The organism is Saccharomonospora glauca K62 (genome assembly GCF_000243395.2).
Classification (GTDB): Bacteria; Actinomycetota; Actinomycetes; order Mycobacteriales; family Pseudonocardiaceae; genus Saccharomonospora; species Saccharomonospora glauca.
The window spans coordinates 4,453,009-4,510,271 of sequence record NZ_CM001484.1; the positions used below are offsets into that span (position 1 = coordinate 4,453,009).

The window sequence follows — 57,263 nt, forward strand, 5'->3', positions numbered from 1 at the left end:
ACTCCCCGGTCTTGCGCCTGACGGTCTTGTCGGCGGCCTTGTCGAGGAACGGCTTGACCATCTCGGCGTGGTCTTCCTTGTTCCGCAACGTGTTGATGCCGCCCATGATGAAGATCGAGGCGAGCAGTGGGCGTGCCACCCGGCGGAGAATCATGCGACCTCCCTGTCGAAGTCCGGACCTTGCGAGAATTCACCGTCAGGGAGCTACCCACTCCTGCCCGTCTTCATCCGTGCCGCTCTCGTAGGGGATACTGCTTGGGCAGTGGGAAGCCCCGTTCCGCCGCCACCTTCCGCAACCGGTCCGGGTAGTCGGTGATGATCCCGTCCACCCCGTCGTCGATGAGTTTGTGCATGGTGGCCTCGTCGTCCACCGTCCACGGGATCACCTTCAGCCCGGCCGCGTGGGCCTCGGCGACCAGTTCCTTCGTGGTGAACGGCACGTAGTCGTCGTCGCCCACGGTGCCGTCCTGGGGATCGCCGTGCACGGGGGACAGCGCGGACGCCCCGAACGACGCCGCCGCCTTCACCGGGCTGCCGTCGAAATCGTCGATGTCGAGGCCTCCGAGCCACGGTGACCTTCCCGGTTGCCCGACCCGGAGGAACTCCGGCTGGGTCAGGGCCACCACGGGCAACCACGGCGCCTTACGCCTCACCTGCATCAGCGCGCCCCAGTCGAAGCTTTGAATCGTCACGTTCCGGGCGAAACCCGACCGGGCGACCTCGCGAATCACCCGATCGACGAACCATTCCCGCGGCGCGGTCTCGTGGGGAGCGGCCGCCTCCACCTTGGTCTCGATGTTGAACTTGATCCCGTACGCCCGGTGACGGCGCGCGAGGGCGAACACCTCGGCCAGGGTCGGCATCCGAGCTCCGGGCGAGAGTTCCTGGTCGGGGTGGTCCGGCAGCCGCCGTGAACCGCAGTCGAGCGTGCGCACCTGGGCGAAGGTGAGGTCCTTGACGTACGACCCCACGTAGGGGTACTGCGGGTCACCCGGCCACGCCGGTCGCGTGTCCCGGCACTTCGCCGCGCTGATCTTCCGGTCGTGGGTGACGACCTCCCGCCCGTCGCGGGTGATCTGGATGTCGAGTTCCACGGTGGTCACCCCGAGTTCCATCGCGCGGGAGAACGCGGCGAGCGTCCCCTCCACGGTGAGCCCGAGCCCACCTCGGTGTGCCTGGATGTCGAATTGGTGCGGCCCACCCCGGCGCGGGTGGGCGGCCGCCGGTACGGCGAGACCGCTCGCGAGTACGGCCACCAGGGCGGCCACGAGAACGGCGAGTCCACGTCGCGTCATGTGCGTCACCTCCCCCGAGCACCGTGGCACGGCGAGGTGACGGGGAACCGAATCTCACCCGAACACCCGAGGATTTCGCCACGACCCTGCCCCCGAAAGGGGGATGACGCGTGGTTTGTACCGTTCAATACCATCCATTGGTGTGATCCACACTACATCTGGGTTTGGATGTAACACCGCCGAATGTGGTGCCGATAGAACCGATGACCCCGTGATGCTGGCGGACCCCCGACCTGGCAGCATCACGGGGTTTCCAATCTCTCCCGCAAGCCGGAGGGCCTTGTCGGTCCGAACCTCTCGCGAACCATGCACCGCCCCCGAGCCACCCACCGGGAAGTGGTGCCAACATTGAGTGTTCTCACGCTTCGCTCGGTAGGGTCTTCTCGATGTCCAGACAGGGGTTAGCGCTAGCAGGGGCCACGCTGCTGGTCGCCGTGACGGTGACGGCGTGCGTCACCGAGGTCGAGGGCACGGCGGCGGCACCCACCACACACGCCGTGACGGGCAACACCGGCCCGGCCACCACCAGCCGACCCTCCTCCCCTCCCGAGGAGAAGGCTCCGGACGAGACCTCCGTGGCGGCTCCGGGCCAATGCATCGACGGTGACGAACCCGCTCCCGTCGACTGCGACAAGCCCCACACCGTGGAGATCACCGCGGCGGGCACGTTCGGCGGCGCGATGGCTGAGGAGCCCCCCGAACGCGACGAGGTCTTCGCCGCCGTGTTTCCCTCCTGTCGCAAGGAGGCGGCCGACTACCTCGGCAGCGACGACTACGACCTCACCACCCTCTCCGCCTGGTTGGTGTGGGCGGGCAAGGAAGCCTGGGCCCGTGGCGAGCGCTGGTACCGCTGCGGCGTCGTCGAACTCGACAAGACCGACGTGGCCAAGCGGCGGACCGGCTCCATCCGCAACGCACTGCGCGGCGACGGCGTGCACGCCTACCGCTTCTGCTCGCTCACCGCGCCGTCGGAGAAGCCCCCCACGCTGACGACCTGCGATCGACCGCATCGCGGCGAGGCCGTGGCCCTGGTGCCGATGGGCGAACACACCGAGCCGCTGCCCGACGAGAAGGAGTTCGAGGCCGCCGCGAAGGACGCGTGCGAGGGCGCCGTGATCGACTACCTCGGCGCACGACGCGGCGACGTGAAGCTGGCATGGCGCTGGCCCGACGAATCCGCGTGGCGCCTGGGGTTCAACAACCTGACCTGCTACCTGGAGACCGAGACCCCCGTCACCACGTCGCTGCGGGCCATCGGAAACAGCCCACTGCCCAGATAGGACACAAGCAGAACAAGATCGCGCATGCGGGCTTTTCCGGGGGCCAGTCGCCGGTTTAGCGTGCTCGCATGTCGAATGACACGCGTCCCGACGAGGTGGCCGACCACGTACCCCTGAACTGGCGGGAACGCCTGCGCCACATTGGACCGGGCATCATGGCGGCCGCGACCGGAGTCGGCGCGGGGGACCTGGTGGCCACGATGGTGGCGGGCTCCCGCTACGGCTACACACTGCTGTGGGCGGTCATCCTGGGCACCGTCTTCAAACTCGCGCTCGGGGAGGCCGTCGGTCGCTGGCACCTCGCCTCCGGACAGACACTGCTGGCGGGCTGGCGCACCCTGGGTAGGTGGGTGCTCGTCTACTTCGGCGCCTACGCCGTCGTCTGGGGTTTCGTCTACGGGGCCACGGCGATGTCGGCCTCGGGGCTACCGCTGAACGCCCTCATGCCGGGACTGTCGGTGCGGTACTGGGCGATGATCTGCGGGGTGCTCGGCTTCGTACTCGTGTGGTTCGGGCGTTACGCCGTCATCGAGAAGATCATGACGGTGCTCGTGGGCGTCATGTTCGTGACGGTTGTGGGCACGGCGGTGCTCGTGGCACCGAACCTGTTCGACGCGAGCAAGGGCCTGGTGCCCTCCCTGCCCGACGGCTCCCTGGTGTACGTCCTCGGCCTGATCGGCGGTGTCGGTGGCACCATCACGATGGCCGCGTACGGCTACTGGACCATCGCCAAGGGATGGCACTCACCGCGTTGGCTGTCGATGATGCGCCTCGACAACACGGTCGGCTACATCACCACCGGCGTGTTCGTGGTCGCCATGCTCGTCGTCGGCTCGGAGCTGCTGCTCCACCAGGACGTCGTGTCCGGTGACGAAGGGCTGCTCGTGCTGGGGGACGCGCTCGCCGAGGACTACGGGCAGTGGGCCCGCATTCCCTTCCTCATCGGCTTCTTCTCCGTTTCGTTCACCTCACTGATCGGGGTGTGGAACGGCGTGAGCCTGCTGTTCGCCGACTGGTGGCGCACGTGGCGGCTGCCCCGTTACGTCAAGGGGGAAGCCGAGGCCGACCTCGACGACTACGAGCGCAAGGCCGGCGAGCGTAGCCCCGTGTTCCGCGGCTACCTGGTGTGGTTGACCTTCCCGCCGATGGCGTTGCTGTTCTTCGATCGACCGTTCCAGTTGACCGTGGCCTACGGGGCCCTCGGCGCGTTGTTCATGCCGTTCCTCGCCGGCACTCTGCTGGTACTGCTGAATTCCAAGCGCGTGGCACCGGAGGGCAGGTCCCGGTGGGTGTCGAACACCCTGCTGGCCGTGTGCCTCGCCCTGTTCGCCTACCTGGCCGTGAACGAGCTCGTCGGGTTGTTCGACTGAGCGGTCCGCCGGTCAGCGCAGCCGGTCGAACACGGCGGCGAAGTCGGTCATGGCGTTGTCCAGCACGGTGAAGTAGGTGATTCCGTACCTCGCGCGGTGGGCACGCACCTGTTCGGCGATCTCGTCGAGCGTGCCCACCAGCAGGTACGGCACCTGCCCGAGCGTGTCGGCCGGGATGTCGAAGAACTCACGGGAGAGCTTCTCCAACGCCGCCGCCCGGTCGTCGGTCACCACGACCCGCTGCACGAGCAGGTTGAACTCCAGCTCGTCGGCCCGGTCGCCCGCCTCCTTGCGCACGAACGCGACTCGCTCGTCCATCTCCTCGGCGTTCGCGACGACCAATCCGGAAGGCGTGTAGGAGTGGCCGGTGAACCCGACGATGTCGGCTTCTCGCGCGGCGAGCCGCAACATGCGGTCCCCGTGTCCGCCCAGTAACAGCGGCGGCGTGGGGCGCTGTGCGGGAGCGGGCTCCAACTCGTCGAAGGCCCGGCGAAGCTCGGCGATGGTGTGCTTGAGGTGGTCGATCCTTTTGCCCGGAGTCGGGAACGGGATTCCCGCCCTGTCGAACTCCGACTCGACGTAGCCGGTGCCGAGCCCCAGGTCCAGCCTGCCGTCAACGAGCCGGTCGGTGCTCGCGACGTCACGGGCCAACAGCACGGGGTTGTAGAAGGCCGTGTTGAGGACGAAGGTGCCGAGGCGCACCCGGCTGGTGGCCCGCGCGGCGGCGACCAGCGAGGGGAAGGGCGCGGGAAAGCCCAGGTGGTCGGGAATGCACACGACGTCGTAACCGAGTCGCTCGGCCTCACGGACCTTGGCGGTCAGCTCCTCGTGCGAGGTGAACCCCAGCAGGTTCACTCCGAAACGGAACGGGGCCTGCTCGTTGTCTGCCACACGAGCACAGTAGAGGACCGGAAACGGCCGGGAGGCCACCTTCGCGATCAGCGAACGGTGGCCTCCCGGATCGTCCTCACGCGACTTCAGCCGAGTCGCTGCTTCAGCGTTTCCAGCTCGTCGAGCAGAGCGGACGGGATCCTGTCCCGACCGATCTTGTCGAACCACTCCTCAATGAGCGGGATCTCCTGTCGCCACTCCTCGGGGTCGACCTCCAGCGCGGCCTGGATGTCCTCCAGCGGCTGGTCCAACCCGTCGAGGTCGAGATCGGTGGCCTTCGGCACGAAGCCCACCGGGGTCTCGACGGCCGAGGCCTTGCCCTCGATCCGCTCGATGACCCACTTCAGCACACGCGAGTTCTCGGAGAAGCCCGGCCACAGGAACCGGCGGTCGTCACCGCGACGGAACCAGTTGACGTAGAAGATCTTGGGAAGCTGCGCGTTCTCGGCGTGCTTGTCGATCTCCAGCCAGTGCCGGAAGTAGTCACCGACGTGGTAGCCGAGGAACGGCAGCATGGCCATCGGGTCGCGCCGCACCTCGCCGACCTTGCCCGCCGCCGCGGCCGTCTTCTCCGACGACATCGTGGCACCCAGGAACACGCCGTGCTGCCAGTCGCGGGCCTCGTTCACCAGCGGCACCGTAGTCGCACGACGACCACCGAACAGGATCGCCGAGATCGGCACGCCCTTCGGGTCGTTCCACTCCGGAGCGAGGATCGGGCACTGCGACATCGGCGTGCAGTAGCGCGAGTTCGGGTGCGCGGCGGGCTCACCGGCCTCGCCGTCGGCGGGCGTCCAGTCCTTGCCCTTCCACGAGGTCAGGTGCTCGGGCTTGGAGGACATCCCCTCCCACCACACGTCGCCGTCGTCGGTCAGGGCCACGTTGGTGAACACCGTGTTGCCCTGCTCGATGGTCTTCATGGCGTTCGGGTTGGTGTGGTTGTCGGTCCCCGGAGCGACGCCGAAGAACCCGAACTCGGGGTTGATGGCGTAGAGCCTGCCGTCCTCGCCGAACCGCATCCACGCGATGTCGTCACCGAGCGTCTCGGCACGCCAGCCGGGGATGGTGGGTTGGAGCATCGCCAGGTTGGTCTTGCCGCAGGCGCTGGGGAACGCCGCCGCGATGTAGTACGCCTTGTTCTCCGGGGAGATCAGCTTGAGGATCAGCATGTGCTCGGCCAGCCAGCCCTCGTCGCGGGCCATCACCGAGGCGATGCGCAGCGAGTAGCACTTCTTGCCGAGCAGCGAGTTGCCGCCGTAGCCGGAGCCGTAGCTCCAGATCGTGCGGGTTTCGGGGAAGTGGCTGATGTACTTCGTCTCGTTGCAGGGCCAGGGCACGTCCTTCTCGCCCGGCTCCAACGGCTTGCCCACCGAGTGCAACGCGGGCACGAACTCACGCTCGGTGCCGTCGGGGGCGATGAACTTGTCCAGCGCTGCCTTGCCCATCCGCGTCATGATCCGCATCGAGGCCACCACGTAGGCGAAGTCGGTGATCTCGATGCCGAGCTTCGGATCGTCGGCGTCGAGCGGACCCATGCAGAACGGGATGACGTACATCGTGCGACCACGCATGCAGCCCCGGTAGAGCTCGGTCATGGTCGCCTTCATCTCGTTCGGGTCCACCCAGTTGTTGGTGGGCCCGGCGTCGGCCTCACGTTCGGAGCAGATGAACGTCCGCTCCTCGACGCGCGCGACGTCGCTGGGGTCGGAAGCCGCCCAGTACGAGTTGGGCTTGGCCTTCAACGGCACGAAGGTTCCGGCCTTGACGAGCTCGGCGTTGATGCGCTCGGCCTCTTCGTCGGAGCCGTCCACCCACACGACCCGATCGGGCGTGGTGAGTTCGGCGACCTCCCGCACCCAGGAGAGCACGCCGCTGTGTGTCGTTGGTGCCTTCTCAAGACCGGGGATGGCTACTGCAGTCATCTCTACTCCTGTCTTCGACGACAAAAGCCCACACTCCGAACGCAGCTCGCGCGTCCGGATGCGGGCTCCGTTGCCGGCGACCGAATTGGCTCAAAGCGCACCGACGAGCGGTGTGCTGGCATTGGGATGCCCCGAGAGTAGCGGTCTGACACGGAAGAACAGTGCTCCGGAAGAGTCGGTTCTCTCACAGGAACGATAAGGTGATCGATTCAGTTTCCGCTGAATCGCGCAAGTGTGAAAGATGTTCCGGAAGCTCGGTAAAACGGAAAAAGGCTCGACGCGTATCGCGTCGAGCCTTCCGGAATCTCCTTATTCGCCGCTTTTGGAGTGGAATCAGTTCTGGCTGATCCACTGCCCCGTGGTCGCGTCGATGCGAGCCACGCCCTCCAACGGCTGGGAGACGGCCCACTCGCTGTCGGTGCTCGTCGCACCGGTCGGGCTGGCGCTGTCGACTTCGACCCACTCTCCGTCCCCGGAGTGCTCGTAGGTCACCGCGTTGCCCTGACTGTCGATCTCCGTCGCGACGTCGGCCTCGCCGTCGCCGTCCACGTCGGTGAACGCCAGCGTGGTGCCGTCGTCGGTGGTGACCACTGCGGTGTCGTTCACGCCGTCGTGGTCGGTGTCCACCGTGGCGGGCCCCACCTCCAGATCCTCATCGCCCAGATCCGCCGTGATCACGCCGCCCATGCCGGTCTGTGTCTCGGCACTGTCGTCCCCGACGGAGACGCCTCCCGAGATGTCGACCCACTCGCCGGTCGACTCGTCGTACTCGGCGGCGGCCACGACGTCCCCTTGCGCGTCCACCGCGAGGTACCCGTCGGCGTCGCCGTCGCCGTCTTCGTCGATGAACGCCTGCGCCGAGCCGTCCTCGTGCTCGATGACGGCGGTGTCGGCGACACCGTCCCCGTCGATGTCTAAGTTGATCTCCGCCGAGTACTCCTCGCCCCCAACGGTGATCAGCAGGTCGTCGGACGTCTCCTCGGGGCCCGCGGCCCCGGCCCCAGTACCATCGTCAGCCCACACTGGCGTTACTCCCCCTCCGGTCAGGGCACGGCTTTCTCGCTGTTCGCTTGTTAAGACTCACCGTAGGCACATTCGGTTCCCGAACCAAGGGCGTGGCGTTTCCGTGGCAGCTCCCTGCCCCGCTCAGCTCTGCCGCGGTCGATCACGCAACGCCCTGATACGGCGGAGGAAACCCTCGGCCTGCTGGATGCCCTCCCGGACCTCCTTGGCCCGGCGCGACACCTGGGCCAGCTTCCGCGCCCGCTCCTTCTCGTCCAGCTTGATCGTGGCGTCGAGTTCCTTCAGCTCGGCCTCGATGGCCTCGATCCGCCTGCTCAGCGCGTCGTCCAGCGCGAGAGCGAGTTGCTGTTCGGCCTCGATGAGCTGCTCGGCGACGAGTTGGTCGAGCGTCGAGCGAGCCTCCGCGATCGACTCGATGAGCCACTGCTTGGCGTGCTGCTTGTCCGCGGCGTGGCGGCGGGTGCGCGCCATCCACCATCCCGCGCCCAGCCCGATGGCGATCGTGGCCGGGAGCACCACGGGGGTGAACAGAGCCGCGCTGAGGAAGGGAGCCGCGACCAGCTTGGCCGCGCCCGCACCCCCGGACACCCCCATGAACACGAGCAGCTTGTCCTCGGCCGTGGGCGGTCGCTTGTCCGGCGGCCGGAGCGTCACCGAAGGCCCCGTCCCACGCGCGAGCTGGCCCCGGATCACGGCGAGTTCCTCGGGCGAGAACAGATCGGCCAACACGGCCTCGGCGACCTGGTTGACCCGCTGCGCGAGCAGTCCCGACACCTGTTGCGACATCGCCTGCAACGAGGCGTCGACCTGTTGGGGAAGCGCGGCCAGTTCCTCGCGGTTCGCCGCGTCGATGCGCTGCCGGAAGTGTGCCTGCGCCTCCCGCATCTGCCTGCTGACCTCGTGGCCCAGGTCCACGCGAGCGCGCTGCACCTCGCCACGCATCCGAAGCTGCCACCCCTTCGTGGAGGAGCGTCGTTCGGAGACGAGTTGGTCGCGGCGCTCGCGCAGCTTGGTGGCCTCCGACTCACCGGAGGTCAGCGCCCGCTCCCGCGCGGCCAACTTCGCCTGCTGCTCGCCCAGCGCACTCGCCAGCGCCCGCAGCGTGTTCGCCTCGCCCAGCATGGCCGACCGCCCCACCAGCAGCTCCTGCAACGCGGTCTGCAACTCGGCGATCCCCGACTTCTCCCGCAACATGGCCGCGGCCTGCTCGTTCGGCGCCTTGGCCGCCATCTCGAACATCCGTGCCGACACCGGGTGGAACGGCGACTCCGCGAACCTCGGCGCGTGCTCGGCGAGCAGCTTCCGGTCGGCGTCGAGGATCTGTCGCCAGCCCCGGAACTGGTCGGTCTTCGACAACGCGAAGACCACGGTCTCGACGCGTTCGGCCATCGTCGACAGGAAGTTCAGCTCCGGCGACGTGAACGGAGCCGAGGCGTCGACCACGAACAGCAACGCGGTGGCTCCCGCCGCCGCCTCCATGGCGAGTTCGCCGTGGGCGGAGTCGAGCCCGCCGACACCCGGCGTGTCCACCACGCTGATGCGCTCCAGCAGCGGAACCGGGCCGCTCACCTCGACGTAGCGGGGCGGAAGCTGCCCTTCCGGCAGCTCGTGGCGCGCGCACACCCAGCGGGGGAGTTCGTCGAGTCCGAACTCGACCGGCGCCAGCTGTCCCGGATAGCACGCCTTCGCCCGCCATTCGGCGGCATGTTCGAACACCAGGTAGGTGGCCGTGGCGACCTCGGCCTCCACCGGCGACAGCCCCGGCTGCGCCAACAGGGCGTTGACCAACGAGCTCTTGCCCCGGTTGGTCTCGCCGACCACCACGACCGACGGCTTCTCCGTTCTCGCGCCGCGCTGGTCCTCGACCCACTTGGCCGCCCGGGGGTCGAGGTCTCGTAACAGCGCGAGCAGAGACTCGCGTGCCTTCTTCACCTGCGCCGGCAGGCTCGGTTTGCCGATCGAGGGTGCCGTGCTCACGAGCCGAGACCTTATCGTGGCACCGCCCCGGCCCGTGGCGAAACCGTCAGCGCCGCGTGTACACGGTGACGACCGGCGCTCTCAGCAGCCGGTCATGATCGACGAAACCCACCACCTCCGTCTCCGCGACGGTGCCTTCGAGGGCCGCGTCGTCGGTCGGCACGGCACCTCCCGCCTCGTGCACGGAAGGGTCGAAACGCTGGCCGTCGGGTCGCATGGCATGAACTCCGACGCCGGCGAGCCCCTGCTCGATGCGTTCGGCGACCCCGCCGCTGCGGGCCCGGTCCATCGCGTAGAGGCAGAGCTGGATGAGGGCATGACGATCAGCGAGCGCCTGTTCGTGGTCGATCGGCGCGGAAGTTACTCCCACGGGTTCCACGCCGGACTTCGACGCGACGGGCCGTGGCATGGTTCCCGATGTCCCGCTGTCGGAGCAACGGTGCGCGGGAAGCGGGATGCGCCCCGTGGGGGTGTCCTCGTCGAGTGGGTCGGCCGGGACGTGCGAACCATCGCCGTGGGCCGTCGTGTCGGCGCTCACCGGGCCTCCCCGGAAGCCTTCAGTTGTTGCCAGATCAGGAAGTAGGCCCGGTGGACCACGTGCGCGACGCGGCTCTGCGCCGGTGTCGCGCCGAACGAGGCGAACGAACGCCACCAGCCGGCCCGCTCCAACGCATACGTCGCCAGCTCGGCCGGGGACCCGCCGGGCTTGCCGAGCTGCGCCGCGATGTCGGCGTTGCTGCCCACCCGCAGCACTTCCTCCACGAGGTCCTCGGGCATCTCCACGGCCCCCGACGTCACCAGCGTCAACGCCTCCAGCACACGCAACTGATGCGCCTCCGGCTTGGCGAGCAACACCTCGATGGCGTCGTGCACCCGCTGTCGTTCCGCCGCGTCACCCGCCGCGTGGGCCAACGCCGTGACCGAGGCCAGCGCCGCCGCGGCCTTGATGCCGTCCGCCCGCGCGGCGAACACCGTGTTCAACCTCGCCCGCACGGCCGCGAGCCCGGAGGCGTCGAGCAACAGTCGGCGCAGCGCGCCCGCGGTGATGTCGGGTTGCTCACGTACCGCCTCGACCGCGCGCCGGATGCCGTAGAGGTCGAGCTTCTCCAACAGCCGCGCCCGCACCCCGGCGGGAACGTCACACTCCCAGCTGGTGAACATGTCCGCCGACAGCAGCATGACGTCGAGCGCGTCGTCGTCCAGCTCCGCGAGCTGACGCAGCGCCTCGGCGTCGGCCGAGGTGAACAACCCGGCCTCCGCCGACTCGGCGATGAGGCCGATGACGGGCAGCACGTCGGCCACCCTGGGCTTCAACATGTCGGCCTGTTTCTTCGCCAGCAGCGTCGCGGCTCGCCAGACGTCTCCGTCGGAGCCCTCCACGGTCTCGGCCACGATCGTGTCGGCCTTGTTCAGTACCGCGATGGCGTTGACCGGGCCCGCCTCCCGGCTGGCCGTGGCCGCTGTGAACGCCGCGAGCGCCTGCTCGTCGTCGGCCCGCAACCCCTGCGTCATCACGTAGAGCACCGCCTCGGCACCCGCCACCGCGTTGCGCGAGGTCTCGTCGAGCTCCCCGACGTCGGAGTCCTCGTCGGAGTCGTCTCCCTTCGCGCTCTCCCGCGCGGCGCTCAACAGGTGTTCGGTGCGCTCGACCGACGCGGCGTCGAGCGAACCGAGCCCCGGCGTGTCGATCACGGTCATGTGCTGCAGGGCCGCGTTGGTGAGGTAGGCCTCGATGTGCGAGACGGTGTCGATGTCGACACCCAGCTCCGCCGGGATCATGCCGTCCGGCGCGAACGGCAGCACCTGCTTGCGGCCGTCCTTGAACACCACCTCGATGCGGTCGACGGTGCCGTACTGGAAACGCGTCACCAGGCGCGTGCACTCGCCGATGTCGGTGGGAGCCACCCTCCGTCCGATGAGGGCGTTGACGAGCGTGGACTTCCCCGACTTGATGCGGCCCGCCACGGCTACCTGCAACGGCGCGCCGAGTCGGCGCAACACCTGCGCGAACCCCGCCGCCGTTCGTGGCGACACCTGCGACTGCAACCGTCGGCACAGGTTGGCCACCGACGCCGACAGCGGCCCCGCGAGCCTGCCGCCCTGTTCCATCGCGCTCACTGCTGCCCCCTGTGTCACGAGAGCATCTTGTCACGCGACGGACGACTCAGCGGTAAGGCGAGGGGTCCACTGTGAGCGGATCACGACCGGCCTCGAAGACCTCGGCGAAGTACCGTCCGAAATCCGGCCTGCTGCCGTCGACGTCGGTGATGCCGTAGGTGCGCGCCAGGGTCCACGAGGCGAGCGTGCGCCCGGCGAACCGTTCGACCTCGGGGTCGGCCACCAGCGCGGCGACCCCACGGGCCAGGTAGTACGGCGTCTCCGACACGGCGAACTCCGGCCGCTCGTCGGTGATCGCGTCACGCCAGTTGTCCTCGGTGACGCCGAAGAGATCGAGCATCGCCTCCGAGCGGAGGAAGCCCGGCGTCACCGCCAACGCCGTGCACCCGTGCTCGGCGAGCTTCGGGGCCATCGCCCTCGCGATCGCCCGTACCCCGCACTTGACGAGGTAGTACGGCAACGCCGCGCCGTGGACGGTGTCGTCGTCGCCGTCGGTGACCTCCACGAGCAGCCCTCCGGGACGCCGCACCAGCAGTGGCAACAGCCGGTGCAACGCGATCAGGTGGGTGTCCAGCCCGTTGCGCATGAGCGTCAGGACGTCACCGAGGTCCGACTCCCAGTACGGGCTGACGTGGTCGGCGTAGCGGTCGCCGCCCCACACGTCGTCGACCAGGATGTCGAGGCTTCCCTCGGAGGCCACGTGTTCGGCGAGGGCGTCGACGTCCGACACGGACGTGAAGTCGCACCGCACGGGGATGCCACGGCCGCCCGCCGCGGTGACGAGTTCGGCGGTCTCCTCGATCGTCTCGGGCCGGGCCAGCACGGAGGGGTTGCCTCGCGTGCTCCGGCCCGCGACGAACACGGTGGCGCCCGCACGCCCGAGCTCGACCGCGATCGCGCGCCCGCATCCCCTGGTCGCGCCGGTGACCACCGCCACCTTGCCGTCCAGAGCGGCATTCGAACCGCTCGCCGTGGTCATTCCCACCAACTCCTCGTGATCGCGTCGATGTCTCGGTTCAAGCGCGTGACCAGGTCGCCACGAGGCCGGATCGACCAGTCGATCGCGGCGCCGTTCGCCACGGCCAGCAACACCCGTGCCGCGTGGTCGGGGTCCGGACCTCTCCGGTGCGTCGCGTCCTCCGTGGCTCTACGGAGCACGTCGCGCAGCGCGTCCTCGACGACGGCGTAGTGCCGGGCGAGCAGTTCCCGCAGGGCCGGGTCGGCCAGGTCCACTCCCAACTGGGCCAGGTGGTTGGCCGCCGAGGTGGCGTCGCCGAGCCCCGAGTACAACGCCACGAGCGCCGCGCGGGCCGCCTCCCGTGGGGTGGACGCCGCCTCGGCCGCCTCCCGCAGCAGGTCGGTCACCCGCTCGGTGGCCCTGGTGCTCAACGCCACCAGCAGACCGTGCTTGGACCCGAAGTGTCCGGCCACGCTACCGACCGAGACACCGGCTCGCTCGGCGACCTTGGCCAGGGTGAAACCGGGGCCCTCCTGTGCGATGACCGCCGCGGCGGCGTCGAGCAATCGTTGCCGGTCGACTGTGCGAGGTCTGGCCACGAGCCGTTATTGAACCATCATTCAATAACTCTGGCAACCTCGTGCCCGTGCCCTCGTCACGGACACGTACGGGAAGCGGGACCGAGAACTTCAGGGTCGACTCAGGGTGATCACGGACGCCCCGACGCGATCGCTCGGGCATGCTGGAGGCATACGGGCGAGAGCAAGGAGGACTGATGATCGAGGCAGAAGGCCTCACCAAACGGTACGGAAAGACGCTCGCCGTCGACGACCTCTCCTTCAGCGTCTCGCCGGGCAAGGTCACCGGCTTCCTCGGCCCCAACGGGGCGGGGAAGTCCACGACCATGCGCATGATCCTCGGACTCGACCAGCCCACGTCAGGCCAGGTGCGCATCGCCGGCAAGCGCTACCGGGAACTTCGCCATCCACTTCGGACAGTGGGAGCACTGCTGGACGCCAAGTGGGTGCACCCCAACCGTTCGGCGCGCGCCCATCTGACCTGGATGGCGAAGTCCAACCGCATCCCTCGCCGCAGAGTCGACGAGGTGCTGGAGATCGTCGGACTCACCTCGGTGGCCGACCGCCGCGCGGGCGGGTTCTCGCTCGGGATGTCGCAGCGCCTCGGCATCGCCGCCGCACTGCTGGGCGATCCCGAGGTCCTGCTGTTCGACGAACCGGTGAACGGCCTCGACCCGGAGGGCATCCTCTGGATCCGCCGCTTCATGCAGCGACTCGCCGCGGAAGGTCGGACCGTGTTCGTCTCCAGCCACCTGCTGTCGGAGATGGCGCTGACGGCGTCCGAGCTGGTGGTCGTGGGCAAGGGCAAGCTCATCGCGCAGACCAGCACCGAGGAGTTCGTCTCACGGGCGTCCGGCTCGGCCGTGAAGGTACGCAGCCCGCAACTCGACGTGCTCGGCAAGGCATTGCGCACCGAGGGCGCCGAGCTCACCGACACCGAGGGCGGCCTGCTCGTGTCCGGCCTGACCAGCGAGCGCATCGGCGAGATCGCGTGCGAGCACAACGCGGTGCTGCACGAGCTGTCCCCGCAGCGAGGTTCGCTCGAACAAGCCTTCATGCGCATCACCGGCGACGCGGTCGAGTACCACGCCGACGCGGGATCGGACCCGGACGACGCCGCCCGCCAACTGACCACCGCCCCCTGACCGGCCAACTGACGAGGCAAGGACGATGACACTGCTCGCGGTCGAACGCATCAAGCTGCTCTCCACCCGGTCACCGTGGTGGTGCGCGGTGGCCAGCATCCTGCTGGTCGGCTCCTTCACGGCACTCGTGGTGGGCAGCGCCACGGACGACTTTCCCGTGACCGTGGCCGTCACACAGTACGGCTACCAGCTCGGACTCGCCGTGATCCTGGTTCTCGGCGCACTGGCCGTGACCACCGAGTACCGCTTCAACACCATTCGCACGACGTTCCAGGCGGTGCCCAACCGCACGGCGGTCCTGGTGGCCAAGACCGTCGTGGTGGCGGTGCTCGCGCTGCTGATCGGGGAACTCACCGCGTTCTCGTCGTGGGGCCTGTCGCTGCTGCTGGCGCCGGAGTACGACCTGGCGCTCGACAGCACCGCCGACTTCGTGAACGTCGCCGGGGTGGGCGTCGTGTTCGCGGTGGCCGCGGTGATCGCCGTGGCCGTGGGCCTGCTGGTGCGGCACAGCGCGGGAGCCATCTCGCTGCTGATGATCTACACGCTGGCCGCCGAGAGCATGGTGCGGCTCATTCCCGAGATCGGTGACGACATCTACGAGTGGCTGCCGTTCAACGTCGCGCACAAGTTCCTGACCGGCGACGGCGAGTCCAACAGCGGAGGCAGCGTCATGGGAATGCCGTTGTCCACCTCGCCGCTGTCTCCCGGTTGGGCATTGGCGTACTTCGCGGGTTTCGCCGTGGTGTTGTTGGCCGTGGCGATCATGACCACGAACAAACGGGACGCCTGAAACCGGAAGCGGAATACCGACGGTGGGTGCGACTCGGGGGTTCGCACCCACCGTCTTTTTGTGCGCCCAATGGGTTAATTACTGGTAAAATGGCTGTGAGAGCACCCACTGAATGCGGTTGGGGAAGCTGACCACACGCCATAGTGGGTACCTCGGCGTCAGGAAAAGCCCGGAGGTGCCCCTTGACGGCGACACGATTTCTTCATCTCGAACCGATGGCGGAACTCGAATGGACGGAAGCCATCGAACAAGGTTTTCACCGTACGACGGCGTCGAGTCCGGCCGAATGGCGCAACGCGTGGATTCACCGTGCCCCGGAAGCGGACGTGCTGCGACTTTACCGGGCGACGTGTGCTCGCTCGGGTCCCGTTCCCTCACCGTGGTGGTTACGGGCCCTGGCCGAGGGAAGACTTCGCTCCCGAGCCGAGGGTTTTCGATTCGAGGACCGGGTTCACGCGTTCCTGTCGGCCCGAAGGGGGTGGGAATACGTACCGTGGGGGCTCGACGGGGAATCCGGGTACTGGGAATTCCTTCCGTCCGAGAGCACCGTTTCGGGACATCGTTTTCCCACCACGATCTCGCTGACCGATCGCCATCCCGGATGGCTCGACGTGCTGCCCGCCCATCACGGTCCGCCCCCGGAGCCGGTCATGGTGGCGGGCGTCACCGAGCTGCGCGCCTCGGTCGAGGAGTTCGAGGCGCTGCGCTGAGGACCACGCCCCACGGTTATCGTGCGCTCGTGGGAAGCGAGCACCAGCCGAGACTGCGTAGCGTCGTCAGCTACGTCAAACGCGGCGGACGGATGACGGTCGGTCAACAGCGGGCCTGGGAACGCCTGTGGCCGTTGTGGGGCCGGACGGTGACCGACCTTCCGGAGGGACCGATCGACTTCGCCGAGTGGTTCGGCCGGGAAGCCCCCGTGATGTTGGAGATCGGCTCCGGCATGGGCGAGGCCACCTCGCAGTTGGCGGCGGCGGCCCCGGAGCTGAACTACGTCGCCGTGGAGGTGTACGAGGCCGGGCTCGGTCAGCTCATGCTGCGGGCCGAACAGCTCGGCGTCGAGAACCTGCGGCTGCTCCACGGGGACGCCGTCGTGCTGCTCACCGAGCACGTGGCCCCGGAGTCGCTGTCCGGGGTACGGATCTTCTACCCCGACCCGTGGCCGAAGAAGCGCCACCACAAGCGCAGGCTCATCCAGCCGCCGTTCGTGTCGCTGGTGGCGTCGCGGATGGCTCCGGGGGCGACCCTGCACCTGGCCACCGACTGGGAGGACTACGCCGAGCAGATGCTGGAGGTGTGCTCGGCCGAGCCCACCCTGCGCAACCGCTACGACGGCTGGGCACCGAGGCCGGACTTCCGCCCGGTGACGAAGTTCGAACGGCGGGCTCGCACCGAGGGCCGCGAGAGTCGCGACCTGATCTTCGAGAAGCTGCCGTGAGAAGAGCCTGACGCGGGGCCGCCCCACCGGAGGCGACCCCGCGTTACCGCATTGCGTCGTCAGTCGTCGGACAGCGGCTCGTTGCTCACCCGCTTCAGCGCGGGCACGCACACCGACGCGGCGATCAGGGCGGTGAGGGCGCCGAGCACCACGGGCGCCAGCACCCACGGTGTCACCACGGGCAACGACTGGGTGAACAACCCGGCCAGGCCTCCACCGACCACAACACCGGTCGCTCCCGCGCCCACGGTCGCCACGAGCGCGGGCATGGCGGCCTCCGTGCGCAACGCCCTGCCCAGCAACCGCACCGGGGTGCCCGCCGCCAGGAGCGCGCCGAAGGTGCGACGCCGGTCCATCACCGAGCCCGCGGTGGTGATCGCGGCGCTGCAGCCGCTCAGCAGCGCGGCGGCCAGGAGGCCGATCACAGTGACCCGGCGCAGGTCGTCGAGCTGTGCCTGCTGGGAGGCGATCATGGCGGGCACGCTCTCCACCTTCAGCCCGCTCGCCGCACCGGCGAGCGCCGTGTGGACGACATCGGCGGTCTCGGGCGTGACGGACACCGCGACGATCGACGGCTCGGTCTCCAGCCCGGCGGGCAACGCCGACGGATCGATCAGCGGCGGAATCGTGCCCCTGCTGCTCTCGGAGTCGATCACGTGGACCGGAACGCCCTCCGGGAGGTCGACGTCGGGGTCCTCGAAGTTCGACACGGCCACGCCCTCGACGAGTTCGGGCGAGTCCGTGACGGCGATCCCCGGTTCCTCACAGGCCCGTCCCATGTCGACCCGGAACAGTCGCGCGGCGGAGTCGCACTCGACGACGAAAGCCTCCTGCCCCACGCCGTCGGTCCGCAGCTCCACGGCCGCGATCCGTTCGGCGCGCTGCTCGACGCCGTACCGGGCGAGCGCCGCGTCCGTGCGCTCGGCCACCACGGCGGCCTTGGAGTCGGCGTACACGTACAGCACCGAGTCCCGGAACGGCGACGACGACCCGGCGAGGCTTTCGAGCGAGGGCAGCACCGTCAGCGCCATCGACCCGGTGAACACCGCCAACACCACCCCGGCCGACGACCGGAAGGCCCCCTTCGGGTCGTGCCGCAGCCTGCGCCCCGCCATGAGCATCGACGGCTTGCGCCAGACGCGGGAGAACAACGCCCCGAACGTCGCCGTGAGGTACGGCCCGATGACTATCCACGAGGCGACGACCAGCCCCATCGCACCGAGCAACAGCAAAAGTCCGAGCTGGCTGCTCATGTTGCGCAGGAGCACGAAGAACACCGTCCCGGCGACGGGCAACGCCAGCAGCCGGAGCCAGTGCGGCCGCCGGGGGCGCTCGCTACGGGCGGCACCCCACGGGCTGCGTACCACCCGCCAGGTCCCGACGACGGCGGCCGCCAGCACCAACAGCGGAACCGTCACGACCACGGCGAGGGTCAGAGCGGGCGAGGTGACGAAGTCGCTCGCCTGCCAGGTTCCCCCCTCCCACTCCACGTGGGACGCCGCCCAGCGGGCCAACGGGCTCACGGCCCAGCCCAGCAGCGCGCCCCCGACCGCGGCGATCGCGTTCTCGCCCGCCACCGCGGCCACCACCTGACGCGGTGTCGCGCCCGCCAGCCGCAACGCCGCGAGACGCTGTTCCCGGCGCGCGGCGGTGAGCCGGGAGGCGGAGGCCACCAGCACGAGACTCGGGATCATGAGCACCACCACGCCCACGCCGGCGAGGAGGTCCAGGGTCGGGTTCCACACCGTGCCCGCCTCGGCGAAGCCGTTGACCGGCAGGGCCACGTTCTCCAGCTCGCTCGGGGTGTGCCCCACGAGCACGGCGAGCTGGTCGGGATGCGTCAACGCCTCGGTGCCGAGTGTCCCGACGACCTCCCCCGGAAAACGGTCGGCGAGCTCCGATGCGGGCAGGTCACCGCTGAGCCGGCGCAGCGCGGGCGACATGAGGACCTCTCCGGGAGCGGGGAAGCGCTCGACGCCGGGCGGCAGCTCGATCGCGGAAGGGTCGCCGTGCGCGGCGACGTCGATCCGAGTGATCGTGCGGTCGTCGTAGTGGTCCTCGACGACCATCAAGGACATCGCCGCCTCATCGCCGTTCTCCACGAAGTCGGCGGCGCCCAACTCCTGCCAGGCGGCCCGGTCGACGCGGGCCTGCGCGGCTCCCGGCAGTGAGACGAGGAGGAGCATCAACCCGGTGGCGACCGCGACCCCCGCCCCCATGAGGATCGCCGACGTTCTCGTGCGCCGATCGCGGCGCAAGACCCGCAGCGCGATACGGAACGCGATCACAACTGCACCTTGCCGTCACGCATGGACACCATCCGCGGCATCGACGCGGCGAGGTCACGGTCGTGGGTCACCACGACCACCGCCGCGTTGGTGGCGGAGGCCGCGGCGAGCAGTGCCTGCATGGTCTCCGCCCCGGTGCGGGTGTCGAGCGCCCCGGTGGGTTCGTCCGCGAAGATCACGCTCGGCCGGTGTCCGAGCGCCCTCGCGATGGCCACGCGCTGGGCCTCACCCCCGGACAGCTGCCCCGGCAGCCGTTCCTCGGCGCCCGCGAGCCCGAGCTTGCCGAGCCACTCCCGCGCCGTGGCCATCGCCTCCGACCGGGACGCACCGCCGAGCAGCAACGGCAACGCCGCGTTCTCCTGGGCCGTCAGCTCGGCCACGAGCATGCCCGACTGGAAGACGAACCCGAACTCCTTGCGGCGCAGTTCGCTGCGCGGGGCCTCGCCGAGCTGGTCGATGCGACGTCCCCCGAGAAACACCTCACCGGAGTCGGCGGGCAGGATGCCCGCGAGCACGTGCAGCAGCGTGCTCTTGCCCGACCCCGACGGTCCGACGATCGCCACGGCGTCTCCCGCGTTGATCTGGATGTTCGCTCCGTCGAGAGCACGCTGGGTACCGTAGGTCTTGGTCAGTCCCCGGCCCACGAGGACGGGCCCGGCGCCGCCCTGCCCACCGAGCGGCTGAATCGTCTGTGTCTCCGAACGCATACCGGGAGCCTCCCGCGCGGCGAGCCTTCCCCACCTCGGGCGAACGGGCGGAAGCGGGGCCGCTGCCTCGGCCGATCGACCGAGGCAGAGATGACCGAATGGCCGCGCTGGGACACACCCCGACTGCTCTACCGTCGTGTCGTGCCCACCCGGTCCTTCCGCGAACGCGTCATGCAGCCCGTCCGCGACTTCGTCGCGTCCCACTTCAGACAGATCGGGCTTCCCGGCATCGTGCTGCTGGCCGCGGTGCTCTGCGACGTTTCCATCATTGTCAAGTCTTCTGTGGACGAACTAGGTCCCACGGGCATCGACCTGCTGTTGCTTCCGGGGATCGTGGCGCTGGCGGCGTGTGCCGTGTGGTCGTACCGCGACCCGCTGCCGGCCGGGCTCACCGGCTCCGTTGTGTTGCTGACCTCCACCGCCCTGACCGTCGTCGTGGGCGTTCCCTCGTACACGGCACTGCTGGAGAAGATCACCTTCGGCGAGACGGTGGCGGGAGTCCAGCTCGTGTACTACGCGGTGTCGAAGCTTCGTCCGTGCCGGGCGGTGTTCGTCACCGTCGTGCTGATGTTCGCCGCGGTCGTCTCCTCCGGCCTGCGATCGGGGCTTTGGGGGAGCTCCGAGAACTTGCTGGCGACCGCCTTCGGAGGCACCGCGCTGCTCATCCTGACCGTGCTCGCGGGCGCCTACAACCGCAGGGAACGAGCTCCCAGCCGCGAGCACAACGAACTCGTGGCGTTCCTGCGCCGCCGGTGGCCGCTGGTCACCCTGCTGACGGTCCTGCTGTTCGTGGAACTCTCCTACGTCGAGCCGCCACCGAGCCTGGACGTCCTCGTGCTGCTGTGCAGCTGCGGGGCGGCCTTAAGCGCCCTGCTGGGATCCCGGTTCCCCTCCCAGGCGGTGGTGTACTACTGCGCGCTCATCGGAGTCTCGGGGGTTCTCTACCAGTTCACCGGGCCGCTCTACTCCACCCAGTACGGCCTCACGTCGAGTCAGATCGTCAGCGGGATGGTCCTGGTCGTACAGGTCTTCCGCCGCGAACCCACGATGCGCGCGACCTGGGTGGTCGGCCTCCAGTCCGTCACCGTCGGCTTCGTCGCCGCCCTAAACGACTCGTTCTACCTCCCCGCCCTACGGACGCCGTTCGCCCTGGCCCTGCTCGTCCTCGGCATCTGCGTGTCCATCGGCATGTACTTGAAGGCCAGGGACTCCGAGCGAAACCGGATCATCGAGACGGCCGTGGGTGATGCCCAGACCGCCGAACGCATGGCGTTGGCGAGGGAGCTGCACGACGTCGTGGCCCATCACGTGACGGGCATCGTGGTGCAGGCCCAGGCAGCGCGGATGCTCGCCGAACAGAATCCCGCCGTGGTCACCGACGCACTGGCGCAGATCGAGCGCGCGGGCACCGACGCGATGACCGCCATGCGACGGTTGGTGCGCAGCATGCGCGGCGACGCCCCCGCCGGTGCCAGCGAGTTCAGCGAACAGGCCACCACCGACCTCGCCGCGGACCTCCGCCGGCTGGTCGAGACCGGAAACCACGGGGTTCCCACCGAACTCACCGTCGACGTGCCCCGCGACCTCCCACCCGAGGTGGCGCGCTCGGCGCTGCGCCTGGTGCAGGAGTCGCTGACGAACGTCGGCAAGCACGCCAAGAACGCGAGCAAGGCGATCGTCGTCGTCGAGACGACGGACGGCGAGCTCCACATCCGGGTCAGCGACGACGGCACCGGAAGCCCGGAGAGGCCCCGAGCGAAACGGCCGTCCGACGACTCCGGATACGGTCTGGTCGGCATGCGGGAACGGGTCGACCTCCTGCGCGGCCGGTTGTCGGCGGGGCCGTCCCCGGAAGGCGGCTGGCTCGTGGAGGCGTGGCTCCCCCTGACGATAACCGGAAAGGACGGCGAGTGATCCGGGTACTGATCGCCGACGACCAGGACATGGTGCGCGCGGGCTTTCGAATGATCCTCGGGGCGCAGTCGGACATCGAGGTCGTGGCCGATGTCAGCGACGGGGTGGAAGCCGTGAGGCAGGCACGGGAACTTCGGCCGGACGTGTGCCTGCTCGACATCCGGATGCCGGGGCTCGACGGCCTCGAAGCAACCCGGCAACTCGCGGGGCCCGACGTGGCCGACCCGCTCAAGGTCGTCGTCGTCACCACGTTCGACCTCGACGAGTACGTGCATGCGGCGCTGCAGGGCGGGGCCTCCGGGTTCCTGCTGAAGGACGCGGGACCGGCACTGTTGATCGAGGCCGTACGCGCGGCCGCACGGGGTGACGCGCTCGTGTCACCACAGGTGACGGTACGACTGCTGAAGCACTTCGGCACCAGCCCCGCGTCGAGTCGAGCCACCCCTACCGTGGAGCTGACGCCACGCGAGCTCGACGTCGTACGAGCGGCGGCGCGGGGGCTGACCAACAGCGAGATCGGCGCCGAGCTGTACCTGTCCCTGTCCACCGTGAAGACCCACCTCGCCTCGGTGCAGAACAAGCTCGGGGTCCGCAACCGCGTGGAGATCGCGGCGTGGGCGTGGCGGAACGGGATCATGGACGAGTAGTCCCCCTATGCTCGGACGTATGGCCCTGCGTCTCCGCTCCGCCGTCGTCCTGCCCGCCGACCCCGACTGTTCGGTGGTGCGCGACGGGATCGTCGACATCGACGACCACGGCAGAATCTCCTACTGCGGTCCCGCCGAGACGGCACCGAGCGGAGCCGAAGCCCCGGCCGAGACCCGCAGGCTCGCGGGCATCCTGCTGCCCGGACTGATCAACGCCCACGCGCACAGCCCCATGGTGTTGCTGCGCGGCATGGGCAGTGACCTTCCTCTGCTGCGCTGGCTGCGCGAGGTGATCTGGCCCGCGGAGGCGAAGCTACGGCCCGAGGACGTGCGGGTGGGAATGACCCTCGGGTCGGCGGAGATGCTGAGCAGGGGAGTCACCACCAGCGCGGAGATGTACTTCCACGCCGAGGAGATGGCGGAGAGCGTCCTCGCGACGGGCGCGCGCGTCGTGCTCGGATCGCCGATCATCGACCTCCCCGGAATGCGCTGGCAGACGATGCTGGCCGAGACCGAACGCTGGATCGACGCCGACGGTCTGCGCTTCGGGCCGGGGGACCGCGTCGAACTCACCTATGCCCCGCACTCGGCCTACACACTGCCCGTCGAGGCTTTGGAGGCGGTCGCCTCCTCGGCCGCGGCGCGCGACGCGCTCGTGCAGATCCACGTGGCCGAGACCGCCGACGAGGACGCGCCACAACGGGCGGAGTACGGCTCCGTCCCCGCCCTGTTGGAGAAGGTGGGGCTGCTTCGAGGGCGGCTGCTCGCGGCGCACGCCGTCCATCTGTCCGACGACGACATCGCACTGCTGGCGCGAAGCGGCGCCGGGGTCGCGCACTGCCCCGGTTCGAACGCCAAGCTGGCCTCCGGTGTCGCCCGCCTAACCGACCTGCGGGCCGCTTCGGTGGCCGTCGGACTCGGCACCGACGGTCCCGCCAGCAACGACGACCTGGACCTCTGGGAGGAAGTACAGCTTTCCGCCATGCTGGCCCGACTGTCCGCGAAGGACGCCACTGCCCTGAGCGCGGGCGAGGCGCTGTTGCTGGCCACCCGCGGTGGAGCGGAGGCCCTCGGACGCGACGACATCGGCGCCCTAGAGGCGGGTCGGTGGGCCGATCTCGTGCACATCGACGTCGACGACCCCGCGTTCGCCACGGGACTGGACGTGCCGGACGACCAACTGCTCGCCAACCTCGTATGGGCGGCGGGTTCCCGCAAGGTCACCGACGTGTGGGTGGCGGGCGACCCCGTGGTGGCCGACGGCGAGTGCACCCGCGTCGACCGCACGAAAGCGCAGGCGGACGTGGCCGAAGCCGCCGCCCGCCTGCGCTGATCCCCCTGTTTCACACACCCCCGTGTCAGGGGACGGCTCGGCGCGTCGTCAGGTAGGCGGCACCGGCGAACACCAGCGTGATCGCCGCCGGGTAGCCCACCTGCAACGCGATGGCCGGCTGGGAGGCGAAGAAGCGTGCGAACGCCCCCCACCAGTCCTGCCACTGGATCAACAGCACGAGTCCGAGACCCACCACGGCGAAGGCGCCCGTCAGAATCCACACGCCCCACTGGTTCCAGCGCTTGAACACGATGCCGATCCAAAGGCCGAGGAACGACAACGTCACCAGCGGCACGGTGAAGGCGAGGAACTGCAACAGCACGTTGTCGTGGCTCAGAAACGGCAGCGCGAAGAACGTGAGATCGAGCCCCCAGCCTCCGGTCGCCTCCTCCACGAGCTTGCCCAGCGTGAGCAGCACGCCGTAACCCGCTGCCTGGCCGACCACCACGAGCGTCGAGGCACCGAAGAACGCCTTCCGCGTCACCGAAAGCCCCAGGGCGAACGGGAACATCTGCGTCATCGTCTGGAGGTGGACGATGAGCATCGTGATGTAGAGCGACAGAAGGCCACCGGCGATCACGCCCTCGTTGTCGACCAGACCGGCGACCAGGAGGTTGGCCACCAGCACGAAGGCCAGGATTATCAACGGGAGCACAAGGACCGAGAACGCGTTGACGAGTTGGATCCTCGCCACCCGCACGAGCTGTCCCATCACCGGACCTCCTTACCGTTCGTCGCGCCCACGAACGCTCGCTCCCCGTCGGCCTTCTGGGTCGTGCGGACCACGAGTTGCTGGAGCGACACGGGCTCTATCTGGAGGTTCTCCGCTTCCCTCGGCGGTGCCGAACCCCGGATGGTGAGGCGCAGAATGCCGCCGAGCTGTTCCCGGTACAGCTCGGTGTAGCCCGCCGCGAACCGTTCCACCGCCTGCGTGGGACCGGTCACCGTGACTGCCTGCGACCGCAGCGTCTCGGCGCTGTCGTCCATGAGGATGCGCCCGGAGTCGATCACGACGACGTGCTCGATCAGGTCGGCGACCTCGTCGATGAGGTGCGTGGAGAGCACGATCGTGCGGGGGTGCTCCGCGTAGTCGGCCAGCAACCGGTCGTAGAACAACTGCCTGGCCACGGCGTCCAGCCCGAGGTACGGCTCGTCGAACAACGTCAGCGGCGCGCGAGCGGCCAATCCGATGATCACACCGACCGCCGAGAGCTGGCCTCGGGAAAGCTTCTTGATCCGCTGGTTGGTACGCAGGTGGAACTCATCGACGAGTTCCGCGGCGAAGTCGTCGTCCCAGTTGGGGAAGACGAGGCGGGCCGCCTCGAACGCGTGCCGCACCCGGAAGATGTCCGGGTACTTCTGCGACTCCTTGATGAAACAGACCCTCCGCAACACGTCGGAGTTCTCGTACGGCCTGGCCCCGAACACCTCGATGGTGCCGTCGCTTTGCACATCCTGCCCGGTGAGCATCCGCATCACCGTGCTCTTGCCCGCGCCGTTCCTGCCCAGCAGACCGTGGATGCGGTTCTCGTGCAACTCGAAGGAGACGTCCGACACGGCGGTGGTGGAGCCGTAGCGCTTGGTCACCCCCCGCAGGCTGGCCACACTCATGCGTCGTCCCTCCAGTTGTCGATCATCTTCTTCAGGTCTTCCGCGTCCATCCCCAACCGGCGCGCCTCGGCGAGCAACGGCGCGATGAACTTCTCGGCGAAGGCGTTGCGGCGTCTCGCCAACAACTTCTCGCGAGCCCCGGCCGTCACGAACATTCCGACCCCCCTCCTCTTGTAGAGCAGCCCGTCGGCCACGAGCTTGTTGATGCCGTTCGCGGCCGTCGCGGGGTTGATTCGGTGAAACGCGGCGAGCTCGTTGGTGGACGGCGCTCGAGTTTCCTCCGGCAGAGAGCCGTCGATGATCGCGTCCTCTAGCTGCTCCGCGATCTGGAGGAACAGCGGGCGACCGTCTTCCATCAAATTCCCCGCCCGAAGAACCCCTTTGGTTCATTAGTCATGTAGGTAACCATGCCACCAATGGAGTGAGACGTCAAGCGGGTATCGCGACGGCGGCACGGAAAGAAGGAGCGAAAGACGCGGGAAGCCGAGGCAACACAGCTGGGCCCCGGCATGCCGGGACATGGGCACGAAAAAGCGACTAGGAGAGAAACCGCAGGTCACACCGGCTCTCGTCCGACGCGCACCACACGATGCCACGCCGACGAGCCCGGGCGGGAAACCTGTCGATGACACCCCGGATCGGGCACCGGGGCCACGCCGAGGAAACCATGAACCCCGCGACTGCGGGGGAACGAGTTACCGAGTACCGGGGTGGCCCTAGCGGACCGGCCTCGGCCTGATCGTCACCTCGGTCAGGTGCGCGTCCGGGCTCGCGGTGACGGCGGCGGCCACGGCCGCGGCGACGGACTCCGGACGCAGGTACTTCTCGGGCGTGTACTCGCCGCCCTCGTGGGCCACCACGCCCCGCTGCATCTCGGTGTCGGTACGGCCGGGATACACGCTGGTGACCCGAACGCCGTGGCTCTCCTCCTCCGCGCGCAGCGCGTCGGCATAGGCACGGACGGCGAACTTGCTCGCCGCGTACGGCCCCCACCCCGCGCGGACGGCGAGCCCCTGGCCCGAGTTGACGAAGACGACGTGGCCCTTGGCGGCCCGCAACGCGGGCAACGCAAGCCGCGTCAGCTCGGCCACGGCGACGACGTTGACCTCCAGGTTCTCCCGCCACACGGCGGCCTCGGACTCCGCCACCGAACCGAGCCTCGCGACACCGGCCGAGTGCACGAGCACGTCGAGGGACTCGATCCGCGCACAGGCCTCCCCCAGCGCCTCGGCGTCGGTGAGGTCCACCGGCCACGGCTCTGCCTCGGGCAGCTCCCGCGCCCGCGCTCGCAGCGTGTCGACGTCCCTGCCACCGAGCAGCAGGCGGTGGGTGGGAGCGAGGGCAGCGGCCACGGCCGCACCGATACCGCGGCTGGCACCGGTGACGAGAGCGAGGGGTCGGTCAGCCATGGCTCAACCGTAAACGCGGCGGCCGACCGACCCCTCACCGGAGGGGCGTCGAGGGAGTCAGAACCCGATTCGTCCCGAACGTCCCCCCTTGCCTTTCCGCCACACCGCGACGATCGCCGGCCGCGCGGGCGAGGTACCGCCGTCGGGCCAGTGCGAGTCCGGGTCCTCCGGCGTTCCGTCCTCGCCGGGATGCTGCACGGCGACCAGCACGACGTCGTCGGTGACCACCGGGCCGCACGCCTCCGCACCGATCGGCACCGTCAGGAACTGCTTGACCTGGCCGCGGTTCGGACCGTCCACCGGCACCGCGAACAACCCGTCGTTCGAGCCGAGCGCGTTGCCGTCCGTGGCGATCCACAGGTTGCCGTGGCTGTCGAACGTCACGTTGTCGGGGCAGGAGATCGGGCTGACCTGGCTCTTGTCGAATCCGCCGAAGTAGGTGTCGGCCGCCGCGGGGTCCCCGCACACCAGCAACAGCCGCCACGAGAACGTCGTGGCGGCCGCGTCGCCGCCGTCCTCCTCCCACTCCAGCACCTGGCCGTTGCGGTTGCCGTTGCGGGGGTTGGCCTCGTCGGCCCCGGCCTTGCCCGCCACTCCCCGGTCGCTGTTGTTGGTCAACGACGCGTACACGCGCCCGTTGACCGGGTTCGGCTCGATGTCCTCGGGGCGATCCATCTTGGTCGCGCCGACCTTGTCGGCCGCCAGCCGGGTGAAGACGTAGACCTCCTCGGCGGTCATGCCCGGCACGTGGGAGACGTTGCCGCTGGCCAGCGGAATCCACGTGCCCCGACCGTCGAACTCCCCGTCGGAGGGCAGGGTGCCGCTACCGTCGATCTCCTCGGCGGGGCTGTCGCCGGTGAACTTCGCGACATACAGGGTGCCGTCGTCGAGCAGGCGGGAGTTGTGCCTGCGGGCGTGGGCGCTGCGCCCCGGCTTGTAACGGCCGTTGGAGACGAACTTGTAGATGTACTCGAACCGCTCGTCGTCGCCGGAGTACACGGCCAACCGGCCGTCCTTCGTGATCTTGATGTTGGCACCCTCGTGCTTGAACCGGCCGAGTGCCGTGTGCTTGATCGGCGTCGAGTTCGGGTCGTTGGGATCAATCTCCACCACCCAGCCGAAGCGGTTGGGCTCGTTGGGCTCCTTCGCGATGTCCCAGCGCTTGTCGAACCGCTCCCACTTGCGGCCGCTCTCGCCGTCCTGGAACCCGTAGCGCCGGAGCCGCTCGGCCTCCACCGGGTCGGTCACCGCGTCGGCGTTGGCGAAGTACTGGTGGATGTTCTCCTCACCGGAGAGGATCGTGCCCCAGGGAGTGACCCCGCCCGCACAGTTGTTCTGCGTGCCGAAGACCTTGCGGCCGGTCGGGTCGGCCGAGGTCTTGAGGTAGTCCGAACCAGCGGCGGGACCGCGGACCTCGAACTCGGTGTTGAGCGTGATCCGTCGGTTGTACCGGCTCGGCACCACCTTCAGACCACCCTGCGGGTCACGAACGGTCTGTACCACGGAAAGACCGTGCGCCTCCCACGCGATCCGCACCTGCTCCTCGGTCGGGTTGTCGGGGTCGTAGGTGCCCGCGGGGAACATGTGCGGCTCGGTGGTGTACTCGTGGTTGACCACCATGAGGTAACGCCACCCCGAGGAGTCCTGCGGGACGAGGCCGACGAAGTCGTTGTTGTACCCGAACTGCTTGGCCTGGGCCTCGGCGGTCTGGTTGTGGAAGTCGAACCGGGGAGCCCCCGGCAGCACCGGATCACCCCACCGGATCACCACCTCGTGGTCGTAGCCCTCGGGCACCGTCACCGCGTCGGCGGTGTTGGGGGCGACCGGCTCGAAGTCGGTTCCGGGCACGGGCCGGGAGGGCCGTCCCCCGTGCCCGCGCCCGGCGAGCGCCGCGGGCACACCCGGTTCGGCCGCGGCCGTACCCGCCAACGCCGCGAATCCGGCCGCGGTCGCCGACATCACCGCCGTCGCCTTCAACGCACCGCGCCGCGAGAGCACGCTCCTGGCCACGTCACCGAAGTAGCCGTTGGCCGAGGTGTTGGGCGCGGGGTGAGCGCACGCGTTACCACAGCGGTACTCGCATGTGACGGCCGAACGGCCAGGACGATGGGAGCTCAGCAGGGGCAGAAGTCGCCTCGGCTCAGTGGACACACGGCCTCCATGTCACTCGATCAGGCGGCAAGCTCGGGTGACGTTAGGCGCCCAAAGCAAGCCCCGGTATGCCTGACGGTGAACATCAAACGAACGGCCTAAACCTTCTGTCCCACTGCCGAGGTGTCACACGTTCTCGACGGCCACGGTGGGTTTCGGCGAGCGCCGGCCCGCCGCGAGCACCCCACCCGCCAACGCACACAGCACCGCGGCGACGAGGAAGGGCGCGTGGTCGTAGTGGAGCCACTCGGCGATGTGTCCCACCAGCGTCGCGGCGGCGGCACCACCCAGCCAACGGCAGAAGTTGTACCCGGCGCTGGCCACCGGCCGCGGCGCCTCGCTGATCGACATCGCCGTGCCGGTGAACAACGTGTTGAGCAGGCCCGAGACCAGCCCGCTCGCGACGATGGCGACCACGAGCACCGGCTTGGCGGGCACGAGCATCACCAGCATCAGCACCGCGTAGGCGAGCACCGACACCACCGTGGCGTTCACCTCGCCCAGCCGTGCGGCCAACCGCGGAGCCAGCACGACACCGGCCACGGCGACACACGCACCCCACCCGAAGAAGACGAACCCGATCGCGATCGCACCCCATTCGAGCACGAACGGCGGCCACGCGAGCACGGTGAAGAAGGCCGCCGTGTAGAAGGCCGAGCCGATCGACACCCGCAACAGCCCACGATGCCGCAGTGCGCGCAGCGGGTCGCTGATCCGGACGCGAGGCCGTCGCTCGTCCGCGTCCCGCTTCAGGAACGCCGCGCACAGCACCAAGGCGATCGCCATGAGCGCGGCCGTGCCGAAGAACGGGCCACGCCAGGAGATGTCACCGAGCACCGCGCCGAGCAGGGGACCGACGGCGAGCCCGAGACCGAGCGCAGCCTCGTACAGCAGGATGGCGCCGGCTTGGCCCCCGGTTGCCGCGCCGACGATCACCGAGAGGGCGGTGGCGATGAAGAACGCGTTGCCGAGCCCCCACACGGCTCGCAGGCCGATGAGTTGTTCGATGCTGCCCGCGAAACCACAGGCGAGTGTGGCGAGCACGATCAGAGTGAGCCCGACGAGCACCGTCCGCTTCGCCCCGAACCGCGCACTCGACGCACTGGTGACCAGCATCGCGAGCACCTGGATTCCGAGGTATGACGAAAACAGCAGGGTGACCTGCGAGGGCGTGGCGTTCAGCCCCTCGGCGATCGAGAGCAGGATCGGGTCGACGAGACCGATGCCCATGAACGCGATGACAGCCGCGAACGCGGTGATCCACACCTGTTTGGGCTGTCCCTTGATCGCGGAGAACAAGCTGGGGTGATGGTCTGTACTCACTCGCCCCAGGTTAACAAGTTTGCTTAGCGATACTAACTAAAACTCGGAGCTGTTTACCCACGTCACACAAGGCCGGTGACCTCGACAAAAACCGAAGGCCGCCATCGCCTGTCGGCGACAGCGGCCTTCTTTCGGCCCTGACCGAGCGCCGCTCAGCGCTCCACCTCACCCCGGATGAAGCTCTCCACGGCGTCACGGGCGGTCGAGTCGTCGTACTGCTTCGGCGGCGACTTCATGAAGTAAGAGGACGCCGACAGCAGCGGCCCACCGATACCGCGGTCCTTCGCGATCTTGGCCGCGCGGACGGCGTCGATGATGATGCCCGCCGAGTTCGGCGAGTCCCAGACCTCCAGCTTGTACTCGAGGTTCAGCGGCACGTCACCGAACGCACGGCCCTCCAGCCGCACGTAGGCCCACTTGCGGTCGTCGAGCCACTGCACGTAGTCGGACGGCCCCACGTGCACGTTCGCCTTGCCGAGGTCGCGCTCGATCTGCGACGTGACGGCCTGCGTCTTGGAGATCTTCTTGGACTCCAGCCGCTCCAGCTCCTTCATGTTCTTGAAGTCCATGTTGCCGCCCACGTTGAGCTGCATGGTGCGGTCGAGCTGGACACCGCGGTCCTCGAACAACTTCGCCAGCACCCGGTGGGTGATGGTGGCGCCGACCTGCGACTTGATGTCGTCACCGACGATCGGCACGCCCGCCTTCTCGAACTTGGCGGCCCACTCCGGGTCGGACGCGATGAACACCGGGATGGCGTTGACGAACGCCACGCCCGCGTCGATCGCGGCCTGCGCGTAGAACTTCGACGCCTCCGAGGACCCCACGGGCAGGTACGACACCAGGACGTCCGCCTCCGCGGCGCGCAACGCCTCCACGATGTCGACCGGTTCCTCGTCCGACTCCCGGATCGTCTCCTGGTAGAACCGGCCGAGGCCGTCGAGCGTGTGCCCGCGCTGCACCGTCACGCCGAGCGGCGGGACGTCACAGATCTTGATGGTGTTGTTCTCGCTGGCGAGGATCGCCTCGGAGAGGTCCCGTCCCACCTTCTTCGCGTCGACGTCGAAGGCCGCGACGAACTCCACGTCTCCCACGTGGTACTCACCGAACTGCACGTGCATCAGCCCGGGCACACGCGAATTCGGGTCCGTGTCCCGGTAGTAGTGGACCCCCTGAACAAGCGACGCCGCGCAGTTGCCGACGCCAACGATGGCCACCCTCACGCGGCGGTTCTCGCCCATGCCGGTATCTCCTTACTAGTCATTGCTGGGTACTCGTGCCGAGCGGCGGTGATCGGGGTCAGCCCTGCTGGCCTCGCTGCTCGGCCTGTTCGTGCGCGATGAGCTCGTTGAGCCAGCGCACCTCCCGTTCACTGGCCTCCAGCCCGAGCTGGTGCAGCTCACGGGTGTAGCGGTCGATCTTTTCCTCGGCCCTGGCCAACGCTGCCCGCAGACCTTCGCGACGCTCCTCGACACGGCGGCGCCTGCCTTCGAGAATTCGCATCCGCACGTCGGCCGGAGTCCTGGAGAAGAAGGTCAGGTGAACCCCGAACCCCTCGTCGTCCCAGGTCTGCGGACCGGCGTCGGCAAGCAGTTCGGAGAACCGCTCCTTGCCTTCCGCGGTCAGCTTGTAGACGCGCTTGGCACGCCTGTTCCAGCCGGTGGTGACCTCGGCGGGCTCCTCCACGATCAGGCCCGCACGGAGCAATCTCCGCAGGGTCGGGTAGAGGGAACCGTAGGAGAACGTGCGGAACATGCCGAGCGTCTCGTGCAAACGCTTGCGCAGCACGTACCCGTGCATCGGCGCCTCGTGCAGCAGCCCCAGGATCGCGAGCTCCAGCACAATGCACCTCCTCACGGGAACGTTCCGAGCGACACCCGGCGTTAGCGTCAGTGGGCCGCCGTGCACCGAGTACCCAACCTAGCGCGCGTTATATCGAGCCGATACATCGAAGTGGTGCAGCTAACCTGCACCCCCCCACCTCGCCGCACTGGTTACTGAATCGTTATCGAAACATCGGCGTGTCTGGACCGTCACCGAATGTTTTCCGGCCTATCCCGAGCCATCGCCCCGACGAAAACCCGTACGCTGTCAGAGTGCGAAACCAGCGGCAGGTCGTCGACTACGCGCTCCAACGGCGCGCGGTGCTGGCCGAGTACTACTCCGGCCGGGTAAGCACCCTTGACGTCTGTGATGCCACTCCGTACCTGCTTCGGGCGGCCAAGTTCTACGGAACTCCCAGCCCCGTGGCATGCCCGGTGTGCCGTGACTCCGCACTAACGAACGTCTCCTGGGTCTACGGCGACGAGCTCCGGCACGTGGCCGGCTCGGCCAGGGCCCCGGAGGAACTCGACCGGATGGCGAACCGATTCCGCGAGTTCACCGTCTATGTGGTCGAGGTGTGCCGAGCATGCGGTTGGAACCACCTCGTGAAGTCGTACGTCCTCGGGACCGGAGCGCCGAAGCCTCCGTCCAGGAGGACCGCGGGGCAGTGACACACGACACCTGCCGCACACTTCTTGCCACACTCGTTGCCGCAACGCACGTAGGTTCGGTTCACAGAACGGCGCGGCAGCAGGCGCCGATCTGGGAGGGTCTCAAGTGAACGACCAGGGAAACCACCACTGGCCGGAGGAGGAGCCGGGCGAGCCGAGATGGCCGGGCTCCGAGAGGCAGGACGGCAGGCCCGCCGCTCCCCAGTGGCCGACGGGCGACGAGCGCCCGCGCGCACCCCGCCCTCCGGAGAGGCGTCCCCAGCGGCCGATGCGACCGGGTCAACCCCCGCGCCCTCCCCAGGGCATGCCACCGGCCGGGGCCCGGCAACCCGAGCGGCAGCGGCCCCCTCAGAACCCGCAGCGCTCGCCGATGCCACCATCGGCGAGCCCTCAACGACCGGGTGGCCCGGACCAACGCCCCGCCGGCCGGGGACCCCGCCCCCAGGGCGCGCCGGGCGAGCGCCCACTACCTCCCCCCGGACGTAGGCAGCCTCCGCAGGGCACCATGCGGTCCGCAAGCGGTGCCCCACCGCAGGGCGGACGTAGGCCGAGCACGCCACCCGGCGGTCGGCCACCTCGGAGACCGGGGGAACGGCCCGTGGGCCCCGCCGCGGCCGGTGCGGCAGCGGGCGCGGCCTCCGGGGCGATGGCCTCCGAGGCCGCGGAGCGGGAACCCGAACTCATCACCCACCGCGCCTACAACGGCACCACCGACGGACCGGACCCCTACTCCCGGTTCGACGGGGACGGTTTCGACGACGACCTCGTCGAGGACCACCACGAACCGGGACCCGACGACGGGGACGGCGGCGACAAGAAAGGTAAGAAGAAGGGCAAGGCCGCCCTCACCCCGGCACAACGCCGCAAGCGTCGCTGGAAGATCATCAGGCGCAGCCTCTACGCCTTCGTGGCCCTCTTCTTCGTGCTGCCCGCCATCGCGTTCGCCATCACCTACTTCCTCGTGGACGTGCCCTCACCGGAGGACGTCGCCCAACAGCAGGCCAAGGTCGTCACCTACTACTACGCCGACGGCGAGACCGAGATGGGCCGCGACGTCCCGCCCGACGGCGGCAACCGCATCCTGCTCAAGCCCCACGAGATCCCGGAGCACGTGAAGCACGCCGTCTACGCGGCCGAGGACGCCACGTTCGAGTCGAACCCCGGCTTCGACATCACCGGCATCCTGCGCGCGGTGTACAACCAGGCCACCGGCGGTGTCGGCGGTGGTTCCACCATCACCCAGCAGTACATCAAGAAGGCCACCGAGAACGAGGAATACTCGATCACTCGTAAGTGGACGGAGCTCGTCAAGGCGTTCAAGATGAGCAACGAGCAGTCCAAGGAAGAGATCATCACCGCCTACCTCAACACGATCTACTTCGGTCGTGGTGCGTACGGCATCGAGATCGCGGCGCAGGCGTACTTCGGCAAGTCCGTCAAGGACATCGACGTCTCCGAGGCAGCGCTGCTCGCCGGGATGATCCAGCAGCCGGGCCGGTCCGAGAACCCCGAGGTCCGGGAGAAGCGCTGGAACTACGTCATGGACCAGATGGTGGCCAACGGCTGGCTCAGCCGGGAGGAGCGCGAGGCGGCGAAGCTGCCCGAGCTCATCGACCTGGAGGACGCCAAGCCCGAAACCATCAGCGGCCCCGAACAGTTCATCCTGCAGCGGGTGAAGGAGGAGCTGGAGAAGAAGGGCTACCCCGAGGACAAGCTGCAGACCGGTGGCTATCGCGTCTACCTCACGATCGACCAGCACGCGCAGGAAGCGGCCGAACAGGCCGTCAAACAGGTCATGGAGGGCGAGAAAGAGGAGCTGATGGAGGCCCTCGTCGCCGTCGATCCCAAGACCGGCGGTGTGCTGGCCTACTACGGTGGTCCGTACGACCCCGACGTACCGGGTGGTCAGTACGACTGGGCGGCGGCCCAGCGGAACCCCGGCTCGTCGTTCAAGCCGTTCGACCTGGTCGCCTTGCTGAAGAAGGGCAAGGGCCTCGGGGAGACCTACGACGGCAGCGCGGTGAGGGAGTTCGACGGCCGCCCGGTCCGGAACGCCAACGGCGACGACTGCGGCACCAACTGCACCGTCGCGGAGGCCATGAAGCGCTCCATCAACACCGTGTTCTTCGACATCGTCGTGAACGAGGTGGGGCCACAGGCCGTCGTCGACGCGGCGACCGAGGCCGGTATCCCCGAGGAGGGCAGCGGCGTCGACGGCAGGCCCACCATGCCGACCCTCGACGGCAACATCTCCATCGGCGGTGGTGACACGATGGTCTCCCCGCTGCACATGGCCTCCGCCTACGCCACGTTCGCCGACAACGGCATCCGGCACGAGAGCCACTTCGTGGCGAAGTTGACCACGTCGGACGGGGAGATCGTCTTCGACAACACTTCGGAGGTCGCCACCGAGGGCGAGCCCGCCTTCTCCAGCGACCCGGCCGTGAGCAAGCAGATCGCGGGCAACGTCACCAAGTCGCTCATCCCCGTGCTGGAGTACTCCCACCTGACTTGCGAGGGAGGCTACGCCTGCGCGGGCAAGACCGGTACGCACCAGTACGTGAGCCCCGACGGCCAGCAGAAAGACGAGAACGCCGAGGCCTGGATGGTGGGTTACAGCCCGGATGTCTCCGCCGCCGTGTGGGTCGGCACGGGTAAGAACCAGCCCATCCGTGACTCCAACAACAACCGGATCTACGGCAGCGGGCTTCCGGGGCAGATCTGGAAGCTGTTCATGGATGCCTACCACGAGGGCAAGCCGCTCACCGAGTTCCCCGAGGTGGAGCTGATCGGCAAACCCCCCACGACGCCGCCACCGCCTCCGCCGGACCCGGCCCCGGAGACGACGACCCAGACCGCCCCGGAGACGACGTCCCAGACGGCCCCGGAGGAACCCTCCGACACCAGCTCGGCGCCCAGCACACCGACCGGGCCGGGGGAGGGCGACGAGGAGGAGCCACCCGGTTACTCGAACCCCGGCGGGCCTCCCGTCCCGCCGCCCGACGACTGGTTCGGCAACAACCGGGACGACAGAGGAGGTGGGGAGGAGTAGCCGACGGGTCCACGACCCCATGAGCAAGGACACGTAACATTCGCGACGTGTCCAGCGATAGTCATGGCTTGTCTTCCTCCCCGACACCCGACACCGCGTCGCTGGACGCTACCCAGCGGGAGATCCCGAGCTGGTCCGATCCACTCGCACGGGCGGCCACCCAGCCCCTGGGTGGCCCGCTTGGCGCTCACGCCGTCGTCGGCAGGCACTGGTTCTGGACGCCGCTGCGGGTATGTCTCCTGTTGGCCGTCCTCGCCCTGACCGCGGGCTGGTTCGGCAAGGCCGCGTGCATCCAGCAGTACGTCACCGACGACGGCCACGTCGAACTCGACTGGCGGTCGGGCAGGCAGTACGTGGCGATGTGCTACTCCGACATCGTCCCGCTCTACACCGCCGAGCAGCTCGACAAGCCCGACTCCTTCCCCTACGCCACGAGCTGGGTGGAGAACGCGGGCACCGAGTACGAGCAGGTTCGGTACATGGAGTACCCCGTACTCAGCGGCCTGTTCCAATGGGTCAACGCGAAGCTGACCCACGCCTGGTCCGACGCGGCTCAAGCGGGTTGGCTGCCGGGAGCCCTGCCCGTGGCGGCGTACTTCAACATCACCGCCTTCTTCCTCTCCGCGGCGTGGCTCGTCACCGTCTGGGCCGTCGCCCGAACCGCCCGGCGCCGGGTGTGGGACGCCGCCGTCGCGGCCGTGTCACCGCTCGTGGTGGTGCACGCGTTCACGAACTTCGACGCTCTCGCCACCGCCGCGGCGGCCACGGGTCTGCTCGCCTGGTCACGCAGGAGGCCGGTCCTTGCCGGGGTACTGCTGGGAGTCGGCGCGGCGGCGAAACTCTACCCGCTGTTCTTCCTCGGCCCGCTGCTCGTGCTGTGTCTGCGGGCCGGGCGGATGAGGGCATGGGGCAAGGCCGCCGGCGCCGCGGCGCTCACGTGGAGCGCCATCAACCTGCCTTTCTTCCTGTTCCTGCGCGAGGGCTGGTCGGAGTTCTTCCGCCTCAACACCCAGCGGGACATGGACCCCGACTCGCTGTACAACGTGGTCTCGTACTTCACCGGCTGGCAGGGCTTCGACGGGCCACTGGCCCCCGGGGAGGCCCCCACGGTGCTCAACACCGTGAGCGGGGCGCTCTTTTTGACGCTGTGCGCCGGCATCGCCTACGTCGGACTCACGGCCCCTGGAAGGCCGAGGGTGGCGCAACTGTGCTTCCTCGTCGTGGCGGCGTTCCTCCTCACCAACAAGGTGTGGAGTCCGCAGTACTCGCTGTGGCTCGTGCCCCTGGCCGTGCTGGCGCTGCCGCACTGGCGGCTGCTGCTCGGCTGGATGGTGGTCGACGCGCTCGTGTGGGCACCCCGGATGTTCTACTACCTCGGCACCGCCAACAAGGGCCTGCCGGAAGGCTGGTTCCTCGGCACGGTGATCGTGCGCGACCTCGTGGTAATCGTGCTCTGCGTCGTCGTCCTCCGGCAGATCTACCGCCCCTCTCGCGACCCGGTGCGGGCCGCGGGCGTCGACGATCCCACCGGCGGGGTGTTGGACGGCGCCGAGGACTCCTTCGTACTCCCGTCGTGGCGCCGGATCGGCCGTAGGGCCGAGCGCGAGGATCACACCCTCGCGCGGAGGAACTCGATGTCGGCCTCCTGACCCTCCGGGGGTGTCTCCACGATCACCGGTGCGTCGGCGGCCCTCGCCACGGCGACGAGCAGCTCCGGGTCGATGGTGCCCTCGCCGCCGACGACGTTCGCGTGGCGATCCCGTTGCGAGCCGCGCTCGTCACGTGAGTTGTTGAGGTGCACGAGGTCGATCCGCCCCGTGATCGCACGCACCCGGTCCACCACCTCCGACAGATCCCAGCCCGCGGCATGGGCATGGCAGGTGTCCAGACAGAACCCGGCGCCGAAGTCGGCGACCTCGTCCCACAATCGGGCGATCCTGTCGAGGTCGCGTGCCATGGCGCCGTCACCACCCGCCGTGTTCTCGATGAGCACGGGGACCTCGAAACCGCCCTGCTCCTCCTGCCGTTGGAAGAGCTTGCGCCAGTTCGCCAACCCCTCGGCGGGGTCCTCGCCCTTGCGCACGTGTCCGCCGTGCACGATCAGCCCCCGCGCTCCCGTCTCGGCCGCCGCGGCGGCGTGCTGGGCGACCGCCTTGCGCGAGGGGATCCGGATGCGGTTGTTGAGCGAGGCCACGTTGATCACGTACGGCGCGTGGACGAACACCGAGACGCCCGCGTCGGCCAGCTCGCTCGCCTGCGGATGCGGCTGCGGTTTCCGCCAGCCCTGCGGATCGGAGAGAAAGAACTGCACCGATTCCGCGGCCCGTTCCCGAGCCGCGGACAGGGGATCGTCATCACGGACATGCGCGCCGATCTGCATCACCCGAGGGTAACGATTCCCGAGTCGCGAAATCGAGTACCGTGACCGTGTCCCAGACATTTGACCAAGATCACATCAACGGGAAATAGGGCGGGACGGGGACCGCACCCGAAAGCGAGGGCGACACGGCTCATGGAAAACGGGTATCGGCACATCAGACGCATCGGCTCCACCGGACTGGCACTCACCGCGGCGGCGTGGCTGGTGTTTCCGGACAGCGCGACGGCGCGGGAACCGGCTCCCGTTGTCGCAGGTAGCTGCACTGTGGCACCGTCCAAGGAGAAGGGTGGGCCGGCACCGCGTTCGGAAACTCCCGACCGAGATACGGAGTCCGACGACCAGCCGACCGACTCCGGAAAGGCCCCCGACGACGGCGGCCTGTCGGTCTCCCTGTCCGGCGGCGTGCACCTCGACGAATCGAAGGCCCTGACCGGTCTGCTGACTCGCCTCTGCGAGACCGGAAAAGAAGCGATCAACGGACTCTTCGGACCCGTTCTCGACGAGAACGAAACAACTCCTCCCAATTCGGGTGACACACCTCCGGATGAATTTGAGGACAATGTCCCACCCACGGGCGAGACCACACCCGATTCGCCTCCCGTTTCGGAAACCACGACCTCCGAGCGCCCCACCGAAGCGGCCCCCGAGTCCGAACCGGCGGGCTCGCCTCCGGGTATCGGAGCCGTGGGCGGCGGCTGGGGAGGGGTGAGCGCCGAACGCTCCACCAGCGCCGTCGACGTTCCACCCACGCGCTCGGACACCGGCAGCGTGTTCAGCGCCACCCCCCACGACTCCCGCGCCACGCACGACGTCAGGGCCGCCGAACGGCTGCCGGTGCTTCTCGCGGTGTTGTCGGTGGTGCTCGTGGGAGCCGCCCTCGCCCACACGTGGGCGCGGCGGACGTTGCTGCGGTGACACCGCCGAGGGCCACGGTGTAGTCCAGCTCACTCGACCCTGACGCGTCACCTTCCGCGGCCCCTCGTCGTTGTGCTCATCGATGCATCACCGACGAGGGAGGACATCCGTGCGAATCGGCTCCACCGCTTTCCTTCGGGTGGCTCGCCGAGCGTTCACCGCCACCACGGCCGCCGCGGTGATCGGCGGCACGGCGCTCCTCTCCGCGGGCACGGCCTCGGCCGCCACCGTGACGACGGACAGTTGCACCTCGGTGGTCGGCGGACGGGTCGGCGACACCGTGGTGCTGGACGGCGCGGCCGTCTCCGAGCTGGTGCGGCAAGGCGCCGAGGAGGCCAGGACCATCGTGATCACCCATCACCTCACGATCTACCTCACGATCTGGCCCAACCACCTGGCGCGGAAGATCGAGGACGAGCAGCTCGAAGTCGGCACCGTCCCCGACCGGCGCGCCGACACCATCAGCGGCGAGACGATCGGCGAGGCCGTCCGCGCGGCGCTGGAGGGCAAGGCCGGCCTCGGCGCCCTGCCCTCCACCAAGGAGACGACGCTCGACACCATTGCCTCACGGGTCGCGCAGGCGTGTTCACTGACCGTCGAAGCCACGAACTACACCGCGCCGAGCAGCTCCAAACCCTCCCCGGGGGCCCCCTCGGGCGAGGCGTCCGACCGGGCCGATCGCCCGGAGGGCAAGGCTTCCGGCTCCGGCCGAAGCGGCGACCACGGACCCGACGCGTCCCTGCCCGACGGCGGCCTCCAGACCACCGGGGACGTCATGGCCGAACGCCGTGACTACGGCGGCATCCCCGTCGCCGAGGCACCGGGCGCCGGGATCTCCGTGCCCGAGGACCTGCGTTACGGACCGCCGAGCGGCCTGCCCGGAGAGTTGACCTCCCCCAGGTACGGCACCCTCGACGGTGACACGGGCAACAGCGCGCAGGGGTCGGGCGACGTCCGCGACGCCGGCGAGGCCGACGCGCTCGCCGCGCGGGACCAGCGGCAGGCGGTACAGCTTCCGATGTTGCTCGCCGTGGTGGCTCTGGCCGCCGTCACCGCCGGACTCGTCCGCAGCTGGGTCCTGCGACGCGCCTCCTGAACCCGGTACTCACCCGCCCAGGGGCGGAAACGGCCTGGTCGAAGCCCCGGTTAGACTGTGTGGTCGACAACCCTCCTGCCACGGACGGTCCGTGGCCGCTCAAGCCCATAGGAGGTGAGTGGTTGTGTCACGCCCTTACGAGGTCATGGTGATCCTCGACCCGTCACTCGACGAGCGCACCGTCGCTCCGACCCTGGAGAACTTCCTCCAGGTCATCCGCTCGTCCGGCGGCAACGTCGAGAAGGTGGACGTGTGGGGCCGCCGCAGGCTGGCCTACGAGATCGGTAAGCACGCCGAGGGCATCTACGCCGTCCTGGACCTCAACGCCGAGCCGGATGCGGTCAAGGAACTCGACCGGCAGCTGTCGCTCCAGGAAACCGTGCTGCGTACCAAGGTCATCCGTAAGCGTCCTCCGCGCGGCGCGAAGAAGGCCGCCAAGGCCACCGCGAAGGCCTGATATCCGATGGCCGGAGACACCATCATCACCGTGGTCGGCAACCTCACCGCCGACCCCGAACTGCGATTCACGCCCTCCGGCGCCGCGGTCGCGAACTTCACCGTCGCGTCCACGCCACGGGTCTTCGACCGCCAGACCGGCGAGTGGAAGGACGGCGAAGCGCTGTTCCTGCGCTGCAACATCTGGCGTCAGGCGGCCGAGAACGTCGCCGAAAGCCTCACCAGGGGCGCCAGGGTCATCGTGCAGGGCAGGCTCAAGCAGCGGTCGTTCGAGACGAAGGAAGGCGAGAAGCGCACGGTCGTCGAGCTCGAAGTCGACGAGATCGGGCCTTCACTGCGCTACGCCACGGCGAAGGTCAACAAGGTCAGCCGAGGCAGCGGCGGCTTCGGCGGCGGCGCTCCGGCCGACGATCCGTGGGGCTCCGCGCCTCCGGCGGGCGGCGCGGGCGGTTTCTCCGACGAACCGCCGTTCTGACGCCTCGCCCCAACCAACCACACCGACGTTCCCCAGGAGTACATCGTGGCGAAGCCACCAGTTCGCAAGCCGAAGAAGAAGGTCTGCGTGTTCTGCAAGGCCGAGAAGCAGGGGCACCCCGAGCTGATCGACTACAAGGACACCAACATGCTGCGGAAGTACATCTCCGACCGCGGCAAGATCCGTGCGCGCCGGGTCACCGGCAACTGCAGCCAGCATCAGCGCGACATCGCCACCGCCGTGAAGAACTCGCGTGAGATGGCGCTGCTGCCCTACACGTCGACGGCTCGCTGAGGAGGAAGTCAGACATGGCGAAGATCATCCTGACGGCCGACGTGGCGAACCTCGGCGGCCCCGGCGACATCGTCGAGGTCAAGGACGGCTACGCCCGCAACTACCTGCTCCCGCGGGGCCTCGCCATCACGGCGACGAAGGGCGCGGAGAAGAACATCCGCACCATCCGGCGGGTGCAGGAGGCGCGGCGGATTCGCGACCTGGACCACGCGAAGGAGGTCCGCTCCACCCTGGAGGGCCTGGGCACCGTCCAGGTCAAGGGCAAGGCCGCGGAGGGCTCCAAGAAGCTCTTCGGTTCGATCACCGCTGCCGACATCGTCAGCGCGATCTCCGCGGCCGGTGGTCCGAAGCTCGACAAGCGGATCATCGACACCGGCAAGCACATCAAGACGCTGGGCAAGCACCAGGTTCGGGCCCGCCTGCACCCCGAGGTGACGGTGGACCTGCGACTGGAAGTCGTCGCCCAGTAAGGCCCAGACCTTTTTCGAGAGGGCGGGATCCCGTACGCGGGGATCCCGCCCTCTTCGTTTCCCGCCTCGCGCAGACTGCTTCTCACCGCAAAGCGTTGGAGGGAAAAGATGGCATACGTAGCAGCGGACGGCGGCGGCGTACACCCGGCACCGAACCCACGAGTGAGGACATCGACAGCGTCGGGTCGAGGGTGGTGGAGGTATGAACAACCGCATGGCTCGTGTCGTCTCGGTACTCGCTCTCGTCACCACCGCCTCCCTGCTGACCGCCTGCGGAGGCGGCTCCTCGGAAGAGGCGGCACCAACCACGTAGGTGGCCTCTTCGGCGGCTGGCGCGGGAGGCGAGGCACCGCCGGTGACCAACCCCCTCGATGCCTCCGCCCCGATCGAGGACCCGTGCCGGGCGCTCTCACCGTCGCAGCTCGACCAACTCGGCCTCAACGAGGGCGAGCCGCAGCCGAACTAGGCCATGGAAAGCGGGGCCTGTAGCTGGCAGCGCTCCGAGGAAAGTCTGGACTCCGTCGATCTCTCCTTCATCGTCGAAAACGCCAACGGGCTCGGCGCCCTGTACGCGGACAAGCAGTCCAATGAGTACTTCGAGCCAACCGAGATCGCCGACTACCCCGCCGTCTACGCGAGTCTTGTCGACAACAGGGACTCGGGGTTCTGTGACCTGTGGGTCGGCGTGAACGAACGCGACGTCATGCACTTCATGGCGGTTCTCGCCTCCGAGGAAACTGCTGAAGCGTCGTGCGGACTGGCCACCGACGTCGCCGAAGCCACCATCTCCACCCCGGGGGTTGATCCGAACACCTCCCCTCTCTCCTGGGGGGAGGTTCGAATGCCACTGTTTCTTGTTCCCGTGCCGGTCGGCACGGGAACCGTCAGCCCAACTCCTACCGGATCCACGAACCGCCCCGGAGACAACGGCAGCCCCGTTCGAAGTTCCCCGCCCCGAGATCCGAAAGAGTTTTCAAGCTCGACCACCTGCCACGACGTTGCCGTTTCGAGACCCACGACGGGAACCATGAGGCCATCAGCGACGTCGGACGTATCGGGCGACGACAGCGCTTGACGTTCTTCTGCCGCCCTGAGCAGACTGCTTCTCACCGCAAAGCGTTGGAGGGGACAGGCATGGCATACGTAGCAGCGGACGGCGGTGGCGGTATCGGCAAGGCCGCGGGGGGAATCATCACGGTCGCGGCTCCCGCCGTCGCGGGAGCACCCGCCCCCAGCGGTGGTGGCTACAAATTCTCCCGAGAGGAGATCGACGAGGTCATCCGCCAATGGGAGGACCTGCGCGAGAAGCTCAGGAACGACTCTCGACATGCGCAGGACATGGCCAGGGTACGGCCGCCGGGTGCCGAGCCCGCGAGTGAGGACTTCACCTCGAGCGCCAACCCGTCGGGCCAGGCCTTCCTGCAGGCGACGCAGAAGATGATCGCCTACGTCCAGGAGTACATCAATGCGTTGCGCAACGCCCGCGACGGCATCACCACCCGTGAGGAACAGTCGCAAGAAGACATCGACAGCGTCGGGTCGGGAGTGATGGAGGTATGAACCACACGGCCCGTACCGTCTCGGTACTCGCTCTCGTCACCACCACGTCCCTGCTGACCGCCTGCGGAGGCGACTCCTCGGAGGAATCGGCACCGGCCACGAACCCCGCCGGCCAGGCCACGCAGGTGACTTCCTCGGTGGCGGGCGCCGGAGGCGAGGCACCGCAGGTGACCAACCCCCTCGACGCCACCTCTCTGATCGAGGACCCGTGCCGGGCACTCTCACCGTCACAGCTCGACCAACTCGGCCTCAACGAAGGCGAGCCGCAACCGAACGAAGCCATGACAAGCGGGGCCTGTAGCTGGCAGCGCTCCGAGGAAAGTCTGGACTCCGTCGATCTCTCCTTCATCGTCGAAAACGCCAACGGGCTCGGCGCCCTGTACGCGGACAAGCAGTCCAATGAGTACTTCGAGCCAACCGAGATCGCCGGATATCCCGCCGTCTACGCGAGTCTTGTCGACAACAGGGACTCGGGGTTCTGTGACCTGTGGGTCGGCGTGAACGAACGCGACGTCATGCACTTCATGGTGATTCTCGCCTCTGAGAAAACCGCTGAAGCGTCGTGCGGGCTGGCTGCCGACGTCGCCGAAGCCACCATCTCCACCCTGGGGGGTTGATCCGAATGCCACTGTTCTTGGTTCCCGTGCTGATCGGCGCGGCGGCCGGTGCCGGGGTCGGTGCCGCCGCTTACAGCGCCATGACGCAGGAAGAGGCCGGCAACTACACGACGGACGTCGGCGGTCGGCAGCTCGACGCCTACCAGATCTACGAACAGCTCCACGCGGGCGACAACGGCAGCTCGTTGATGACCGGCCGGAACTCCGCCTCCCTGTTGAAGAACAGCTTCGGTGAGCGGATCGCCGAGATGGACGCACTCGCCACCAGGATGGACGAGGCGTGGCAGGGCGATTCCGCCGAGGCCGCCAAGGCGGGAGCTCACCCGCTGAAGCAGTGGCTGGAGGACTCGCAGATCAAGCTGCACGAAAGCGACAACACCATGGCGTCACAGCTCGACGCCTTCAACACGGTGCTGTCGCGCGTGCAGCCGGTCCCCGCCGACCCGCCGAAGAGCAACTTCCTCAACGACATCACGCCGTGGGAGACCGACACCGACCGGGCCATCAAGCAGTACAACGAGATGGCTCAGGCCAACGTCGAGGCCTACAACGCCTACTACACGGCCAGTAGCTCCAACGCTCGGTCGTTGCCCACCTACACCACCGTCGACGGTGACTTCGGTGAGATCGAGGTCGACGACACCGGCGGGGGTGGCGACGGTGGCGGCAGGGACAGGGTCGGAGGCGGCCCTTACCCCGGTGGCCCCTACCCCGGCGGCGGCGGTGGCGGCGGCGGCAGCAACGGGAGTGTCACCGGTGGGCCGTATCCCAGCGGCTCCTACCCCGGCGGTGTCACCGGTGGGCCGTATCCCAGCGGCTCCTACCCCGGCGGTGTCACCGGTGGGCCGTATCCCGGTGGCCCCTACCCCGGCGGCAGCGGTAACGGCACCGGCAGTGGTACCGGTAGCGGCACCGGCATCGGCGGCCCCGGCTACCAGTACACCCCCGGTCAGTACGACAGCAGCACGAGCGCCTCGAACTACACGGTGCCCAAGACGTCGGTGCCGGACTTCACCACCAAGGGCACCGGTGGTTACCCCGGCCTGTCCCCGACCGGCGGCCCCAGCCTCGGCTCGGGCAGCGGTGGCGGTGGCAGCTTCGGAGGAGGCGGCGCCGGCGGTGGGGGTGCGTTCGGCGGCGGCGTGATGGGCGCCGGTGGCGCGATGGGTGCCGCCTCGCCCGGCGCCGGCAGCGGTGCCGCGGCCCCCGGCACCTCGTCGGGTATGGCGGCGCGCGGCGCGATGGGTGGCGCGGCGGCGGCCGGGGCCGGTGCGCGTGGCGGGGCCATGCCGATGGGTGCCATGGGTGGTGCCGGCGGCCGCGGCCAAGGCGCCGAGGACGAGGAGCACCAGCGGAAGTACCTGGTCGAGGAGGACGGCAACTCCTTGTTCGGAACCGACGAACTCACCGCGCCTCCGGTCATCGGCGAGTAACTCTTTCGAGTCCGAGCAGGGAAGAAGGAACGGGAAACACCGTGCTGGAACAGCAGGTGAGCATGTCGACGTCCACCATGCTCAACCTCATTCGCCGCACCGGCGCCGAACCCCACACCGTGCTGGCGAGCACGCCGACGTGGGAGGACGGGCAAGCCAGGAAAACGGCCGATCAGCGGGCCGACGCCGAGTTGGCCCGCCTCGGACTGCACGACGGCCGGGGTGTACACCCCGGCCTGATGGCCACCGTGGAGGTGATCGCTCGACCCGCGTTGGAGTACTACGCGTGGATCAACGGCGGCATCGAGAAACAGGCCCTCAACTACACGGTGTTGGCGGGAACGGCGTCCGGTGAGGCATTCGTGCTGGTGCGGAACTCGGACGCGAACGCCGTGGTGCTCGGGTCCGTCCACCCGAACGAGCTGATGGAGAACTTCATCGCTCAGTTGCCGAACCTCCGACCGGGTCGGGGACAGGCCCTGTCGGTGCCGAAGAGCGAGCTCACCGGTGACGCGAAGCGCCGGGAGCTCGACGAGGGCAACTTCTCGGTGATGTCCACGGGGCGACGTACTCCCACGAGCACCGCGGTGGCCGAGATTCGTCGCATCCTCGGGCTGCCACGGCTGGGCGGCGGCAGTCTGTACGTCGCCGCCCGCAGTCGTGGAGGCAAGCGGGAACGCGCCGAACGCCCCGTGAATTACATCGACACCTCGGAGGGGCGTTGGCTCACCGAGGAGGTTCCGGGCAGTGGGGAACCGGTCATCGCCTTCTCACCGGCGTCTCCCCAACTCCTCACCGAACGGCTACGTTCCGCGCAGAGCCGTCTCCCGGTCACCTGATTTCGCACCACCCGTTCAGTCCAGCGTGCCATTACGCAACGCTGTGTCACTTTGTCCACAGTCGCGGCCCGAGGCATCGAGGTGCCTCGGGCCGCGACACGCCGACGGGTGCTTCTCGCGCGACACGCCGATAATTCCCCCACAAAGTTCTCCACAAGTTATCCACAGGGTTTGACCAGGGCTTTTCTCAAACCGGACACAAGTTATCCACAGTCTGTCCACAACTTTCGGCGAACCTGTGGTTAGTTCGGGCCAGTCATCCCCAAGTTATCCACAGCTCTATCCACAGGCTGGATTGCGATGGTCCTTCCGAGCGATCTAGCGTGCCGATCGGATGCACGAAACGCGGGTCCTCCCACCCGCCTCCCATGTCGTCCCGCCTTAGACTGTCGAACGTGTGTTCGACATCGTGTCGACCTTCCAGGAGGTGCCTGCACCAGTGGCGATCACCGACGACCGCGGTCCCGCGTTCACCGCCGAACAGGGCGGGTTCGAACGCCAGCCGCCGCAGGACACGGCGGCGGAGCAGTCGGTGCTGGGCGGCATGCTGCTGTCCAAGGACGCGATCGCCGACGTCATCGAGGTGCTACGGCCGGGCGACTTCTACCGTCCCGCCCACCAGGCCGTCTACGACTGCATCCTCGATCTCTACGGACGCGGTGAACCGGCCGACCCCATCACGGTGTCGGCGGAGCTGGAGCGCAGGGGCGAACTGGCCAGGGTCGGAGGCGCACCGTACCTGCACACGCTGATCGCCACCGTCCCCACGGCCGCCAACGCCGGGTACTACGCGAAGATCGTGGCCGAGAAAGCGATCCTGCGCAGGCTCGTGGAGGCCGGTACTCGCATCGTGCAGTACGGCTACGGCGCCGACGGTGACGGCGGGGACGTCAACGAGGTCGTCGACAGGGCACAGGCGGCGATCTACGAGGTGACCGAGCGCCGTACCAGCGAGGACTACGTCGCGCTGGAAGAGCTGCTCCAGCCGACGATGGACGAGATCGACGCCATCGCCTCCAGGGGCGGCACCGCCCAGGGCATCCCCACCGGGTTCGCCGACCTCGACGAGGTGACCAACGGGCTGCATCCGGGACAAATGATCATCATCGCCGCCCGACCCGGTGTCGGTAAGTCCACGCTCGGGTTGGACTTCGCCCGCTCCTGCTCCATCAAGCACGGCATGACCAGCGTGATCTTCTCGCTGGAGATGAGTCGTACCGAGATCGTCATGCGCATGCTGTCGGCGGAGGCGAAGATCCGGCTCGCGGACATGCGCGGTGGTCGAATGTCCGACGACGACTGGACGAGGCTGGCTCGGCGGATGAGCGAGATCAGCGAGGCGCCGCTGTTCATCGACGACTCCCCGAACTTGACGATGATGGAGATCCGCGCGAAGGCTCGGCGGCTCAAGCAGCGCAACGATCTCAAGCTGATCGTCGTCGACTACATGCAGCTCATGACCTCGGGCAAGCGCGTCGAGTCGCGGCAGCAGGAGGTCTCGGAGTTCTCGCGGCAGTTGAAGCTGCTGGCCAAGGAACTCGAGGTGCCCGTGGTGGCGATCAGCCAGCTCAACCGCGGTCCCGAACAACGCACCGACAAGCGCCCGATGCTCGCCGACCTGCGGGAGTCCGGCTCGCTGGAACAGGACGCCGACATGGTGTTGCTCATTCACCGCCCCGACGCCTGGGAGCGCGACGACCCGCGTGCGGGCGAGGCGGACCTGATCCTGGCCAAGCATCGTGCGGGCCCGACGAGCACCATCAGCGTGGCGCACCAGCTCCACTACAGCCGCTTCACCGACCTCGCCACCGAGTAGGACCGGCGCCCGAAGCGCTCCCCCATCGCTTGGCTCACGAGAGCACGATTCCGGCATCGCACAAGGCCTGCTCCAGACGCAGGCGTTCGACGTCGCGTTCGACGCCCTCGGCGAATTCGTCGAGATGGTGGGAAACGCCGACAGACTCGCAGGTCTGCGCGAGGAGAGTGTCGTAGGCGGCGGTGGCGGCCCTCCTCCGGACGACGGGCGTTCCGGGACCGAAGTCGGCGAGTGTTCGGCGTATGCGACGTAGGTCCGCCGCGAGTTGTTCGACGGGTGGACGGCCCGGCGTCGGCTTCCGTGCCCTCCGCCGCCGGAACTCCGCGATCCAGCGCGACACGGAGAGCACGGCGGAGAAGGCCAGCGTCGGAGCCGCCACGACACCGAGGTAGATCAGGACGTTCCCGACCATGCCCCATGGTAGGCGCGAGGTGAAGCTGGCAAACAGGACAGCGCGCGGGTATCTTCGTTGTTGAAGTTTCAACTTTGGAGCTGTGATGGCCGACCGCATGCCCGTCCTGTACCTCAGCCACGGCGCGCCGCCGCTCGCCGACGACGTCGTCTGGACGAGGGAGCTGGCCGACTGGGCCGCGAACCTGCCTCGCCCGAAGGCGATCCTCGTGGTCTCCGCGCACTGGGAGGAAGCTCCCCTGACCATCGGCGCCACAACCACGGTGCCGCTCGTGTACGACTTCTGGGGCTTCCCCGAGCGGTACTACCGGGTGACCTACCCCGCTCCGGGAGCGCCCGAACTCGCCTCCACCGTCGAACGCCTGCTGCGTGGCACCGCCACTCCCGTCCGTCACGCCCCCGCTCGCGGCCTCGACCACGGGGCCTACGTGCCGCTCGTGGAGATGTTCCCGGCCGCCGACATTCCCGTGCTCCAGGTGTCGATGCCCTCCCTCGACCCGACCGAGCTGTTCCACTTGGGGCGCAAGCTCTCCCCCTTACGCGACGAGGGCGTCCTGGTGATCGGCAGTGGTTTCTTCACCCACAACCTGAGCGCGATGCGCACCGGTGTCGACGGGCCCCCGCCCTCGTGGTCGGCCGAGTTCGACCAGTGGGGAGCGGAGGTCCTCGCCGCGGGAGACATCGACGCCGTGCTCGACTTCGAGAACAAGGCCCCCGCCCCCTCGCTCGCGCACCCGCGTACCGAACACTTCGCTCCGCTGTTCGTCGCGCTCGGCGCACAGCTCGCCGGCCCGCCTCCGCGCACGATGATCGACGGCTACTGGTTCGGTCTGGCGAAACGCTCTTTGCAGCTCGACTGACGTCCCCGTCACACCGAGCGAGTCACGAGCCCGGCACATCACGAAACCGATACGGTTACGGCGTGAGCGAGTCGGTACACGGAACTGGGGGCCGTAACGGCCGCGGCAAGGTGAAGGCACCCGAACCGTCCGGGAATTCGGACGTCAGCGGGTGGGTTCCCAAGGGGCTACGGGTGGGCGCCGCCCTCTCATGGCGGTTCCTCGTCATCGTGGCGGCCCTCTACGTCGTCGTGTGGATCATCGGCTACCTCTCGTTCGTGGTGGTGCCGATGGCCATCGCACTGTTGCTCGCCGCGCTGCTGGCACCAGCCGTACGGCGGCTCACGGAACTACGCATGCCGAGGCCCCTCGCGGCGGCCGTGGTCCTCATCGGGGGGCTCGGCGTCCTCGGCGGCCTGCTCACGTTCGTGATCCTCGAATTCACCGGCAGCCTTCCCGAACTCCAGCAGCAGCTCAACCGAAGCCTCGACCAGGTGAAGGACTGGCTCATCAACGGGCCACTGCACCTGCGTGAGACGCAGATCGTGGACTTCGTCAACAACGCGGTGGAATTCATCCAGAAGAACCAAGCCTCCATCGCGGACAGCGCGCTCACCACGGCGGGCACCGTCGGCGAGATCCTCACCGGCTTCCTGCTGACGCTGATCGTGCTGATCTTCTTCCTCGTCAACGGCGAGGAGATCTGGAACTTCCTGATGCGCGGAGTTCCGGCCCCCGTGCGCTCCCGCTTCGACACGGCCGGTCGGCGGGGCTTCACCTCGCTCGTGAGCTACGTGCGAGCCACGGCGGCCGTGGCCGTGGTGGACGGTGTGGGGATCGGCATCGGCCTGTGGATCGTCGGCGTACCGCTGGTGTTTCCGCTGGCCACGCTGGTGTTCCTCGGCGCGTTCATCCCCATCGTGGGCGCAGTCGTCACCGGTGCCGTCGCCGTGCTGGTGGCCCTGGTGACCAACGGGTTCGTCACCGCGTTGGTCGTGCTCGCCATCGTGGTGGGCGTGATGCAACTCGAAAGCCACGTGCTGCAGCCACTGCTGCTGGGCAGGGCCGTGCGCCTGCACCCGCTGGCCGTCATCCTCGCCATCACGGTGGGCATGACGACGGCGGGCATTCCGGGCGCGCTGTTGTCCGTGCCGGCACTGGCGGTCCTGAACTCCGGCATCAGGTCGCTGCTGAACGATCGCGCGCTTCAGCCGAAGACCGAGGAGGCGACCGATGACACCGAAGGGGGCGCCGAGGACGATCCGGAAGCCCCGAGATCCGAACCTCGGGAGCCCGACCGGGTATGAGTGCCTCACCGTCTCTGCGTGACCCGGCGACACCGCTGTGGTACGGCGCCGTCGTCCTGCGATGGGTGACGCTCTGTTTCGCCCTCGGGGCCGTCCTGGTGCACCTCGACGGCTACGTCCGTCCCCTGCTGGCGTGGGCGGCGTTCGGCTGCATGGTCGTCTGGACCTGCGTGACGAGCATCGGCTACACGCGCGCCTGGGGACGAGCCCCGTGGTTCGTGATCGTCGACGTGCTCGTCACGTGCGGCATCATGCTCACCTCGCCGTTCGTGCTCTCCGACGTCCAGTACGCCGAACTGGCCCCACTGGTGACCACGGTGTGGGCCGCGGTGCCTCCGCTCACGGCGGGAGTGAGATTTGGCGCTGTCGGCGGTGTCGTGGCGGGGCTGGTCATGACAGTGTGCACAGCCGTGGCGAGGATGGAGATCAACCTGGACGTGGCACGCGACGGGGTCCTGCTGACCGCGAGCGGCCTGCTGTTGGGCGTCACGGCCACGACGGCCCGGCGTTCCCAGGAGGCGTTGGCACGTGCCATGCGCACGGAGGCCGCCACGGCCGAACGCGAACGTCTCGCCAGGTCCATCCACGACAGCGTGTTGCAGGTGCTGGCGCGAGTGCGCAGACGGGGGTCCGAGCTCGGGGGCGAGGCCGCCGAACTCGCCCGGCTCGCCGGCGAGCAGGAGATCGCGCTGCGGGCACTGGTCACCACGGAGCCTCCGGGCACCTCGGAAAACGACACCGCCGACCTGCGTTCGGCACTCCAGTTGCTGTCCACGTCCCGCGTGCAGATCGCGGCACCCGCGGGGGAGGTGACGATGCCGTCGCAGGTCGTCGACGAACTCGTCGCGGCCGCCAAGGAAGCACTATCCAATGTAGACAAACATGCGGGACCTTCCGCGAAGGCGTGGATCCTGCTCGAAGACCTGGGGGAGGAGATCGTGCTGACGATCAGGGACGACGGCCCCGGAATACCGTCCGGGAGGCTCGAACAGGCCCTCGCGGAAGGACACCTCGGCGTCGCCAAGTCGATCAGGGGGCGGGTCGCCGAGCTCGGTGGGACGTGCACGCTCGAAACCGCTCCCGGCGAAGGCACCGAATGGGAACTTCGCGTCCCGAGGCCGAGACCAGGAAGGAGAGCCCGATGACGGTGTCCGTGATGATCGTCGACGATCACCCGATCTGGCGCGACGGTGTCGCCAGGGATCTCGCCGAGCACGGCTTCGACGTCAAGGCCACCGCACCCGACGCCGACGCGGCCATACGCATCGCCCGCGCCGTGCGCCCCGACGTCGTGCTCATGGACATCAACCTCGGCGGCACCTCGGGCGTCGACGCGACCAGGGCCATCACCGGCGAACTCCCGGACACCCGCGTGCTGGTGCTCTCCGCCAGCGGTGAGCACGACGACGTCCTGCAGGCCGTGAAGGCCGGGGCCTCGGGATACCTCGTGAAATCGGCCTCGGTGGCCGAACTGGTGGACGCCGTGCGCCGGACGTCCGAGGGCGATCCCGTGTTCACCGCGGGCCTGGCGGGCATGGTGCTCGGGGAGTACCGCCGTATGGCCACCGCCTCGACACCGGGTGATCCGCCACCCCGGCTCACCGAGCGCGAGACCGAAGTGCTGCGGCTCGTCGCCAAGGGGCTCACGGCCAAACAGATCGCCGATCGGCTCGTGATCTCCCATCGGACCGTCGAGAACCACGTGCAGTCGACGCTGCGGAAACTCCAGCTCCACAACCGCGTCGAACTGGCCCGCTACGCCATCGAGCACGGGCTCGACGGCTGACAACTCGGGGCTCATTTCAGGGTTCTTCCGGATCTCGGAAACGCCCACGCTCCCTAGCATCGGTGGCGTGAACGAGGAGCGGGCAGACAACGACCAGTCGAACACCGACGAAGGATTGACCATGGAGCAGCGCAGGCTCCGTGGGTTGCGGGTGTCGGACTCGGAACGCGAGCACGTGGTCGAGCTGCTGAAGACGGCGACCGGCCGCGGCATGATCAACCTGGACGAGTTCAGCGAGCGAGCCGACATCGCCTACACCGCGCGCACGCGGGGCGAGTTGAACGACGTACTCATCGACCTCCCCGGCCTGGTGCACCCCGATGCCGTCCCGGTGGTCGGCACCGTCGTCGGGGCCGGGACCGCCTTCGCGCCCACGCCGTATGCGACCGGCGAGCCGCTCGTGCTGCGGGCACACGGCTCGGTCCTGGTACGCAAGGGAACGTGGGTGGTCCCCGGACACCTGGTGGTGCGCAACCGGTACTCCGAGACTCGCCTCGACTTCACCGAGGCGCAGGTGAGCACCAACGTGGTGCGGATCGAGATCGACGTCAAGTGGGGCGGGCTGACCATCGTCATCCCCCACCACGCGAGCGTCGACCTCAACGAACTACAGGACCTCAAGTGGTCCACGGTCAACGACCGGACCCGAGGTGACCTCGGCACTCCGCGCTACGTCCTCACCGGTCGGGTACACGGCAGCACGTTGACCGTTCGGTACCCCCGCAAGGGACTGTTCTCCTGACTCCCGACCCCGAAGGACCGGGGAGAATCATTGGCCCTCGGCCACCGCGACGCGTGCCGCCGCGGCCGTGGACGCGGCCACCGCGGCACGAGCGGCGCGCTCACAGTCGGCGAACGTCGCCGACGCGAGACTCGCGCCCACCGCGCGCACCGAACCCGCGTTCATGGACAGGCTCGTGATACCGAGTCCCACCAGCACCCGAGCCAACAGGGGGTCGGCGGCGGCCTCGCCGCACACACCCGCGGGCTTGCCCTTCTCCTTCGCGGCCTCGCCCACGAGGGCGATGAGTCGCAGCAGCGCGGGCTGCCACGGGTCGTTCAACGCCGCCACCGCGCCGAGCTGCCGGTCGGCGGCGAAGGTGTACTGCGCGAGGTCGTTTGTGCCGAGCGACACGAAGTCCACGGCGTCGAACACTTCCCGCGCGGTCAGCGCGGCCGAGGGAACCTCGATCATCACCCCCGCCCGCGGCAGGCCCGCGGCCCGGACCCGCTCGGCGAACCACGCGGCCTCCTCCGCGGTGGCCACCATCGGTGCCATCACGGAGACCTCCGCCCGCGCCTGCTGGGCCGCACCGGCGATGGCTTCGAGCTGTCGGTCGAGCACCCCGGTGCGCTCGGCCGACACGCGGATGCCACGCACCCCGAGAGCCGGGTTGGGTTCGTCCTCCTGCGACAGGAAGACCAACGGTTTGTCGGCGCCCGCGTCGAGGGTACGCACGACGACCGGTTTGCCCGCGAACGGTTCGAGCACGGCGGCGTAGGCGCTCCGCTGGCTGTCGACGGAGGGCTCGGAATCGACGTCCAAGTAGCAGAACTCGGTGCGGAACAGACCGACGCCCTCGGCTCCCGCCTCGGCGGCGGCCACCGCGTCGGGTGGCGCGCCGACGTTGGCGAGCACCTTGATCCGGTGGCCGTCCGAGGTGGCGCCCGTCCCGTTCCAGTCGACTCCGGCGGCCTCCGTCGCCGTGACGACGGGAGCGTTCGGATCGACGGCCTTCACCTCGCCGGTCACGCCGTCGACGGACACGGCCTCCGCGTCGAAGGCGAGGGCGCCCTTGGCCGCCACCACGGCGGGAATCCGCAGCGAACGCGCGAGGATGGCGGTGTGACTGGTGGGGCCGCCTTCCTCCGTGACCAGCGCGAGTACCCTCTCGGGGTCCAAGGAGGCGGTGTCCGCCGGAGCAAGATCGCGGGCGAAGAGCACGCTCGGACGTTCCAGGGTCGGCACCCCGGGTGGCTCGATGCCGAGCAGTTCGGCGATGATGCGATCCCGTACGTCGTGGATGTCGCGTACGCGCTCGGCCATGTAGCCGCCCGCGGACGCCAGCGCCGTCGCGAAGTTGTTCGCCGCCTCGTACACCGCCCGCGCCGCGGGGATGCGCTGTGCCGTCACGAGCTGCTCCGCCTGGCTGACCAGTGCCGGGTCGGCGGCCATCGCCGCCGTGGTGGTGAGGATCGTGGCGGCGTCCCCACTGGCCGCAGCGGCCGTCGCCTCAAGACGCGAGGCCACGGCCTGTGCCGCCGGGGCGATACGCGCGGCCTCCGCGTGTGGGTCCTCGGGAGCCGGTGTGGTGGCCGGTTCCTCGATCGACTCGGTGACCTTGACGACGGGGCCACTGGCGCGGCCGGGGCTCACTCCGACCCCGGAGAGCTGCGGTTCACGCATGCTGGCTCACCTTAAGTTCGGCGACGGTGGGATAGGACGGCTGGGCGCCTCGGCGGGTAACCGAGAACGCCGCGACTCGCACGGCCCGCTCGACCGCGTCGGGAAGCGCGGCTCCATCACAGAGCGCGGTGGCCAACGCCCCGGCGAAAGCGTCCCCGGCCCCGGTGGTGTCGACGACGTCGACGCTGGGGGAGGGTACCTCGGTCAGCCCGTCGGCCTCGACGACCACGGCGCCCCGCGCCCCCGCGGTCACCACGGCGGTACTCGGCCCGAGATCGAGGAGACCGGACAGCTCGGGGGCCCGAACGGGCGTGTCCTCGGCCTTCCCGAGCAGCAAGGCCGCCTCGTGCTGGTTGACGAGCAGCAGATCCACCGCGGCGAGCGTCTCCTCGGGGACGGACGCCACGGGGGAGAGGTTGAGGATCGTCCGCGTTCCCGCGGCGGCCGCCGTGGTGACGGCGTGCTCCACCGTGGCGAGCGGAATCTCCAGCGACGCCACCATGACCCTGGCTCCGGGCAGGGCGGCGGTCACGTCCTCGGGACGCAGCGTGCGGTTGGCTCCGGGTGAGACGAGGATCGAGTTCTCGCCGTCGGGCGTCACCGTGATGAACGCGAGTCCGGTGGGCTTGGAGACCACGCGCACGAACTCGGTCCGCACCCCGGACTCCTTGAGGGAATCGAGCAGGAGACCGCCGTGCGCGTCGTCGCCCACCGCGCCGAGAAGCGCGACGTCGGCACCGAGCCTGGCCGCCGCGACGGCCGTGTTGGCACCCTTGCCGCCGGGCAGGGTCTCCGTGTCACCTCCCAGAACGGTCTCCCCACCCGCCGGACGACGCTCGGCGGTGACCACGAGATCGGCGTTGGCGGACCCGACGACGAGCACCTGTGCAGTCACATCAGCAAGAGTGCCACGGAAGGTGGCCACCTCGCCGACATTCCCCCCATCGATCACGGGTGGTGTGGCCTACAGCGTTTCAAGTTGTGAGGATGTGAAGTTCTTTGTAACTTTCACACCCGCCAGAACGACAGGTAGGCGGAAGCCCGTGAAGCTCACCCGATAGGGTGAAGTTGGTGCCAGTGCGTCACAACACCACCACGAGGAGTTCTTCACTGGCACCACCGCCATAGCGCGGGGTGTGTCCGAACTCCCGTGAGGGAGCGTCGGGCATCGGGTCGCCGGCATCGGTCACGTAGCCCCCCGAGTGATCGGTGCCGGCGGCGCCCGGCCCGCTACTACTTCACCACATTCACCAGACGACCCGGCACGACGATGACCTTGCGCGGCTCGGCGCCGTCGAGCAGCGCCGCGATCTTCTCGTCGGCCAACGCCGCCTTCTTCACCGTCTCGACGTCCGCGTCCGCCGCCACCGACATCCGCGACCGGACCTTGCCGTTGACCTGGATCGGGTACTCGACGGTCTCGTCCACCAGGTACTTCTCGTCCGCCGTCGGGAACGGCCCGTGCACCAGCGTGCCCTCGTGGCCCAGCCGGTTCCACAGCTCCTCGGCGATGTGCGGACACATCGGAGCCAGCATCAGCACCAACGGCTCCGCCAGGGCACGCGGCGTCGCCTTCGCCGAGCCGTACGTCTTCGTGACGTAGTTGTTCAGCTCGATGAGCTTCGCGCCGGCCGTGTTGAACCGCAGGTTCGCGTAGTCCTCCCGCACCCCGGCGATCGTCCGGTGAAGCTGGCGCAGGTCCTCGTCGGTCGGCTCGGCGTCGTCCACACGCACCTCACCGGTGGACTCGTCCACCACGAGCCGCCACAGCCGCTGCAGGAACCGGTGCGCCCCCACGACGTCCTTCGTGGACCACGCCCGCGACACGTCCAGCGGCCCCATCGCCATCTCGTAGAAGCGGAAGGTGTCGGCGCCGTAGGTCTCGGCGATCTCGTCGGGAGTCACGACGTTCTTCAGGCTCTTGCCCATCTTGCCGTACTCCTGCTTGACCTCCTCGCCGTTGTAGAAGAACTTGCCGTCCTTCTCGACGACCTCGGCGGCCGGGACGTAAACACCACGCGAGTCGGTGTAGGCGTGGGCCTGGATGTAGCCCTGGTTGTACAGCCTGCGGTACGGCTCCTCCGACGACACGTAACCCAGGTCGTAGAGCACCTTGTGCCAGAACCGCGCGTACAGCAGATGCAACACACCGTGCTCGACACCGCCGATGTAGAGGTCCAGACCACCGGGATCGTCGGCGCCGTGCTCCTCCGGCCTCGGCCCCATCCAGTAGCGCTCGTTCTCGGGGTCGACGAACCGCTCGTCGTTCTTCGGGTCGATGTAGCGAAGCTGGTACCAGCACGACCCCGCCCACTGCGGCATCACGTTGGTGTCGCGACGGTAGGTCTTCGGACCGTCGCCCAGGTCCAGCGTCACCTCGACCCAGTCGGTGGCCCGCGCCAACGGCGGCTCCGGCTCGGCGTCGGCGTCCTCGGGGTCGAACGTCT

Annotated in this window: 55 protein-coding genes (2 of these 55 only partly in view); 30 read left to right on the forward strand and 25 right to left on the reverse strand. The window is 68.6% G+C overall.

The features are described 5' to 3' along the window. Positions 1–154, reverse strand: partial view of a DoxX family membrane protein gene (locus tag SACGLDRAFT_RS20890; RefSeq protein WP_005467026.1) — the 5' end (the start) only. 563 nt of this gene lie to the left of the window's left edge; 154 of the gene's 717 nt are visible here — the first part of the coding sequence; it begins with the start codon at positions 152–154; the stop codon falls past the left edge of the window. 70 nt (positions 155–224) lie between these two features. Next, positions 225–1,295 (reverse strand): glycerophosphodiester phosphodiesterase, encoded by a 1,071-nt coding sequence (locus SACGLDRAFT_RS20895; protein WP_005467027.1) that lies wholly within the window; start codon positions 1,293–1,295, stop codon positions 225–227. Positions 1,296–1,681: 386 nt separating this feature from the next. On the opposite strand from SACGLDRAFT_RS20895, the gene SACGLDRAFT_RS20900 reads away from it, so the two are divergent. Further along, positions 1,682–2,575, forward strand: coding sequence for a septum formation family protein (locus SACGLDRAFT_RS20900; RefSeq protein WP_005467028.1), 894 nt, complete (start codon positions 1,682–1,684; stop codon positions 2,573–2,575). Positions 2,576–2,643: 68 nt separating this feature from the next. Further along, entirely contained in the window at positions 2,644–3,945 is a 1,302-nt protein-coding gene (locus SACGLDRAFT_RS20905; RefSeq protein ID WP_005467031.1) for an Nramp family divalent metal transporter, read from the forward strand. 12 nt (positions 3,946–3,957) lie between these two features. On the opposite strand, the gene SACGLDRAFT_RS20910 is transcribed toward SACGLDRAFT_RS20905, so the two are convergent. The 8 genes from SACGLDRAFT_RS20910 to SACGLDRAFT_RS20945 all read right to left on the reverse strand — a co-directional run bounded on the left by SACGLDRAFT_RS20910 (position 3,958) and on the right by SACGLDRAFT_RS20945 (position 13,433). After that, positions 3,958–4,836 (reverse strand): LLM class F420-dependent oxidoreductase, encoded by an 879-nt coding sequence (locus SACGLDRAFT_RS20910; protein ID WP_040920244.1) that lies wholly within the window; start codon positions 4,834–4,836, stop codon positions 3,958–3,960. Between the two features lie 86 nt (positions 4,837–4,922). Next, positions 4,923–6,758 (reverse strand): phosphoenolpyruvate carboxykinase (GTP), encoded by a 1,836-nt coding sequence (locus SACGLDRAFT_RS20915; protein ID WP_005467033.1) that lies wholly within the window; start codon positions 6,756–6,758, stop codon positions 4,923–4,925. 333 nt (positions 6,759–7,091) lie between these two features. Continuing rightward, positions 7,092–7,781 carry a DUF6802 family protein gene (locus SACGLDRAFT_RS20920; protein ID WP_005467034.1) on the reverse strand — a complete coding sequence of 230 codons (690 nt, stop codon included), beginning with the start codon at positions 7,779–7,781 and terminating at the stop codon, positions 7,092–7,094. Positions 7,782–7,904: 123 nt separating this feature from the next. Then, positions 7,905–9,758: a dynamin family protein gene (locus SACGLDRAFT_RS20925; RefSeq protein WP_005467035.1), complete on the reverse strand. Its 1,854-nt coding sequence runs from the start codon at positions 9,756–9,758 to the stop codon at positions 7,905–7,907. Positions 9,759–9,804: 46 nt separating this feature from the next. Further along, positions 9,805–10,296, reverse strand: a complete 492-nt coding sequence (locus tag SACGLDRAFT_RS20930) for a nucleotide exchange factor GrpE (protein WP_005467036.1) — start codon at positions 10,294–10,296, stop codon at positions 9,805–9,807. After that, a complete protein-coding gene (locus tag SACGLDRAFT_RS20935) occupies positions 10,293–11,867 on the reverse strand; it encodes a dynamin family protein (protein WP_198283589.1) in 1,575 nt (524 codons plus the stop codon). The genes SACGLDRAFT_RS20930 and SACGLDRAFT_RS20935 overlap by 4 nt, the downstream gene beginning before the upstream one ends. 55 nt (positions 11,868–11,922) lie before the next feature. Further along, positions 11,923–12,855 carry an SDR family oxidoreductase gene (locus SACGLDRAFT_RS20940; RefSeq protein ID WP_005467038.1) on the reverse strand — a complete coding sequence of 311 codons (933 nt, stop codon included), beginning with the start codon at positions 12,853–12,855 and terminating at the stop codon, positions 11,923–11,925. After that, positions 12,852–13,433, reverse strand: coding sequence for a TetR/AcrR family transcriptional regulator (locus tag SACGLDRAFT_RS20945; RefSeq protein ID WP_005467039.1), 582 nt, complete (start codon positions 13,431–13,433; stop codon positions 12,852–12,854). Before SACGLDRAFT_RS20945 ends, SACGLDRAFT_RS20940 begins: the two co-directional genes overlap by 4 nt. Before the next feature lie 176 nt (positions 13,434–13,609). Between SACGLDRAFT_RS20945 and SACGLDRAFT_RS20950 the strand changes: the two genes are divergently transcribed. The 4 genes from SACGLDRAFT_RS20950 (at position 13,610) to trmB (ending at position 16,785) form a co-directional block, all read left to right on the forward strand. After that, entirely contained in the window at positions 13,610–14,557 is a 948-nt protein-coding gene (locus tag SACGLDRAFT_RS20950; protein WP_005467040.1) for an ABC transporter ATP-binding protein, read from the forward strand. 25 nt (positions 14,558–14,582) lie between these two features. Next, the gene (locus SACGLDRAFT_RS20955) at positions 14,583–15,347 is read left to right on the forward strand and encodes an ABC transporter permease (protein WP_005467042.1); all 765 of its coding nucleotides are present in this window, start codon (positions 14,583–14,585) and stop codon (positions 15,345–15,347) included. 182 nt (positions 15,348–15,529) lie between these two features. Next, positions 15,530–16,057 (forward strand): hypothetical protein, encoded by a 528-nt coding sequence (locus SACGLDRAFT_RS20960; RefSeq protein ID WP_005467043.1) that lies wholly within the window; start codon positions 15,530–15,532, stop codon positions 16,055–16,057. 29 nt (positions 16,058–16,086) lie between these two features. Next, positions 16,087–16,785 carry a tRNA (guanosine(46)-N7)-methyltransferase TrmB gene (gene trmB, locus SACGLDRAFT_RS20965; protein ID WP_005467044.1) on the forward strand — a complete coding sequence of 233 codons (699 nt, stop codon included), beginning with the start codon at positions 16,087–16,089 and terminating at the stop codon, positions 16,783–16,785. Positions 16,786–16,844: 59 nt separating this feature from the next. On the opposite strand, the gene SACGLDRAFT_RS20970 is transcribed toward trmB, so the two are convergent. Both SACGLDRAFT_RS20970 and SACGLDRAFT_RS20975 read right to left on the reverse strand, forming a co-directional pair. Beyond that, positions 16,845–19,073, reverse strand: a complete 2,229-nt coding sequence (locus SACGLDRAFT_RS20970; protein WP_005467045.1) for an FtsX-like permease family protein — start codon at positions 19,071–19,073, stop codon at positions 16,845–16,847. Continuing rightward, positions 19,070–19,780 (reverse strand): ABC transporter ATP-binding protein, encoded by a 711-nt coding sequence (locus SACGLDRAFT_RS20975; RefSeq protein ID WP_005467046.1) that lies wholly within the window; start codon positions 19,778–19,780, stop codon positions 19,070–19,072. Before SACGLDRAFT_RS20975 ends, SACGLDRAFT_RS20970 begins: the two co-directional genes overlap by 4 nt. 90 nt (positions 19,781–19,870) lie before the next feature. On the opposite strand from SACGLDRAFT_RS20975, the gene SACGLDRAFT_RS20980 reads away from it, so the two are divergent. Genes SACGLDRAFT_RS20980 through SACGLDRAFT_RS20990 form a run of 3 tightly spaced genes read left to right on the forward strand, consistent with a single transcriptional unit; the run spans position 19,871 to position 23,674 of the window. After that, a complete protein-coding gene (locus tag SACGLDRAFT_RS20980; RefSeq protein ID WP_005467047.1) occupies positions 19,871–21,694 on the forward strand; it encodes a sensor histidine kinase in 1,824 nt (607 codons plus the stop codon). Beyond that, complete coding sequence (locus SACGLDRAFT_RS20985; RefSeq protein ID WP_005467048.1) at positions 21,691–22,341, forward strand: response regulator; 651 nt, start codon at positions 21,691–21,693, stop codon at positions 22,339–22,341. Before SACGLDRAFT_RS20980 ends, SACGLDRAFT_RS20985 begins: the two co-directional genes overlap by 4 nt. Before the next feature lie 19 nt (positions 22,342–22,360). Beyond that, positions 22,361–23,674: an amidohydrolase family protein gene (locus tag SACGLDRAFT_RS20990; protein WP_040920246.1), complete on the forward strand. Its 1,314-nt coding sequence runs from the start codon at positions 22,361–22,363 to the stop codon at positions 23,672–23,674. A 25-nt stretch (positions 23,675–23,699) separates the two neighbouring features. Here SACGLDRAFT_RS20990 and SACGLDRAFT_RS20995 read toward each other — a convergent pair whose 3' ends face one another. The 8 genes from SACGLDRAFT_RS20995 to SACGLDRAFT_RS21030 form a co-directional block, all read right to left on the reverse strand. Beyond that, positions 23,700–24,386, reverse strand: coding sequence for a hypothetical protein (locus SACGLDRAFT_RS20995; RefSeq protein ID WP_005467052.1), 687 nt, complete (start codon positions 24,384–24,386; stop codon positions 23,700–23,702). After that, positions 24,386–25,285, reverse strand: coding sequence for an ABC transporter ATP-binding protein (locus SACGLDRAFT_RS21000; protein WP_005467053.1), 900 nt, complete (start codon positions 25,283–25,285; stop codon positions 24,386–24,388). The genes SACGLDRAFT_RS20995 and SACGLDRAFT_RS21000 overlap by 1 nt, the downstream gene beginning before the upstream one ends. After that, complete coding sequence (locus SACGLDRAFT_RS21005) at positions 25,282–25,641, reverse strand: GntR family transcriptional regulator (protein ID WP_005467054.1); 360 nt, start codon at positions 25,639–25,641, stop codon at positions 25,282–25,284. Before SACGLDRAFT_RS21005 ends, SACGLDRAFT_RS21000 begins: the two co-directional genes overlap by 4 nt. Positions 25,642–26,001: 360 nt before the next feature. After that, complete coding sequence (locus SACGLDRAFT_RS21010; protein WP_005467055.1) at positions 26,002–26,694, reverse strand: SDR family oxidoreductase; 693 nt, start codon at positions 26,692–26,694, stop codon at positions 26,002–26,004. A gap of 57 nt (positions 26,695–26,751) precedes the next feature. Beyond that, positions 26,752–28,845 (reverse strand): PhoX family protein, encoded by a 2,094-nt coding sequence (locus tag SACGLDRAFT_RS21015; RefSeq protein WP_005467056.1) that lies wholly within the window; start codon positions 28,843–28,845, stop codon positions 26,752–26,754. Between the two features lie 126 nt (positions 28,846–28,971). Beyond that, complete coding sequence (locus SACGLDRAFT_RS21020; protein WP_040919400.1) at positions 28,972–30,168, reverse strand: MFS transporter; 1,197 nt, start codon at positions 30,166–30,168, stop codon at positions 28,972–28,974. A 152-nt stretch (positions 30,169–30,320) separates the two neighbouring features. Then, complete coding sequence (locus tag SACGLDRAFT_RS21025) at positions 30,321–31,409, reverse strand: inositol-3-phosphate synthase (protein ID WP_005467059.1); 1,089 nt, start codon at positions 31,407–31,409, stop codon at positions 30,321–30,323. 58 nt (positions 31,410–31,467) lie between these two features. Beyond that, positions 31,468–32,010, reverse strand: a complete 543-nt coding sequence (locus SACGLDRAFT_RS21030; protein WP_005467060.1) for a PadR family transcriptional regulator — start codon at positions 32,008–32,010, stop codon at positions 31,468–31,470. Between the two features lie 254 nt (positions 32,011–32,264). Between SACGLDRAFT_RS21030 and SACGLDRAFT_RS21035 the strand changes: the two genes are divergently transcribed. The 3 genes from SACGLDRAFT_RS21035 (at position 32,265) to SACGLDRAFT_RS21045 (ending at position 37,364) form a co-directional block, all read left to right on the forward strand. Then, entirely contained in the window at positions 32,265–32,663 is a 399-nt protein-coding gene (locus SACGLDRAFT_RS21035) for a DUF5318 domain-containing protein (RefSeq protein ID WP_005467061.1), read from the forward strand. 598 nt (positions 32,664–33,261) lie between these two features. Next, a complete protein-coding gene (locus SACGLDRAFT_RS21040) occupies positions 33,262–35,715 on the forward strand; it encodes a transglycosylase domain-containing protein (protein WP_005467063.1) in 2,454 nt (817 codons plus the stop codon). A gap of 47 nt (positions 35,716–35,762) precedes the next feature. After that, positions 35,763–37,364, forward strand: coding sequence for a glycosyltransferase family 87 protein (locus SACGLDRAFT_RS21045; RefSeq protein WP_005467064.1), 1,602 nt, complete (start codon positions 35,763–35,765; stop codon positions 37,362–37,364). Here the strand turns inward: SACGLDRAFT_RS21045 and SACGLDRAFT_RS21050 are convergent. Next, the gene (locus SACGLDRAFT_RS21050) at positions 37,325–38,095 is read right to left on the reverse strand and encodes a deoxyribonuclease IV (RefSeq protein WP_005467065.1); all 771 of its coding nucleotides are present in this window, start codon (positions 38,093–38,095) and stop codon (positions 37,325–37,327) included. The two genes, SACGLDRAFT_RS21045 and SACGLDRAFT_RS21050, sit on opposite strands and share 40 nt — an antisense overlap. Before the next feature lie 132 nt (positions 38,096–38,227). On the opposite strand from SACGLDRAFT_RS21050, the gene SACGLDRAFT_RS21055 reads away from it, so the two are divergent. The 13 genes from SACGLDRAFT_RS21055 (at position 38,228) to dnaB (ending at position 48,066) form a co-directional block, all read left to right on the forward strand. After that, positions 38,228–39,010 carry a hypothetical protein gene (locus tag SACGLDRAFT_RS21055; RefSeq protein WP_005467067.1) on the forward strand — a complete coding sequence of 261 codons (783 nt, stop codon included), beginning with the start codon at positions 38,228–38,230 and terminating at the stop codon, positions 39,008–39,010. Positions 39,011–39,119: 109 nt separating this feature from the next. After that, positions 39,120–40,106, forward strand: coding sequence for a hypothetical protein (locus tag SACGLDRAFT_RS21060; RefSeq protein WP_005467068.1), 987 nt, complete (start codon positions 39,120–39,122; stop codon positions 40,104–40,106). A 124-nt stretch (positions 40,107–40,230) separates the two neighbouring features. Next, the gene (gene rpsF / locus SACGLDRAFT_RS21065) at positions 40,231–40,563 is read left to right on the forward strand and encodes a 30S ribosomal protein S6 (RefSeq protein ID WP_005467069.1); all 333 of its coding nucleotides are present in this window, start codon (positions 40,231–40,233) and stop codon (positions 40,561–40,563) included. A 6-nt stretch (positions 40,564–40,569) separates the two neighbouring features. After that, positions 40,570–41,037, forward strand: coding sequence for a single-stranded DNA-binding protein (locus tag SACGLDRAFT_RS21070; protein WP_005467071.1), 468 nt, complete (start codon positions 40,570–40,572; stop codon positions 41,035–41,037). A 45-nt stretch (positions 41,038–41,082) separates the two neighbouring features. Then, positions 41,083–41,331, forward strand: coding sequence for a 30S ribosomal protein S18 (gene rpsR / locus SACGLDRAFT_RS21075; RefSeq protein ID WP_005460546.1), 249 nt, complete (start codon positions 41,083–41,085; stop codon positions 41,329–41,331). A gap of 14 nt (positions 41,332–41,345) precedes the next feature. Next, on the forward strand, positions 41,346–41,801 hold the full coding sequence (gene rplI / locus SACGLDRAFT_RS21080) for a 50S ribosomal protein L9 (protein WP_005467072.1): 456 nt from the start codon (positions 41,346–41,348) through the stop codon (positions 41,799–41,801). 355 nt (positions 41,802–42,156) lie between these two features. Next, complete coding sequence (locus SACGLDRAFT_RS22880; RefSeq protein WP_232284010.1) at positions 42,157–42,267, forward strand: DUF3558 domain-containing protein; 111 nt, start codon at positions 42,157–42,159, stop codon at positions 42,265–42,267. A 3-nt stretch (positions 42,268–42,270) separates the two neighbouring features. Beyond that, positions 42,271–42,876: a DUF3558 family protein gene (locus tag SACGLDRAFT_RS22885; protein WP_232284012.1), complete on the forward strand. Its 606-nt coding sequence runs from the start codon at positions 42,271–42,273 to the stop codon at positions 42,874–42,876. Positions 42,877–42,935: 59 nt separating this feature from the next. Further along, positions 42,936–43,361, forward strand: a complete 426-nt coding sequence (locus SACGLDRAFT_RS21090) for a PE domain-containing protein (protein ID WP_005467073.1) — start codon at positions 42,936–42,938, stop codon at positions 43,359–43,361. After that, the gene (locus SACGLDRAFT_RS21095; protein ID WP_005467074.1) at positions 43,358–43,978 is read left to right on the forward strand and encodes a DUF3558 domain-containing protein; all 621 of its coding nucleotides are present in this window, start codon (positions 43,358–43,360) and stop codon (positions 43,976–43,978) included. The genes SACGLDRAFT_RS21090 and SACGLDRAFT_RS21095 overlap by 4 nt, the downstream gene beginning before the upstream one ends. 5 nt (positions 43,979–43,983) lie before the next feature. Then, positions 43,984–45,411, forward strand: coding sequence for a PPE domain-containing protein (locus SACGLDRAFT_RS21100; RefSeq protein ID WP_005467076.1), 1,428 nt, complete (start codon positions 43,984–43,986; stop codon positions 45,409–45,411). 41 nt (positions 45,412–45,452) lie between these two features. After that, the gene (locus SACGLDRAFT_RS21105; RefSeq protein ID WP_040919405.1) at positions 45,453–46,250 is read left to right on the forward strand and encodes an ESX secretion-associated protein EspG; all 798 of its coding nucleotides are present in this window, start codon (positions 45,453–45,455) and stop codon (positions 46,248–46,250) included. 439 nt (positions 46,251–46,689) lie between these two features. Continuing rightward, positions 46,690–48,066 (forward strand): replicative DNA helicase, encoded by a 1,377-nt coding sequence (dnaB, locus tag SACGLDRAFT_RS21110; RefSeq protein ID WP_005467080.1) that lies wholly within the window; start codon positions 46,690–46,692, stop codon positions 48,064–48,066. A 34-nt stretch (positions 48,067–48,100) separates the two neighbouring features. Here the strand turns inward: dnaB and SACGLDRAFT_RS21115 are convergent, their stop codons facing one another. Continuing rightward, positions 48,101–48,478 (reverse strand): hypothetical protein, encoded by a 378-nt coding sequence (locus SACGLDRAFT_RS21115; RefSeq protein ID WP_005467081.1) that lies wholly within the window; start codon positions 48,476–48,478, stop codon positions 48,101–48,103. 85 nt (positions 48,479–48,563) lie between these two features. On the opposite strand from SACGLDRAFT_RS21115, the gene SACGLDRAFT_RS21120 reads away from it, so the two are divergent. The 5 genes from SACGLDRAFT_RS21120 (at position 48,564) to SACGLDRAFT_RS21140 (ending at position 53,151) form a co-directional block, all read left to right on the forward strand. Then, positions 48,564–49,337, forward strand: coding sequence for a dioxygenase family protein (locus SACGLDRAFT_RS21120; RefSeq protein ID WP_005467082.1), 774 nt, complete (start codon positions 48,564–48,566; stop codon positions 49,335–49,337). Positions 49,338–49,447: 110 nt separating this feature from the next. Next, positions 49,448–50,623, forward strand: a complete 1,176-nt coding sequence (locus SACGLDRAFT_RS21125) for an AI-2E family transporter (RefSeq protein WP_040919406.1) — start codon at positions 49,448–49,450, stop codon at positions 50,621–50,623. Continuing rightward, a complete protein-coding gene (macS, locus tag SACGLDRAFT_RS21130) occupies positions 50,620–51,768 on the forward strand; it encodes a MacS family sensor histidine kinase (RefSeq protein WP_005467084.1) in 1,149 nt (382 codons plus the stop codon). The genes SACGLDRAFT_RS21125 and macS overlap by 4 nt, the downstream gene beginning before the upstream one ends. Next, a complete protein-coding gene (locus tag SACGLDRAFT_RS21135; RefSeq protein WP_005467086.1) occupies positions 51,765–52,409 on the forward strand; it encodes a response regulator in 645 nt (214 codons plus the stop codon). Before macS ends, SACGLDRAFT_RS21135 begins: the two co-directional genes overlap by 4 nt. A 121-nt stretch (positions 52,410–52,530) precedes the next feature. After that, positions 52,531–53,151, forward strand: a complete 621-nt coding sequence (locus SACGLDRAFT_RS21140; protein ID WP_005467087.1) for a DUF1707 SHOCT-like domain-containing protein — start codon at positions 52,531–52,533, stop codon at positions 53,149–53,151. Positions 53,152–53,178: 27 nt separating this feature from the next. Here SACGLDRAFT_RS21140 and ptsP read toward each other — a convergent pair whose 3' ends face one another. The 3 genes from ptsP to leuS all read right to left on the reverse strand — a co-directional run. Continuing rightward, entirely contained in the window at positions 53,179–54,816 is a 1,638-nt protein-coding gene (gene ptsP / locus SACGLDRAFT_RS21145) for a phosphoenolpyruvate--protein phosphotransferase (RefSeq protein ID WP_005467088.1), read from the reverse strand. Continuing rightward, positions 54,809–55,711 (reverse strand): ribokinase, encoded by a 903-nt coding sequence (locus SACGLDRAFT_RS21150; RefSeq protein ID WP_040919411.1) that lies wholly within the window; start codon positions 55,709–55,711, stop codon positions 54,809–54,811. Before SACGLDRAFT_RS21150 ends, ptsP begins: the two co-directional genes overlap by 8 nt. A 338-nt stretch (positions 55,712–56,049) precedes the next feature. Then, positions 56,050–57,263: the 3' end of a leucine--tRNA ligase gene (gene leuS, locus SACGLDRAFT_RS21155; RefSeq protein ID WP_005467090.1), read on the reverse strand. 1,633 nt of this gene lie beyond the right edge of the window; 1,214 of the gene's 2,847 nt are visible here — the last part of the coding sequence; its start codon lies off the right edge, out of view — the gene reads right to left on this strand; its stop codon occupies positions 56,050–56,052.

Bases quoted from the DNA above. Each gene is read 5' to 3' on its own strand.
- SACGLDRAFT_RS20895 (WP_005467027.1), bottom strand. From the start codon at position 1,295: ATGACGCGACGTGGACTCGCCGTTCTCGTGGCCGCCCTGGTGGCCGTA.
- SACGLDRAFT_RS20900 (WP_005467028.1), top strand. From the start codon at position 1,682: ATGTCCAGACAGGGGTTAGCGCTAGCAGGGGCCACGCTGCTGGTCGCC.
- SACGLDRAFT_RS20905 (WP_005467031.1), top strand. From the start codon at position 2,644: ATGTCGAATGACACGCGTCCCGACGAGGTGGCCGACCACGTACCCCTG.
- SACGLDRAFT_RS20915 (WP_005467033.1), bottom strand. From the start codon at position 6,758: ATGACTGCAGTAGCCATCCCCGGTCTTGAGAAGGCACCAACGACACAC.
- SACGLDRAFT_RS20935 (WP_198283589.1), bottom strand. From the start codon at position 11,867: ATGGAACAGGGCGGCAGGCTCGCGGGGCCGCTGTCGGCGTCGGTGGCC.
- SACGLDRAFT_RS20940 (WP_005467038.1), bottom strand. From the start codon at position 12,855: ATGACCACGGCGAGCGGTTCGAATGCCGCTCTGGACGGCAAGGTGGCG.
- SACGLDRAFT_RS20950 (WP_005467040.1), top strand. From the start codon at position 13,610: ATGATCGAGGCAGAAGGCCTCACCAAACGGTACGGAAAGACGCTCGCC.
- SACGLDRAFT_RS20955 (WP_005467042.1), top strand. From the start codon at position 14,583: ATGACACTGCTCGCGGTCGAACGCATCAAGCTGCTCTCCACCCGGTCA.
- SACGLDRAFT_RS20975 (WP_005467046.1), bottom strand. From the start codon at position 19,780: ATGCGTTCGGAGACACAGACGATTCAGCCGCTCGGTGGGCAGGGCGGC.
- SACGLDRAFT_RS20980 (WP_005467047.1), top strand. From the start codon at position 19,871: ATGACCGAATGGCCGCGCTGGGACACACCCCGACTGCTCTACCGTCGT.
- SACGLDRAFT_RS20990 (WP_040920246.1), top strand. From the start codon at position 22,361: ATGGCCCTGCGTCTCCGCTCCGCCGTCGTCCTGCCCGCCGACCCCGAC.
- SACGLDRAFT_RS20995 (WP_005467052.1), bottom strand. From the start codon at position 24,386: ATGGGACAGCTCGTGCGGGTGGCGAGGATCCAACTCGTCAACGCGTTC.
- SACGLDRAFT_RS21000 (WP_005467053.1), bottom strand. From the start codon at position 25,285: ATGAGTGTGGCCAGCCTGCGGGGGGTGACCAAGCGCTACGGCTCCACC.
- SACGLDRAFT_RS21005 (WP_005467054.1), bottom strand. From the start codon at position 25,641: ATGGAAGACGGTCGCCCGCTGTTCCTCCAGATCGCGGAGCAGCTAGAG.
- SACGLDRAFT_RS21010 (WP_005467055.1), bottom strand. From the start codon at position 26,694: ATGGCTGACCGACCCCTCGCTCTCGTCACCGGTGCCAGCCGCGGTATC.
- SACGLDRAFT_RS21025 (WP_005467059.1), bottom strand. From the start codon at position 31,409: ATGGGCGAGAACCGCCGCGTGAGGGTGGCCATCGTTGGCGTCGGCAAC.
- SACGLDRAFT_RS21050 (WP_005467065.1), bottom strand. From the start codon at position 38,095: ATGCAGATCGGCGCGCATGTCCGTGATGACGATCCCCTGTCCGCGGCT.
- SACGLDRAFT_RS21055 (WP_005467067.1), top strand. From the start codon at position 38,228: ATGGAAAACGGGTATCGGCACATCAGACGCATCGGCTCCACCGGACTG.
- SACGLDRAFT_RS21070 (WP_005467071.1), top strand. From the start codon at position 40,570: ATGGCCGGAGACACCATCATCACCGTGGTCGGCAACCTCACCGCCGAC.
- rplI (WP_005467072.1), top strand. From the start codon at position 41,346: ATGGCGAAGATCATCCTGACGGCCGACGTGGCGAACCTCGGCGGCCCC.
- SACGLDRAFT_RS22885 (WP_232284012.1), top strand. From the start codon at position 42,271: ATGGAAAGCGGGGCCTGTAGCTGGCAGCGCTCCGAGGAAAGTCTGGAC.
- SACGLDRAFT_RS21090 (WP_005467073.1), top strand. From the start codon at position 42,936: ATGGCATACGTAGCAGCGGACGGCGGTGGCGGTATCGGCAAGGCCGCG.
- SACGLDRAFT_RS21095 (WP_005467074.1), top strand. From the start codon at position 43,358: ATGAACCACACGGCCCGTACCGTCTCGGTACTCGCTCTCGTCACCACC.
- SACGLDRAFT_RS21100 (WP_005467076.1), top strand. From the start codon at position 43,984: ATGCCACTGTTCTTGGTTCCCGTGCTGATCGGCGCGGCGGCCGGTGCC.
- SACGLDRAFT_RS21115 (WP_005467081.1), bottom strand. From the start codon at position 48,478: ATGGTCGGGAACGTCCTGATCTACCTCGGTGTCGTGGCGGCTCCGACG.
- SACGLDRAFT_RS21120 (WP_005467082.1), top strand. From the start codon at position 48,564: ATGGCCGACCGCATGCCCGTCCTGTACCTCAGCCACGGCGCGCCGCCG.
- macS (WP_005467084.1), top strand. From the start codon at position 50,620: ATGAGTGCCTCACCGTCTCTGCGTGACCCGGCGACACCGCTGTGGTAC.
- SACGLDRAFT_RS21135 (WP_005467086.1), top strand. From the start codon at position 51,765: ATGACGGTGTCCGTGATGATCGTCGACGATCACCCGATCTGGCGCGAC.
- SACGLDRAFT_RS21140 (WP_005467087.1), top strand. From the start codon at position 52,531: ATGGAGCAGCGCAGGCTCCGTGGGTTGCGGGTGTCGGACTCGGAACGC.
- ptsP (WP_005467088.1), bottom strand. From the start codon at position 54,816: ATGCGTGAACCGCAGCTCTCCGGGGTCGGAGTGAGCCCCGGCCGCGCC.